The sequence below is a fragment of the Streptomyces sp. NPDC005070 genome (assembly GCF_053600395.1).
In genome coordinates this window covers 56324-110041 of record NZ_JBSFZS010000005.1, presented here as the reverse complement: position 1 = coordinate 110041, position 53718 = coordinate 56324, and the positions used below count along the sequence as shown (strand labels likewise).

Below are 53718 nucleotides of genomic sequence, written 5' to 3'. Positions count from 1 at the left end.
CTGAATCGGAACTTCGGGGTCCCGTGCGGCCGTTCTGCCGCCCGGTGTCGACTTCGTCTCAGTACCGTCACTGCCAGAGCCGTTCACCCCATTGCAGGCGTTTAACTCTCCACAGCGGCACGACATGGAGGTTGAGCGTGAACGGGCGAAGGGTTCTGGAGCGTTTCCCCGCCGGAGGACCACGCGGGTCGTGGCCCGCGGAGGAGTTCGCGCAGGCGCGCCGTCAGGAGGGCCAGGCAGCGGAGGTCGTCATGGATCTCGCCTCCGACGCGTTCCTGGTCGTCGTGGGCGGTCGCGACGGCGTCGAGTGAACGCGGGCGGGACCAGCCGCTCTCGAACAGGGGCGGGGAACTCCGGTCGCGGAACGAGGCTCACGCGCTGATCGGGCGGGACCAGGCGGGGGTCGTGCGCGTGACCTGGCACAGGGCCAGGTAGAGGGGGATCGGCGGGGTATACGGAAGCGTGCCATCCGGTTTGTGGATGAGCCCGGGAATCCGAGGTGCGTCCGGCAGGACCGCCCCCGTGACGTAGTGGGCGGGTGCCGGCCACTCCAGGGCGACATCGGAGTCGGAAGGAACGATCCACCACCAGTGCGCCCCGTCGGCGTAGACGCAGCCCACGCGAGGCAGTCGCGCCAGCAGCAGCGGTCCGAAGTCGGCGGGCACCGACACCGCGTCGCAGCCCAGCGGCACGGTCATGCCCTCGGGGACGGGGAGACGCCTCGGCGGCCCGGACTGCCGCCGGCCGCGGTGCACGCGGACCAGCGTGTCCAGGCTCAGGACCCGCGCCGCGGGCCCCGCCGCAGACGTACGGCTCACCGGCTCTCCCGATCCCGATCCCGATCTTGATCCCGGTCTTGCTTCCGTTCCGGATCCCGGTCCCGGCTGCCGCTCGGGGCGGAGGAGAGCCGGGGGTTCCCCACGATTCCCGCCCCCCAGGATCCCTCCGCCCCCGTGCCCCGACCGTCGTTCGGGGGCTTCTTCGCGCTCCAGCCGAGGTCCGCCCGCGGACCGGTGTCCGCCTCGGGCGAGCCCGGTTCGCGCCAGGGGTTTTCGGCCCGGTCTGCCGGGCGTGCGATCTCCGCCCACACCAGCAGACCGGGCCCGGTGTCCTGGGCCCCCCAGGCCCTGGACACTGCCGCGACGAGAAGCAATCCCCTCCCGTGCTCCTCGTCGGGCCGTTGCGGGGAGGGGTGCGGCTCGCCAGGAGCGCACCCCTCGTCGCACACGGCTATGCGCACCACGTCGCCGGCGTCCTGCAGTTCGCAGACGACGCGTTGCCCGGCGGCATGGACGATCGCGTTGGTGACCAGTTCCGACACCACGAGCGTCGCCGTGTCACAGGCGTCCTCGCTCACCGCCCAGCCGGACAGGCGGGACCGGGTCAGGCGTCTCGCCTGAGCCACGGAGCCCGGGTGTGCGGCCAACTCGAAGCGGAACCGGCGCTCGGCGGCCGCGCCGGGGTGGTGCCCCATGGCGGCTCGGAGACCGAACCGGTCTTCGACGGCGTCTGTTCCTAACGGCGCGGACGGAATCACGCTTGCCACTATCGCGTCGCCGCGAACACTTGGCAAGACTCACTCTGAAAAATGCAGAGTGCCGTGTGACGCTGTGGGGGCGCGTGGCACACTGCTGGCAACAGCTAGCCGAGCGGCGCCAGTTGGGATCGTCGAGGTGGACGAGGAAGAACCCGGACGGCGCCGAACGGGCTGCCCGGACTCAGGGGAGGTGGGGCGTGAGCGAACCGCGGTCCGCGCCGACGGTCGGCCAGGTCGTTCTCGGACGGCGCCTTTTGGACCTGCGGGAACGCGCGGGTCTCAAGCGCGAGGAGGCCGCGCGGATCCTGCGTGTCGCCCCCGCGACGGTCCGCCGGATGGAGATGGCCGAGGTCTCCCTCAAAATCCCGTACCTCCAGCTCCTGTTGAAGTCGTACGGGGTCGGCGACCAGGAGGCCGAAGCCTTCGTCCAGCTCGCGGAGGACGCCAACAAGCCCGGCTGGTGGCAGCGGTTCCACGACATCCTGCCCGACTGGTTCTCCATGTACGTCAGCCTGGAAGGCGCCGCCTCCCTGCTGCGTTCGTACGAACCGCACTTCGTCCCCGGCCTGTTGCAGACCGAGGACTACGCGCGCGGCGTCCTGAAGGCCGGAGCCATCGGGCAGACCAGGCCCGAGGACATCGAGCGCCATGTGGCGCTGCGCATGCAGCGCCAGGATCTGCTCACGCGCGAGGACGCGCCCCGGATCTGGGTGGTGATGGACGAGACGGTGCTGCGCCGCACCATCGGCGGCCCCGAGGTGATGCGCGCGCAGATCGACAAGTTGCTTCAGGCCACGAAGCTGCCCCATGTGACGTTGCAGGTGATCCCGTTCGCCTCGGGTCCGCACCCCGGCACGTACGGGCCCTTCGTGCTGTTCCGATTTGCCATGCCGGAACTCCCGGACATGGTCTACAGCGAGTACCTGACCGGCGCCGTCTACCTGGACGCGCGTTCCGAGGTGGCGACCCACCTGGAGGTCATGGACCGCATGGCGGCCCAAGCCGCCACGGCACATCGCACGAAGGAGATCCTCCGGGATCTCCGCAAGGAGCTGTGAATGGAACGCATCACGCCGGAACGCATCAACCCGCGGATAGGCGACGTGCGCATCTACAACGGAATGCCCGCCCGTGAACTGGGCAGCGAGGGCTGGCACAAACCGTGGAGCGGAGGCAACGGCGGCAACTGCCTGGAGGCGATGAAACTCGCCGACGGCCGTATCGCCGTACGTCAGTCGGCGGACCCGGACGGTCCCGCCCTCATCTACACGCCCGGCGAGATGACCGCTTTCATCGAAGGCGCGAAAGCCGGAGAGGCGGACTTCCTTCTCTCCTGAACGATTTGCTTGTTCTTTTCCACGACTTCCCTGAATTTGGTTCTGAGTTGATCACTTACCGCGGCGCGGACTTATGGAGAACATCATGACCGGACAGGCCCCGACCGCTAGGCGGTCATGGGGCGGTCGTACGGCCCGATCGGCGCCGGCAGACGCGAGCGGGCCGCCCCGCTGAGCGCCCGGTCCACCGCCGCGGCGACCGCCCGGCCCTCGGCGATCGCCCACACGACCAGGGACTGCCCGCGCGCCGCGTCCCCGGCGGCGTACACCCCGGGAACGTTCGTGCCGAAGTCGGCGCCACGGGCGAGCGTGCCCCGCGGCTCGACTTCCAGTCCCAGTTGGTCGATCAGTCCGTCGTGCAGGTCCGGGCCGGAGAAGCCGAGGGCGAGGAGGACGAGGTCGGCGGGCAGGGTCCGCCCGGAGCCGGGGACCGGGCGGCGCCGCTCGTCGACCTCGACGAGACGCAGTGAGCGCACCCGGCCGTCCGCGTCCCCCTCGAACCGGAGCGTGGACGCGGCGAAGAGCCGGGCGTCCGCGTCCGCCGCGGGCGCCGTGCCCAGCGCCCCGGCCTCCTCGTGCGCGGCGGAGAGCCGGTAGATCTTCGGATACGTCGGCCACGGCTCGGCGTCCTCGTCGCGCTCGGCCTCCGCCTGCGCGTAGATGTCGAGCTGCGTCACGGAAGCGGCGCCCTCGCGCACCGCCGTCCCCAGACAGTCGGCACCGGTGTCACCACCACCGACGATCACCACGTGCCTGCCCGCTGCCGACAACGGGGAGACCTCCAGATCCCCCTCGCACACCCGGTCGGCCAGCGGAAGGTACTCCATCGCCTGATGGATGCCGGACAACTGCCTTCCAGGAACGTCCAGTTCGCGCCAGGCGGTGGCGCCGAGCGCCAGGATCACGGCGTCGTAGCGGGCCTTGACCTCGGCCGCCCCGATGTCGCTGCCGATCGCCGTCGACGTACGGAACTTGGTTCCCTCCGCGCGCATCTGCGTCAGTCGGCGGTCGAGCTGCCGCTTCTCCATCTTGAACGCGGGGATTCCGTACCGCAGCAGACCGCCGATCCGGTCCGCCCGTTCGAACACGGCCACCGTATGACCGGCCCGGGTCAACTGCTGTGCCGCGGCGAGCCCGGTGGGCCCCGACCCGACGATCGCGATCGTCCGGCCCGAAAGGCGGTCCGGCGGACGCGGCGGTGTGAACCCGTCCTCCCAGGCACGGTCGGCGATGGCGACCTCGACGTTCTTGATGGTGACCGCCGGCTGGTTGATCGCCAGCACGCAGCCCGCCTCGCACGGGGCGGGGCACAACCGCCCGGTGAACTCGGGGAAGTTGTTGGTGGCGTGCAGCCGGTCGCTCGCCGCCCGCCAGTCGTCCCGCGAGACGAGGTCGTTCCACTCGGGGATCAGATTGCCCAGGGGACACGCGTCATGGCAGAAGGGAATGCCGCAGTCCATGCAGCGGTCGGCCTGTTTCTCGATGATCGGCAGCAGGCCTCCGGGAACGTACACCTCGTTCCAGTCGCGCACCCGCTCCCGGATCGGCCGGCGCGGATACTCCTGGCGGGGTGTGTTCATGAAACCCTTGGGATCGGCCATGGCCGTCTCCCTCATGTACGCGTACGAGGGGGCGGGCCCGCGCGGACATCGGCCCTGGTCGGGGCCACGGAATCCGGGCAGCACCCTTTCCCGCCACGATACGTCTCCCGCGCACCCGTCGCCGCTCCGGACGGCGGCGGGCCGAGTGCCCGGACCAGGGCGGTCACCGGCAGGGCGAAGGCGCGTACGGCTCAGGTGAGGGCGAGCGCGTACGACACCGCCGCCGCCGCCGAGGCCGCGGTGCGGACGTGATTCCACGTCGTCCACTGGCGCACGAATATGGGCCAGTAGGCGGCGGCCTCCGGCGTTCCGGGATCCAGCTTCAGCAGGGCGTCATTGCGCGGGACGTTCGTCGCGATGGTCACCCCGAACGCCCCGAACAGATACAGCGCGCTGCCGAGCAGCAACTCCACCGTCCCCTCGTCCGGCAGCAGCACGAACGTGACCACCGCCAGCACCGAGCACAGCACCGCCGACCCGACGAACGCGAGCATGAACGGGGGGCGGACCGCGGCGACGTTGATCGCGTTCATCGCGGCGACCCCCTGCGCCGGCGGCAACTGGGCGAGGGCCCTCATCACGAAGGTCGAGAAGCCGAGGAATACCCCGGCCACGAGCCCGCAGCCGAGCACCCCCAGCAGGGTCAGCACCAAATACGGTCCATCGATCATGTCCACTCCCGTGTCGATCCGGCCGAACCCAAGATCCTGCACAGTGCCGGCCGCCATCTCAAGCCAAATCCCCCACGGTGCCGATGGCCATGGCTGAGCGGCGCACCCCCATGCGCGACCGTCTCCCCTCGTCCTGCCGTCCGCCCCTCACCCTCGACCCGACCGCCCCGCGCACCCCTGTCGACTGCCCCTCGCGCTCCCCCCCCGGCCGTTCCTTGGCTCACGCCTGCGCGGTGATGTCGTCGCGCCATTCCCAGAGCCTCGTGTCCACCGTGGCCGCGATCCGGCGGCGTGCCTCGTACCGAGAAACGCCGCTCATCAGCAGTTGGTCGTAGGGAGTCTCCGTGTGCCGTACCGACGCGCGGACCGCCGCGGTCACCGCCGCCTCGGACAGCGCGCGCCCCGCCGAGCTCCGCCCTACCCGCCCGCTGCCGCGCACCGAGGCATGTGCGGCGATCGCCTGTGCCCGGTCGGCCGGACAGGCCGGGAACAGCCGGGATATCTCCCGAGCGAACGCCTCCGTGAAGCGGACGTCCTCCGCCTCCCGGCGCCGTGCGTCCCGTGCCCGGCGCCGCCGCCGCGCCTCCGCGTCCGCCAGGCACCGCTCCTCGGCCAGGGCGAGCGCCGCCTCCTCGACCATGACCCCCTGCCGCTCGTAGCGCCCGCGCCGCCGGTTGAACCGCACCACCACGGCCGACAGCGTGCCGCCCTCCCGCGATCTGCGCGTCAGCGCGGTGTCTCCGCGCGGCAGGAACACCAGGTGTCCGAGATCCGCGCAGTCCAGGCACCGAGGTGCCCCCTCCTCCAGCACCAGCAGCGGGAGCGGCCCGCTCCGGCACTCGACGCAGTGGCGCTTCCTGAGCGGCTGGACGACGAGAAGTCCGTTCCGGCGCGGGGGATCAGCGATCGGTGCCATACGCGGTTCCTTCCCCGGACCGGCGCCGCATCTACGTCGTCGGGCGATGCCCCCGCGCGACCCACACGCCGGCGGCCCGATGCCTTCGGCGCCCGCCCGCAGCCCGACGCACCCGCCGGGTCCATCCACGCGCGCGGCATGATGGGCCCTGTGCGACTCGAAGCGATCACCTGGGAACGGCTCGGCGACCACCTCGCGGACCGCCTGCTCGACCTGAAGCCGCAGGACGGCAGCCCCTGGCCCCGGGTGGCCTTCGACGGAGCACCGGCCGCCCGCCCCGGCGAACTCGCGCAGCGCGTCTTCGAGGCGCTGCGGATACGCGGCCGTCCCGCGCTGGTCGTCGGCACGCACGGTTTCCTGCGCCCCGCCTCGCTCCGGCTCGAGTACGGCCACCAGGACGTCGACGCCTATTACGAAGGCTGGTTCGACACCGGCGCTCTGTGGCGCGAGGTCTTCGGTCCCCTCGAACCCGGCGGCGACGGCAGGGTCCTGCCCGACCTCCGGGACCCCTCCACCGACCGGGCCACCCGCAGTCCGTACATCCAACTCCCGCCCGGCGGAATTCTGTTGCTCCACGGCCCCCTCCTCCTGCGGCACTGGTTCCCGTTCGACCTCAGCGTCCACCTGCTCCTGTCTCCCGGCGCCCTCCGTCGCCGTACTCCCGAGGCGGAGCACTGGACGCTCCCCGCGTTCTCCCGCTACGAGAGCGAGGTGGGTCCGGACACCGCCGCCGACCTCCTCGTACGGGCGGACGACCCCCGCCACCCGGCCTGGAACGGCTGACCGGGCCCCGATCCACGGATCTCCGGGTGCGTGGCTCCTGGGGCGCGGCAAGAATGAAGGGCGCCGGGACTAGCGGTGTGTTCCGCGCCGCGCCGGCCGTCCGGCATCAGGAGGTACTTCATGACCACCGCCGGAGACATCATGCACCGGGGTGCCCAGTGGATCCCCGCCCACGAGACCCTGGACCGTGCCGCCCAGCTCATGCGCGAGCTCAACGTGGGCGCGCTGCCCATCAGCGACCAGGACGAACGCCTCTGCGGCATTCTCACGGACCGCGACATCGTCGTCGGCTGCGTAGCCATGGGCCATGACCCCGCGCACATCACCGCGGGCGAGATGGCCCAGGGCACACCGCGCTGGATCGACGCCGACGCCGATGTCGGCGAAGTGCTCCAGGAGATGAAGGGGCACCAGATCCGCAGGCTACCGGTGATCGAGGACAAACGACTGGTCGGCATGATCAGCGAGGCCGACCTCGCCCAGCACCTCAGCGACGAACAACTCGCCGCCTGGGTCGAGAGTGTCTACGCGAGAGGCGGCACCGGCAGCGCGACGGGCTGACCTGCCGCCGGGCGTGCCGGGCGAGGGTCGGGTCAGAGCCAGCCGTTGCGCCGGAACCCTCGGTACAGGACGAGACAGCCGATGGATATGGCGCCGATGACGATGGGGTAGCCGAACCTCCAGTGCAGTTCGGGCATGTTGTCGAAGTTCATCCCGTAGACGCCGCAGACCATGGTGGGGACGGCGATGACCGCCGCCCATGCCGTGATCTTCCGCATGTCCTCGTTCTGCGCCACCGTCACCTGTGCGAGATGTGCCTGCAGGATCGAGTTGAGCAGTTCGTCGAAGGCGGCTATCTGCTCGGTGACCCGTAGGAGATGGTCGGAGACGTCACGGAAGTACGCCTGTATCTCCGGCGCGAGCACGCGCGTAGGCCGGGTCGCCAGCTCCTGGACGGGCCGGGCGAGCGGGATCACGGCCCGCTTCAGCTCGAGGAGTTCCCGCTTGAGCTGGTAGATGCGGCCCGCGTCGGCCCGGGCGCCGTTCTCGGCGAACACGTCGGCCTCGACCTGGTCGATGTCCGCCTGGACCGAGTCCGTGACGCTCACGAATTCGTCGACCACATGGTCCGCGATCGCGTGCAGGACCGCGGCCGGCCCGTTGGACAACTGCTGCGTGTCGGACTCCAGCTCCTCGCGCAGCGGGCCCAGGGATCCGTGCCGTCCGTGCCGCACGGTGATGACGAAGTCCGGACCGACGAACACCATGATCTCGCCCGTGTTCACCACCTCACTGGTGGCCGTCAGCTCCTTGTGCTCCACGTAGCAGACCGTTTTGAACACCGCGAACAGTGTGTCGCCGTACCACTCCAGCTTCGGACGCTGGTGCGCCTCGACCGCGTCCTCGACGGCCAGCGGATGCAGGTCGAAGAGTTCCGCGATGCCCGCGAACTCCACGTCGGTCGGTTCGTGGAGCCCGAGCCAGACGAATCCGTCGTCGCGCTTGCGGATCCGCCGCACGGTGTCGACCAGATCGCTGCTCTCGGGGAGCCGCACGCCGTCCCGGTACGCCACGCAGTTCACCACCGAGGAACCCAGCGGCGACCGGGCGGGGTGACTCAGGTCGACACGACGGCTCCGCCGTGTCAGCCGCGCCACTCTGCGGAGGCCGTCGACCGCGCCGAGAGCCGTCACCTTCCGCAAATTCCCTGCCATGGACATCTGGATCTCCTCGCGTGGATCTCCCCGGGCCGCACTTTGCGCCTGGCGCGCCAGTCTGCCAGGCCTGGTCGGACACCGGAAAAGCCTGTGGGAACGGAGCATTCCGTTCCGCCGTGTGGGCGGCTCGGCCGGACGGGGCGGGACTGGCCCCTCGCACGACCTCCGTGCCGACGACGGGAGCGTCGTCCATCCGCGATGGGCGGGTCAACTGGGATGATCTCCCCATGACGCGAGCCGACGGGTATCTCCTCGACAACCAGCAGACGGAGGCGGGCCGGCGTTTCGAGGCCCTGGCCACTCTCTTCGATCCCACGACGTTCCGGCACATGGAGCGCTTCGGCGTCGGGTCCGGCTGGCGCTGCTGGGAGGTCGGGGCGGGCGGCACGTCCGTCGTGTCCTGGCTCGCCAAGAAGGTGGGGCCGACGGGGAAGGTCGTCGCGACCGACATCGACACCTCGTGGGCGGCCTCCGTGGCACGCTCGCCCGTCGAGGTCCGCGTCCACGACGTGGGTGCCGAGGAACCGCCGGGGGAGGGTTTCGACCTCGTGCACGCCCGGCTCGTACTGGTCCATGTGCCGGACCGGGAGCGTGCGTTGCAGTCCATGATCAAATCCATGCGGCCCGGCGGCAGGCTCCTCGTCGAAGACGCCGATCCCGCCCTCCAGCCGCTGCTCTGCCCTGAGGAGTACGGTCCCGAGCAGTTGCTCGCGAACCGGCTGCGCCAGGGCTTCCGCAAACTGCTCGCCGAGCGCGGTGCCGACCTGGCCTACGGGCGCAAGCTCCCGCGGCTGCTCCGGGACGCGGGCCTGCGGGGCGTTGAGGCCGACGCGTACTTTCCCGTCGCCTCGCCCGCGTGCGCGGAGCTGGAGGACGCCACGGTCCGGCAGATCCGCGATCAGCTCGTCACCGCGGGCCTGGCCACCCAGGGGGAGATCGACCAGCACCTCGCGAACGTCGCCGCCGGGTCTATGGACCTGGCGACCGCGCCGATGATCTCGGCCTGGGGGCGCAGGAACTGACCGGGGCGTGAGGGACAGGGAGCCTGATCGCCCCTCTCCGCGTACGTCGTCACGTGGCCGAGGAGTTCAGTGGGCCCGAGACTCTCCCTCACCCCGGCGGGTACTCGCCTCGGGCGGTCTTCCACCGATCCGTTCCACGGCCCTGGCCCCGGCCGCGCACCCTGCCCACGCCGCCTCCTCGGGACCGGCGCCCCCGAGCAGTGCGGCGAGGAACGCGCCGGTGAACGCGTCACCGGCGCCCGTCGTGTCCTGCGGCGTCGCCCTCAGCGCCGGGACACGGGCCCGGACGGATCCGGAACGGGCGACCAGGGCGCCGTCACTCCCCAGCTTGGCGACGACCAGGGGGAAATGGCGGCTCAGTTTGGCGGCGGCGTCGGCCGGATCGGGCAGCCCGGTCAGCAGACACGCCTCGTCACGGCTGGGCAGCAGGACGTCGACGCCCGCGCACAGGTCGAGAAAGCGGTCCACGCCCAGCTCGGTGAGGAATCCCGCCGACGCCGGATCCAGGCTCACGGGCACACCGCGCGCGCGTGCCGACTCCAGCACCACCGATACCAGCGCCCGGCTCGATCCGGAGAAGAACAGGTAGCCCGACAGATGCAGACGCGCGACCCCGTCGAGCAGCGCGGGTGACCAGTCGTCCGGTGCCAGCCGCAGGGATGCCCCGCTGTCCGTGAGGAACGTACGCTCCGCCGACGCGCCGCTGTCCACCAGGCAGATCACCGTCCCGGTCGGTGCCTCCGGATCGGTCACCAGCAGGGGCTGTACGCCGCTCGCCGTGAGTTCGCGTTCGTGCCACTCCGCGGCGTCGAGGCCCACCCGGCCGAGCAGCCGTACGTCGACGCAGCCCGCGTGCACGGCCCAGCAGGCGACGTTGGCGCCCGCGCCGCCGGGTACGGTCCGGACGGTGGCGGCCGTGTCGGTGCCGGCTGCCAGCGGGCCGCGATGCCGGGCGACGACATCCGTGACCACGTCCCCGACGACGAGCAGGGCGCCCTCGGCGAGCTCGCTCCGGTCGGCGGCCTCGGCCCCGCCGGCCTCGATACGCCGGTCCGGGTCGCTCACGCCCCCGCCCAGGCCGCCGCGATCCGTCCCGCGAGGCGCACGTTGCCGCGTACCGCCGCCAGATTGGCGGCGAGCGAGGCACCGTCCGTGTGCCTCACCAGATAGGCGAGCAGGAACGGTGTCACCGCCTGTCCGGTCACACCCTCCGACTCGCACGCGTGCAGCGCCTCGGCGAGCACGCGCGCGTGCAAGGCGGGATCGAGCTGCTCCTCCTCGGGGACGGGGTTCGCGACGACGAGCGACGAGTCGGGGGCGTGCAGTGCGTCCTGGGCCCGCATCACCTCGGCGACCTGCTCGGGGGAGTCGAGGGTCCAGTCCACGGGGTGTCCCGAGTCGGACAGGTAGAAGCCGGGGAAGCGGTCCGTGCCGTATCCGGCCACCGCCACGCCCAGCGTCTCCAGACGCTGCAGCGTCGCGGGCACGTCCAGGATCGACTTGACGCCGGCGCACACCACCGTGATCCGGGTGCGTGCCAGCAGGCCCAGGTCGGCGGACTCGTCCTGGGTCGCCGTCCACTCCCGGTGCACACCGCCGAGCCCTCCCGTCGCGAACACCCGCACCCCCGCGCGGGCCGCCAGCAGCGCGGTCGCGGACACCGTCGTCGCCCCGCTGGCCCCCGAGGCCACCGCGAGCGGCAGATCACGGTGACCCAGCTTGCGGATGCCGTCCTCGTTCGCGACCCGTTCGAGCTGTCCCTTGTCCAGGCCGACGTGCGGCCGGCCGTCGAGCACGGCGATCGTCGCGGGGACGGCGCCCTCCTCGCGGACGACCTCCTCCAGTTCGAGGGCGACCTGCAGATTGCGCGGGTGCGGCAACCCGTGGGCGATGATCGTGGATTCCAGGGCCACCACCGGCCGGTGCGCGTCGAGCGCCTCCCGCACCTCTTCGGACGTCACGATCACGCGCCTGCCTCCTGTTGTCGGTCGACGTTCCCCTCCCTGGATCTCTGGCGAGCGGCGTGCCCGGCCAAACCCTCGCCACCTGCGGCGTGCGCCACCAGCTCCGGGGGCAGGAGGGACAACTCGGCACGAGTAGGGGCACTCCGTGCGGGTGGGGGCTCCCGTCGGATGCCGAGGAGCTCCCGGCGGATGCCGACGGCTGTTTCGCACGGCGGAGTCTGCTGCCGGCAGCGCGTCCCGGGCACCCTCCGCGGCGGGACTTTCTCGACGTGGCGTCGGCCCGGCCGGCGTGGGGACCCTCGGTGCCCCGGGTGGACGACGAGCCCTTAGGGTGTCCGCTCATGACCATGTACCCGCAGGCCACGCCGTCGTTCGCCGTCCACATTCCCGACGCCGAGCTCGATCCCGAGCCGCTGGACCCGGCCCAGATCGTCTCGGGCGACCCTGTCGTGACGGGCAAGGTGCTGTGGGAGTCCGCCGACGGCAAGCAGGTGCGGGGCATCTGGCAGATCACGCCCGGCGTGGTGACCGACACCGAGGCCAACGAACTCTTCGTCGTCGTCAGCGGGCGCGCCACCATCGAGGTGGAGAACGGCGACGTCATCGAGGTGGGCCCGGGCGACGCGGCATTCCTGCGCGAGGGCGACCGCACCACGTGGATCGTCCACGAGACGCTGCGCAAGGCGTACCACATCAGTCTCTGAGGATCACTGGACCGGTCACGCCACCGCACGCACAGCCGCAGGCTCCCGTCGCGGACTCAGAACAGCGGCTCCGGAAGGACGCCTTCGAGGGCCAGCAGCTTGCGCTTGGTCTCCAGACCGCCCCCGAAACCGCCGATGCCGCCGTCGCTCTCGACCACCCGGTGACAGGGAACCACGACCGGCAGCGGGTTCGAGCCCATGGCCACCCCCACGGCCTGGGCCGCCCCGGGCGCGCCGACCCGCCCGGCCAGGTCGCCGTAGGCCACGACGGATCCGAACGGGACGCCCGAGTTCAGCTCGCGCAGCACCTGGCGGTTGAACCCCGAGATCAGCGACCAGTCGAGGGGCAGGTCGAAAGCCTGTCGCTCGCCCGCGAAGTACGCCTCCACCTGGCGTATTGCCTCGGCCAGCAGCGGGGAACCGGGCGCCTCGACCGGCTCGCCGCCCAGCCGGGACGCGAGGCGGTCGAGCGCCTTGTCCCGCACGGTGTCCGAGGCGTGAAAGACGACGTTGACCAGGCCGTGGGGCGTCGCGGCGAGAAGCAGCGGACCGATGTCCGTGCCGACGACGGACCACACGATCTGCTGCTCATTCCGCCCGTGGCTGTTCATGCGGTCCACCGTACGGCCCGCCACTGACAACGCCCGGGGCCCACCCGGAGCCGTCCGAGCCTCGGACAGGCGCTAGGGCAGAGCCGCGCGGATCACGTCGGGTGTGTTCGTGATGACGCCGTCCGTGCCGAAGTCCGCCAGGTTCCGCGCGGTGGCCGCGTCGTCCACGGTCCAGGCGAAGACCTTCATCGGGCCGTGCGGGCCGTGGAGCGCGTGGACCGCCGCGACGTAGTCGGGGGACAGCGACCGGTGGTCGGAGTTGATCTGGTCGGCGAACCGCGCGTACCAGGGCAGCCGCGCGACCGGGGGTGTCCCGAGGAAGGCCGTCGTGACGCCGGGCCGCAGCCGGTGCACGGTCCGCACGCTGTCCGCGCTGAAGCTCTGGACGATCAGCCTGTCCCGCAGATGCACCGGATCCAGCCAGCCCTGGTTGTTCAGGAGCCGGAGCGTCTGCCGCTCGATGCCCGGATACAGCTCGGGATTCTTGATCTCCAGGACGAGTTTCTGGTGATTGCGCGAGACGCGGTCCATGTACTCCCGCAACGTCGGAACCTTCGCGCCCGCGAACCGCGGGCCGAACCAGCTCCCGGCATCCAGACGGGTGATCTCCGCCGCGGTGAAGTCCTTGACGTCCCAAGGGCTTCGGCCGGGATAGACCGTCTCGGCGTCGGTTGTGCGGGCCAGCGAGGCGTCGTGGAGGACGACCAACCGGCCGTCGCGGGTGCGCTGGACGTCGTTCTCGACCCAGTCGAAGCCCAGCTCGGCCGCCCGGTCGACGGCGGCCAGCGTGTTCTCCGGAGCGTAGGCGGAGGCGCCGCGGTGGGCGACGACCAGCGGTGCCGTGATCCGGCCGCCGGCCTTGGCGTGCGGGCCGGGCAGTATCAAAACGGCTCCCCCAAGAAGCGCGGCGGTCGTGGCGGCGGCAACGCGCGCGTGCATGCGTTCTCCTCGCGTCGGGCGATCACGGACAGCACAAGATTGACAGCAGAGAGTCGACGGAGGGGGGCAGGGAGATGGCCGCGGATTGAATGGAGTTGTCCAAGTCCGCTCGCCGCCACCGCACAACTGGGGAGAGGTCGTGATTGTTTGCAGGATTATCGTTCGACCATTCCGGTGGGGTCGTACTCTCAGCCTCGACCAGGTCCGCTCCGGCGGTCCGGGCCGCGGGGGTGTTTCGGACGGTTCCAGGCGTTACAGGGCGGGAAAGGCAGCCGCGCATGCGAGGCACGGTCGACGGCTTCACCTACGGACTCGTCACACCGCTGGTGGCGTATTTCATGGCCTGCCTGGGCGGGGCGCTGGGTCTTCGCTGCACCGCCAGATCCATGCTCGTCGGCGGTTCCTGGCGGGCCGGCTGGCTGGCGCTCGGCTCGATCGCGATCGCCTCCGGCATCTGGACGATGCACTTCATCGCGATGATGGGCTTCACGGTCGAGGAGAGCCCCGTCCACTACGACCGGCCCACGACGTTCGCGAGTCTGGGCGTCGCCGTCGTGATGGTCGGCGCCGGGATCTTCATCGTCGGTTACCAGGGCGCCACCGGGACGGCGCTGTTCACCGGAGGGACCGTCACCGGCCTGGGCATCGCTTCGATGCACTACCTGGGCATGGCGGGGATGCGGCTCAACGGCAGGCTCACCTACAACACCCTCACCGTCTCCGCCTCGGTCGTCATCGCCGTCGTGGCCGCCATCGCCGCCCTCTGGGCCGCCGGGCAGGTACGGGGATTCCTCTGGAGCGTGGGCGCGAGCCTCGTCATGGGGCTGGCCGTCAGCGGCATGCACTACACCGGCATGGCGGCGCTCAGCGTCCACCTGCACGGCCCGGCCGACGGCACCCCCGCCGGGGACTCGGCGGCCGCCCTGCTCGCCCCCATGATGATCGGCCCCCTGGCCCTCCTCTGTCTGGCGGGCGCCGTCGTCCTGTTCGATCCGCAGATGGTCGTGGGCAAGCCCGAACGGCGCCCCGCGGAGATCAGGCGGCCGGGCGTCCCGGCCCATACCGTCCCCGTGCACAACGGCCGCCGTCGGGCCGTCCACCCCGCGCGGGAACGCGCGTACCGCCGCTCCCGGACCTCGCAGAGCAGGTGAACCGGCCCGGTTGTCAGTGCGGGGTCGTACGGTGGATCCATGCGGCCCGTATCCAAGATCGAACGTTCGGTGGCGCCCTTCGAGGTCGTCAGCCACTTCCAGCCGAGCGGTGACCAGCCCACGGCCATCGCCGACCTGGAGAAGCGCATCCGCGCAGGCGAGAAGGACGTCGTCCTGCTGGGCGCGACCGGCACCGGCAAGTCCGCCACCACCGCGTGGATGATCGAGAAGCTCCAGCGCCCCACGCTCGTCATGGCACCGAACAAGACGCTGGCCGCCCAGCTCGCCAACGAGTTCCGCGAGCTGCTGCCGAACAACGCGGTCGAATACTTCGTGTCGTACTACGACTACTACCAGCCCGAGGCCTACGTCCCGCAGTCGGACACCTACATCGAGAAGGACTCCTCGATCAACGAGGAGGTGGAGCGCCTGCGCCACTCCGCGACCAACTCGCTGCTGACCCGCCGCGACGTCGTCGTGGTCGCGTCGGTGTCCTGCATCTACGGCCTCGGCACTCCGCAGGAGTACGTGGACCGCATGGTCAACCTCAAGGTCGGCGACGAGATCGACCGCGACGACCTGCTGCGCCGCTTCGTCGACATCCAGTACACCCGCAACGACGTCGCCTTCGCCCGCGGCACCTTCCGGGTCCGCGGCGACACCATCGAGATCTTCCCGGTCTACGAGGAGCTCGCGGTCCGCATCGAGATGTTCGGCGACGAGATCGAGGCCCTGTCCACGCTGCACCCGCTCACCGGCGAGGTCATCAGCGACGACAACCAGGTCTACGTCTTCCCCGCCTCCCACTACGTGGCGGGTCCGGAGCGCATGGAACGCGCCGTCAACGACATCGAGAAGGAACTGGGGGAGCGTCTCGCCGAGCTGGAGAAGCAGAGCAAGCTCCTGGAGGCCCAGCGCCTGCGCATGCGGACGACGTACGACATCGAGATGCTCCGCCAGATCGGCTCCTGCTCCGGGGTCGAGAACTACTCGATGCACTTCGACGGCCGTGAACCCGGCTCCGCGCCGAACACGCTGATCGACTACTTCCCGGACGACTTCCTGCTCGTCATCGACGAGTCGCACGTCACCGTTCCGCAGATCGGCGCGATGTACGAGGGCGACGCCTCCCGCAAGCGCACCCTCGTCGACCACGGCTTCCGGCTGCCCTCCGCCCTGGACAACCGCCCCCTGAAATGGGAGGAGTTCCAGCAGCGCATCGGCCAGACCGTCTACCTCTCCGCGACGCCGGGGAAGTACGAGCTCTCCCGCTCGGACGGCTACGTCGAGCAGATCATCCGCCCCACCGGCCTGATCGACCCCCAGGTGGTCGTCAAGTCCACCGAGGGTCAGATCGACGACCTGGTGCACGAGATCAGGCTGCGCACCGAGAAGGACGAGCGCGTCCTGGTCACCACTCTCACCAAGAAGATGGCCGAGGATCTCACGGACTACTTCCTGGAGCTGGGCATCCAGGTGCGCTATCTGCACAGCGACGTCGACACCCTGCGCCGCGTCGAGCTGCTGCGCGAACTGCGCGCCGGCGAGTTCGACGTCCTGGTCGGCATCAACCTCCTGCGCGAGGGCCTCGACCTTCCCGAGGTCTCCCTGGTGGCGATCCTCGACGCAGACAAGGAGGGCTTCCTGCGCTCGGGGACCTCCCTGATCCAGACCATCGGCCGCGCGGCGCGCAACGTCTCCGGCCAGGTCCACATGTACGCGGACAAGATGACCCCGGCGATGGAGAAGGCCATCGAGGAGACCAACCGCCGCCGGGAGAAGCAGATCGCGTACAACAAGGAGCGGGGCATCGACCCGCAGCCCCTCCGCAAGAAGATCAACGACATCGTCGCGCAGATCGCCCGCGAGGACGTCGACACCGAGGAGCTGCTCGGCTCCGGCTACCGCAGGACGAAGGACGGCAAGGGAGCCAAGGCCCCCGTGCCCGCGCTGGGCGCCAAGGCGACCCGCGCCGCGAAGTCCGCCAAGGCCAAGGACGCCGTGCCGACCGACCGTCCCGCGGCCGAACTCGCGCAGCAGATCGAGGACCTGACGGAACGGATGCGCGCCGCCGCGGCCGACCTCCAGTTCGAGATCGCGGCACGGCTGCGCGACGAGGTGTCCGAGATGAAGAAGGAGCTGCGGCAGATGAAGGAGGCGGGAATCGCCTGACGGTCCCGTTGAGGGCGCCGACCCCCGGCACGACGAGCGGTGTGTTGCAAGACCGACACAAATTCCGCCCCAGGGTTCGGCGCTGTCAGTGCCGCTGCGTAGGGTTCTGTTCATCCGCGGACTCCGCGGCAACAGGGGACAGTTCGAGAGGGGAACAGCGCGTGACGGTCAACATGACCAAGGGTCAGGCCATCAGTCTGCAGAAGAACGACGGGGGCACGCTGACCGCGGTCCGTATGGGACTCGGCTGGCAGGCGGCCCCCCGGCGCGGCCTGTTCGGCTCGCGCACCCGGGAGATCGACCTCGACGCGTCCGCCGTGCTCTTCGCGGACAAGCAGCCCGTCGACGTGGTGTTCTTCCGCCACCTCGTCAGCGACGACGGCTCGGTGCGGCACACCGGTGACAACCTCGTCGGCGGCGTGGGCCAGGGCGGCGACGACGAGGCCATCCTCGTCGACCTGCAGCGCATCCCGGTCCACATCGACCAGATCATCTTCACCGTGAACTCCTTCACGGGCCAGACCTTCCAGGAAGTGCAGAACGCGTTCTGCCGTCTGGTCGACGAGACCAACGGCCAGGAACTCGCCCGCTACACGCTGGCGGGCGGCGGCCAGTACACGGCCCAGATCATGGCGAAGGTGCACCGTTCCGGAACCGGCTGGCAGATGACGGCCCTCGGCACGCCGGCCAACGGCCGCACGTTCCAGGACCTGATGCCCGCCATCCTGCCGCACCTCTGAGCGGCCGGCGCACACTGCACACAGCGACATAGGGGGACAAGACGATGACGGCCGAGCTGGTCAGGGGGCAGAACCACCCGCTCCCTCAGGTCCGTCTCGAGGTCCGTGTCTCGGCCGGGAAGCCGATCGTGGCCGGAGCCACGCTCAGCGACGAACAGGGCAGAGTCCGGGGCGTCGAGTGGGTGGCCCACCCGGGCGCGCCCACGCTTCCCGGGCTCGAGGTGTCCAAGCAGGCGGCGGCCGACCACCGGCTGGCCTTCGACCTGGACGCCCTGCCCCAGGCCGTGCACCGGGTCAGCGTGCTGCTCGCGCTGCCCACCGGCGTCGGCGGACCCGTCCGATTCGGCGCCGTCGCCGCCCCCTTCGTCGCGGTCACCGGCCTCGACGGTCACGAGGTCGCCAGCTACACCGTCACCGGACTGGACGCCGAGTCCGCCGTCGTGGCCCTGGAGCTCTACCGCCGGCAGGGCGCCTGGAAGGTGCGCGCGGTCGGCCAGGGCTACGCGGGCGGTCTCGCCGAACTCCTCACCGACCAGGGGCTTCCGGAGGCCCGGCAGCTCGCGGGCAGCATCAACGAAGCGGTGGCCCAGGGCCTGGCGCGGTCGGTCGCGGCGCCTCCGCCCCGCACCCCGGAGGCGGACCGGTCCCGACAGGCCGCCGCCTCGGCGCCGGGACCGGACCAGCCCTACGCCGGACCCGGGCCCCAGGGCGCGTCGGGAGCCGTGCCGCCGCAGCAGAGCCCGTACACGTCCGGTCCGCAGGGAGCCACGGCTCCGGGGGCCGGTCACCCGGGAGGCCCCGCACAGGCCGACCCCTCCCCGGTCACCCAGTCGCCGTCACCCGGCGCCGCCGGACCGGTCGACTACAGCCACCCCCGGCGGCAGACCTCCGCCCCGCCGCCGCCCCCGCCCACCGCACCACCGGCCCAGCCCGGACAGCCCGCGCAGCCGGTCGCGGGAGACGCGACCGGCTGGTCGATGGAGGAGCGGCTGTACAACCAGGTATGGGGGATGTTCGAGGACCTGGCCAGGACCGTCGCCGCCTACCGCAGCGCCGTCGACTTCGCCGACTCCCGCATGGAGAAGGAGCTCGACCAGGTCCTCTCCGACCCGCGCAGCCGGATCGGGGGGCAGGGAGACGCGGCCCGCGAAACCGCCCGCGCCAAGCACGCGCAGCTCGTCGACCAGGCACGGGCCGCTCTCGACCGTGACCTCGCCCAGCTCACCGCCGAGGCCGAGGTCGTGGAGCCCGCGCTGCCGATGGCCTACGCGCGCTGGGACAACCCGGTCTGGCACGGCTACCGCGCCCCCATGGAGATACCCATGGCGCTCCGGCTCGGCGACCTCCGTCTGCCCGAGACGGAGAACCTGAGCATTCCCATGCTGGTACGTCTGCCGCTGGAGCGCGGCCTGTGGATCGACAGCGGTCGCAGCTCCCTGGAGGGCACGCTCGCCGACTCCGACCAGGTGCGCCGCCTTGCCGTGGACACCGCCGTAGCACACGCGGCCCGGCTGCTCGCGGTGTATCCCCCGGGCGAGTTCACCGTCCACGTCGTCGACCCGGCCGGCACCGGAGCCTCGTCCCTCGCGCCCCTCACGCAGTCCGGGGTGCTCGCGGCCCCTCCGGCCGCGGGTGCCACGGGCGTGGCGGACGTACTGCACCGTCTCACCCAGCGCGTCGACCTGGTGCAGATGGCGTTGCGCGGGGGAGCGGCCGACTCGCTGCCCCCGGGTCTCGACACCGCCGAGCAGCTCTTGATCGTCAACGACTTCCCGCACGGCTTCGACGACCGCGCCGTCACCCAGCTCCGCTACCTGGCGGACGAGGGACCGGCGGTCGGCGTCCATCTGATGATGGTGGCCGACCGGGAGGACGCGGCGGCGTACGGACCGCTGCTCGATCCGCTGTGGCGGTCGCTGCTGAGGATCACGCCGGTGCCCGACGATCATCTCGCCGATCCGTGGGTCGGGCACGCGTGGACGTACGAGCCCTCGCTCGTCCCCGCGAACAGCCAGGTGCTCCATCAGGTCCTCGCGGCGGTCGCGGCGGCCCGCCGGTCGTGGAACCGCTGACCTGATCCAGGCGCTCCCGACCTCTCGCGACGCTTCGGACCGCAGGTGTCGAACGGCTTCACCAAGTAACCGTAAAGCCATCTGACCAGGGAACTTGTACCTTCTTTTACTTTCCCCTTTACCTTTCCTTGGTGATTCGGGTACTCTTTTTCCATTCGGAGGGGAGTACTCCCTATCTGCTGCGACGTACCCGTCAATACGGATCGAGTCAGATCCCGGGGCGTCGGCCCGCGGACTCCGGGGGCGCATCCAGCGCCCCAGCGACCTCGGGTGGAAGAGACCTCCGGTGGCGAACGACTGAAATCTGCCGTTACGTACTGCCGGAGGCGCAGTGGATGTTTCCCTGACCCTGTGGGTCCTGACCATCGTGGGGCTGGCCGCACTGATCGCGGTCGACTTCTTCATCGGCCGCAAGCCGCACGACGTATCGATCAAGGAAGCCGGAATCTGGACCGTCGTCTGGATCGCCCTCGCCGGGCTGTTCGGACTCGGACTGCTCCTCTTCGCCGGCGGACAGCCGGCCGGCGAGTTCTTCGCCGGCTTCATCACCGAGAAGTCGCTGAGCGTCGACAACCTCTTCGTCTTCGTCCTGATCATGGCGAAGTTCGCGGTGCCCTCGAAATACCAGCAGCGCGTGCTCCTCGTGGGCGTCCTGATAGCCCTCGTCCTGCGCGCGGTGTTCATCGCCGCCGGCGCCGCGATCATCGCGAACTTCGCCTGGGTCTTCTACATCTTCGGCGCCTTTCTCATCTACACCGCCTGGAAGCTGATCCAGGAGGCCAGGGCCGACGAGGACGAGGAGGAGTTCGAGGAGAACAGGCTGCTCAAGGCCGCAGAGCGGCGGTTCGGCGTCGCCGACCGCTATCACGGCACCAAGCTGTGGATCCGCCGGAACGGCAAGCGCGTCATGACGCCGATGCTGGTCGTGATGCTCGCGATCGGCACCACCGACGTGCTCTTCGCCCTCGACTCGATCCCCGCGATCTTCGGCCTGACCCAGGACCCGTACATCGTCTTCACGGCCAACGCCTTCGCGCTGATGGGTCTGCGACAGCTCTACTTCCTCATCGGCGGCCTGCTCAGGAAGCTGGTCCACCTCAGCTACGGCCTGTCGGTCATCCTCGGATTCATCGGCGTCAAGCTCGTCCTGCACGCGCTGCACGAGTCCGGCGTCCATGTTCCCGAGATATCCATCCCGGTCTCGCTCGGCGTGATCTGCGCGGTCCTCGTGGTCACCACGATCACCAGCCTGTTCGCCACCCGGAAGCAGGCGGCGCGTGAGCGGGCCGAGAGCGCTTCGAAGGAGAGCGTTGACGCCTGACCGTGCCGGACGCGGTGACGGCCACCCCCGGGAGCGGCGCGCGGAACACCGGCCGTCACCGCTCCCGGCGCCCCTTGGGGCCCGACCGCCGCGATTCCGGAACGCGCCCCTTGGCCTGGCGCATGCCGGGAGCGTGTCCCGTGCCAAGAGCGCGGGGCACGCCGCCGGAGTGCGGGGCACGCCTTCCGCTGCGACGATCGCGGCATGATCGTTCGGCTCAGGTCACTCGTGACGCGGTGGACCGTCGTGGTGCCCGTGATCGCGGTGGTGCTGCTGGGCTTCACCTGGGGGCGTGACCTGCCGGGCGCGGTCGTCGCGCTGGTCACCCTGGTCCTCGCGGGTTCCGTGCTCTCCGCGGTCCATCACGCCGAGGTGGTAGCCCATCGGGTGGGGGAACCCTTCGGATCCCTCGTCCTCGCCGTCGCCGTCACGATCATCGAAGTCGCCCTCATCGTCACCCTGATGGCGGACGGCGGTGCCAAGAGTTCGACGCTGGCCCGCGACACGGTGTTCGCGGCCGTGATGATCACCTGCAACGGGATCGTCGGCGTGTGTCTGCTCGTCGCGTCACTGCGCCACGGGCTCGCCGTGTTCAACGCCGAGGGAACCGGAGCCGCCCTGGCGACGGTCGCGACGCTCGCCACGCTCAGCCTCGTCTTCCCGACGTTCACCACCAGCAAGCCCGGCCCGGAGTTCTCCGCCGCGCAGCTCAGCTTCGCCGCGGTCGCCTCCCTGGTGCTGTACGGCCTGTTCGTGGCGACCCAGACTGTCCGGCACCGGGACTACTTCCTGCCGATCACCCGGCAGGGCAAGGTCATCGACGTGGACGAGCACGCCGACGCGCCGTCCGCCCGCGAGGCCAAGGTCAGCCTGGGGCTCCTCGGGCTGGCCCTGGTCGGTGTCGTCGGCCTCGCCAAGGGTGTTTCGCCCACCATCGAGTCCGGGGTCGAGGCGGCCGGCATGCCGCACTCCGTGGTCGGTGTGATCATCGCGCTGCTCGTACTGCTCCCCGAGACCATCGCTGCGCTGCGCTCCGCCCGCCGGGACCGGGTGCAGACCAGTCTGAACCTCGCCCTCGGCTCCGCGATGGCCAGCATCGGACTGACCATCCCCGCCGTCGCCCTCGCCTCGGTCTGGCTCTCCGGACCACTCGTTCTCGGCCTCGGTCCGACCGAGATGGTGCTGCTCGCGCTGACCGTGGTCGTGAGCTCCCTGACGGTCGTTCCCGGGCGGGCCACCCCGCTTCAGGGCGGCGTTCACCTGGTCGTCTTCGCCGCCTATCTGGAACTGGCCGTCAACCCCTGACCGGCAGTCACTCCGCGACGGGAACGGCCGTCAGCCTCGGCACCGGCCGGGTCTCCGGCAGCAGCGCGAAGCACCCGAGGCTCAGCAGCGCGATCCCCGTCAGATAGACGGCCACGCCCCAGGGCACGCGTTCCCCGCTCGCCACAGCCGTCGCCACGAGCGGAGTGAGCGCGCCCCCGAGGACCCCGCCCAGGTTGTAGCCGACGGCCGCGCCCGTGCAGCGCACCCGCGGCTCGTACAGCTCCGGCAGATACGCGGCGATCACCGCGAACATGGTGACGAAGGCGATCAGCGCCACCAGGAAGCCGAGGAACATGAGCAGGGGTTCGCCGGTCGACAGCAGCCCGATCATCGGGAACATCCAGAGCGCGGCGCCCGCGCAGCCCGCCATGCACAGCGGCCGCCGTCCGTAACGATCCCCCAGCAGGGCCACCAGGGGTGTCAGCGAGCCTTTCACCACCACCGCGGCCATGATGCAGGTCAGCATGACCGTGCGGCTCACGCCGAGCCGGTCGACGCCGTAGGCGAGCGCCCACGTCGTCACCGTGTAGAAGACGGCGTAGCCGACGGCGAGTCCGCCGGCCGTCAGCAGCACGAGCCGCCAGTGGTCGCGCGCCACCTCGGCGAGCGGCACGCGCGCGCGGTCGTCCATCGCGAGGAATCCCGGGGTCTCCTCGACGCAGCGGCGCAGCCACAGCCCCGCCACCGCGAGAACCCCCGCCGCCCAGAACGGCACCCGCCAGCCCCATTGCGCGAACTGCGCGTCGGACAGCGTCGACGACAGCGCCAGCATCACGCCGTTGGCCAGCACGAACCCCAGGGACGGACCCATCTGCGGGAAGCTCGACCACAGGCCGCGCCGCCCGGCGGGCGCGTGCTCGGCCGTCAGCAGCACCGCCCCGCCCCACTCGCCGCCGAGCCCGAGCCCCTGCAGAAAACGCAGCACCAGCAACAGCACGGGAGCCGCCGCACCGATGCGGTCGTACGTCGGAACACAGCCGACGGCGACGGTCGCGGCGCCCGTCAGCAGCAGCGAGGCCAGCAGCACCGGCCGTCGCCCGCGCCGGTCCCCGATGTGCCCGAACAGCATCGAGCCGAGTGGACGGGCCACGAATCCGACGCCGAACGTCCCGAAGGCCGCCAGCGTCCCCGCCAGCGGCGAGAACGTCGGGAAGAACAGCGGTCCGAGAACCAGTGCCGCCGCGGTGCCGTAGACGAAGAAGTCGTAGAACTCGATGGCCGTGCCGACGAGGGAGGCGACGGCGAGCCGCAGCATGGAGGGCGCCCTTACGGTGCGTACGTCGTGCATGCCGGATCAACTACCCACAGTGATCGCCGGTTACGGGGGCGTGCGGGAGCGCGGTATGCGTCAGTAGGTGACCGTGATGCGCCGGGCCGGGCCGTCGACCCGGACCACCCCTCCGAAGGGGATGACGAGCTGCGGATCGGTGTGACCGAGATCCACATCGAAGACGACCATCATGTCCGGGGCGTAGACGCCGACGGCGCGGAGAACTGCTTCGCGCTGCTCCTCGGCGTAGCGGGCCCTGGCCTCCGGTTCGAGGGGCCGCTTGAACGACCACGCCTTCGGACGGCCCATGAGGAGCGCCGGGAACCGCCGCAGCAGGCCGCGCTCGCCCATGGAGCGCAGGATCCGGAAGACGTCGTCGGCCCCGGGCATGTCCTCCGAGGTCTCCAGGAACAGCACGTGACCGTCGTACACGGAAGGATCACGGGCGACCTCGCGGTCGGCCATCAGCAGCCACGACAGGATCTCGATGTTCCCTCCCCAGGAGCGGCCCTCGACCACCTTGTCCGGGCGGATCCAGGTCCAGCCCGTGCCCGGCTCGGTCCTCGGCTCGGTGAGGAAGCTCTCCGGCAGCTCCCAGGGCGCGTCGACCTGGCGGAAGCGGTCGGCGGGACGCAGCTCGTACGGCCCGGACGTGAACAGCGCGGCCCGCAGCGACTCCGCGGTCAGCGGGTCCATGGCACCCGGCCGGCCGAGCTCGCACATCACCGTCGCGCCGTGATAGCCGACGATTCCGGTGTTCCACAGGTGGACGAGGAGGTTCGTGTTGTCGCTGTATCCGAAGAACGGCTTCGGATTCGCGCGGATCAACTCACGGTCCAGCAGCGGCAGTACGGTGATCTGGTCGTCGCCGCCGATGGACGCGAGGATCGCCTTGACCGCGGGATCGGCGAACGCCGCGTGGATGTCGTCGGCCCGTTCCCGCGGAGTCGACCCCATCCTCCGGGTCGCCGGGTACTCGACCGGTTCCAGGCCGAACTCCTTGCGCAGCCGCTCCAGGCCCAGTTCGTACGGGAGGGGCAGGAGGCCGGGCAGTCCGCTGGACGGCGAGATCACGGCTATCCGGTCACCGGGTACGGGCTTGGGAGGGTACGCGGGCGTCGTCATGGCGAGAGCGTACGAGCCGTCCCGCTCGCCGCGCACCGTGATAAACCGGTTCCCAGCAGCGGTCCTTGACGGGCCGGCAGCCCCGACGGACCGGAGGAAACGTGCCCCGCACCCTCGCCAACGCCCCGATCATGGTTCTCAACGGCCCCAACCTGAACCTCCTCGGGCAGCGGCAGCCGGAGATCTACGGTTCCGACACGCTGGCGGACGTCGAGGCGCTGTGCGTCAAGGCGGCGGCCGCGCACGGCGGCACGGTGGACTTCCGGCAGTCCAACCACGAGGGCGAGCTGGTGGACTGGATCCACGAGGCCCGGCTGAACCACGCGGGGATCGTGATCAATCCGGCCGCGTACTCGCACACTTCTGTCGCCATCCTGGATGCGCTCAACACCTGTGACGGACTTCCCGTGGTGGAGGTCCACATCTCCAACATCCACCAGCGCGAGGAGTTCCGGCACCACTCGTATGTCTCTCTGCGGGCCGACGGGGTCATCGCGGGCTGTGGCGTGCAGGGATACGCGTTCGCGGTGGAGCGGGTGGCGGCGCTCGCGGGAACGGGGCGGGCGGACACCTGAGCAGGGGGTTTCCGGTCGGAGACCCGGCCGTTTACCCCACCTCGGAGGCGGCGTCCGCCCTGATCGGCGGACGCCCCCGGTCACTGGCGTCCCGCGTCCACGATCCGCTCGAGGAAGCGCCGCGTACGTTCCTTCCGCGGGTCGCCGAAGACCTGTTCGGGTGTGCCGCGCTCCAGGATCACGCCGTCCTCCAGGAAGCAGACCTGGTCCGAGACCTCGCGTGCGAAGCCCATCTCGTGGGTGGCCAGGACCATGGTCATGCCGTCCTCCTTCACATCGCGGACGACGTCCAGGACCTCGCCCACGAGCTCGGGGTCGAGGGCGGCGGTGATCTCGTCGAGGAGAAGCAGCCTGGGACGTACGGCCAAGGCGCGGACGATCGCGGCCCGTTGCTGCTGGCCACCGCTCAACCGGTCGGGGTACTCGGCCGCCTTGGCGCCGAGCCCGAGCCGTTCGAGCAGCTCACGCGCGTGCGCCTCGGCGTCCGCACGGCCCACCCCGTGGACGCGGCGCGGGGCGAGGGTGATGTTCTCCAGCACGGTCATGTGCGGGAACAGGTTGTACGCCTGGAAGACGGCGCCGATCCGCCGGCGCACCCGGTCCTGGTCGGTCCGCGGGTCGGTGATCTCCTCGCCGTCCAGCCAGATCGCTCCGTCGTCCACCTCCTCCAGGAGGTTCGCGCAGCGCAGCAGTGTGGACTTTCCCGAGCCGGACGCGCCGATCAGCGTGGTGACCGTGTGCGGGGCGACCTCCAGATCGACGTCCCGCAGGACGACCGAGTCGCCGAAGGTCTTGCGGACGGACTCCATCCGCAGCAGGGGGCCGCCAGGTGCCGGTGCCGTGCTCATACGATGCCTCCCTGGCCGCGGCGCCGGTCCATGCGGGCGGTGACCCAGTCGGTGAAACGCGTCATGGGAATGGTCAGGGCCACGAAGAGCAGCGCCGCGACGATGTAGGCCGTGTAGTTGAGGCTGCGGCCGACGATGATGTCCGCGGAACGCATCGCCTCCACCGCCCCGCCGATCGAGACGAGGCTGGTGTCCTTCTGGAGGGACACCATGTCGTTCAGGAGCGGCGGGACCTGACGGCGGACGGCCTGGGGCAGCACCACATGGCGAAGGGTCTGCCATGCGGTGAGGCCCAGTGAGCGTGCCGCGGCCCGTTGCGAGGGATGCACGGACTCGATGCCGGCGCGGACGACCTCCGCGACGTACGCCGAATACGTCAGCACCAGGCCCGCGCCGCCGAGGAGAACGGGGTCCGTGGTGACGCCCTGCAACCGGAGCGCGGGTACGCCGAACACGACGATCGAGAGACAGATGATCAGCGGCAGGCCGCGGAAGAAGTCGGTGTACGCCGTGGCGAGGGCCCGAACCGGCCAGTACACCGGCCCCCGCAGCGTGCGCGCCACGGCTGTCAGCGTGCCCAGCAGGAGCACCAGGACACCGCACACCGCGAACAGTCGGAGGTTGAGCAAGAGTCCGTCGAGGACCTTGGGGAGGGCCTCACGCGCGAACGACGCGTCGAAGAACGTCTCCTTCGTGCGCGGCCAGCCCGGGGCGTTGACCACGACGAGGTACAGCACGACGGCCGTGACGAGCGTGGAGAACGCGGCCACGGCCGCCGACCGGCGGGCCCGGCCGCGCCTGTGGCGCTCGCGTTCGATCCTCCGCCGCGACGGGACGTACGCCTCGTTCCGCCCGGGCATCGTTCCACCGGGCAGGTCCCGTCCGGGCGGGCTTCCTTCGGGCACCTCCGCTCCGAGCACGTCCCCGCCGCGCCCGCCTTCCGAGGACGTCTCTCCGCCGGAGGCGTCCTCTCCCGGCTGCTCCGTCATCGCCGTCACTTGAGCACCGGGGCGTCGACCGCCTCGGACAGCCACTGCTTCTCGATCTTCGCGAGCGTGCCGTCCGCGCGCAGGGCGTCCACCGCCTTCGTCACGCAGGAGGTCAGCGCGCTCCCCTTGTCGAGGACGAGCCCGAACTGCTCCGGCGTGCCGCCCCTGTTCTCGAACTGCCCGACGATCCTCGCGTCGGTCACCTCGGCGGCCGTGATGTAGAAGGCGGTCGGCAGATCGGTGACGACGGCGTCGACCTGGCCGTTCTTCAGGGCGGACTTGGCCTGGTCGTTCTTCGCGTACGCGGCCGGTTGCCGGGTCGGCTTCACCACGTCGTCGATGTAGTCCAGGCTGGTGGTGCCGACCTGTGCGCCCAGCTTCAGATCCTTGAGGTCCGCGAGACTCGTCGCCTTCGCGGCCTTGGAGCCCTTCAGCGCGATGACCGCCTGGCGGACGTCGTAGTAGCCGGACGAGAAGTCCACGGCCTTCCGGCGCTCGGAGCTGATGGACACCTGGTTGATGTCGAAGTCGAAGGTCTTCGCACCGGGGGCGAAGGCCTTGTTGAAGGGCACGCTCTGCCAGACGACATCGGCGTCGGCATAGCCGAGCCGCTTCGCCACGGCGTAGGTCACCGCGGACTCGAAGCCCTTTCCGTTGGCGGGCTTGTCGTCCTTGAACCATGGTTCGTACGCCGGCTCGTCCGTGGCGACGGTGAGCCTGCCGGCGGTCCGCGTGCTCAACGAACCCTTGGCGCAGCTTCCGGCGGTGCTCCCGGAGGCTTTGCCGGAGGCCTCGCTCTCCGGCTGCGGGGCACAGCCGACGGCGAGGGCGAGCAGGGCGACGGTGCAGGCGGAGGCGACGGGGCGCAGGGCGCGCTGGGGTCGGTACATGGCCGGAGAGTGGCAGCGAACGAGGCCAACTGTCCAGGTCGCAGCGGTCATTGTCCGCATGGTGGGAATGCGTGTTGCAGTCCTGTGAACACTGCGGTCACAGCCGTCCCGCGCACCCGGTCCGGTCATCGCCGGGGCGGCGAGGGAGTGGGGCCGGGGCCGCCGGCCGAGGGCGGGATCGGGGGCCGGCGGCCCTGCCGCCCAGGAGCCGTCATCCTGCGCGGGGCCGCCTCCAGTGGACTGCACCGGTGAAGGACAAGGGAGCGCGTGTGGGGCACCAGCGTGTGCGCTCGGTTCACACGGGGCGCACGCGAGGCCTCGCGCCCCGCGTGACGCCCGTGCTCTTGTTCACCACCCGCGCGCGTGCCACTCGGGCAGATGCGGACGCTCGGCGCCCAGCGTCGTGTCGTTGCCGTGGCCGGGGTACACCCAGGTCTCGTCCGGCAGTACGTCGAAGATCCTCGTCTCGACGTCGTGGATGAGCCGCGCGAAGGCCTCCGGGTCCTTGCGCGTGTTGCCCACGCCGCCGGGGAAGCCCTAGGGTCCTGTCCCGTGAATACTCTGACGCTCCCGCGCCGCACCATCGTCTTCCTGTACGCGCGGATCTCCGAGGACCCGCGTGACCGCCGACGGGGCGTCAAACGGCAGATGGGCGACCTGAGGACGTTCTCCCAGGAGAACGGCTGGGAGATCGGCGGCGAGTACGTCGAGAATGATGTCTCCGCTCACTCGGGTGAGGAACGCCCCGAATACGACCGGTTGATGGCCGATGCTATCGAGGCCGCCCGGGAGCCGGGTGTCCGTGTCGTGGTGGCCGGCTACCACCCGTCGCGTGTGTGGCGGCGCCGCGTCGAGCGCGCCCAGGCGATCGAGGACCTGCGCCAGGCGGGGTGCTGGGTCGCCTTTGAGTCGGGTGGCCTGTTCAACATGGCGAAGGCGTCGGATCGTTCGCAGCTCGCGAACCTCGGCGAGTCCGACACCGCTGAGTCCGAAGTGAAGAGTGAGCGTGTGGCGCGCGCCGCTCTGGAGCGCGCCCAGGAGGGCCGGGCGAACGGGGCAGTCGCGTACGGGTGGCGGCGTCAGTACGAGTACGACGCCCGGGGCCAGGTCTGCGGCTTCCATGACGTCGAGGACCCCGTGCAGGCCGCCGTGGTCCGTGACATCGTCGGCCGCCTGCTGTCCGGAGCCAGCCTCCTCGGGATCACAGCGGACCTGAACGAGCGCAAGGTACCGGCGCCGGGTGCGGGGATGCAGCTCAAGCGGCGGGCGGTGGGGCAGAACGCGGACGGGTCGTTGTGGAACAAGACCAGCGTGAAGAAGCTCGCAATGCGGCCGGCGAACGTGGGACTCCGCGTCCACCAGGGCGTCGAGTACAAAGCGGCCTGGCCTGCGCTCATCACGGACGAGCAGTACGCGCAGTTGCGGAACCTGTTTGCTGACCGGGCTGTGGTGCGGGAAATGCCTGGTGCGCGGAAGCACTTGCTGTCGTGGGGTGAGGTGGCGACGTGCGGGCCGTGCGGGGCGGTGTTCCGGGTCGCGCTGCGGGGGAATGCGAAGCGGGGTCGGAAGCAGCCGACGTACGTCTGCGACGCGAGTGGCTGCGTCGGCCGTAATGAGGAAGCCCTCGACGAGTACGTGAGGCGCGTCGTCGTGGGGGTGCTGTCGCGGCCCGAGGCGGCCGACGTCTTCCGTGGCGACGACTCGGCGGCTCTGGCGGCTTTGGAGCGGGCTGAAGGGCTGAAGGCTCGTCAGGAGGCGGCTGCGGACGACTACGCGGACGGGGCCATCACCCGCGAGCAGTTGCGGCGCATCACCGCGAAGCTGGCGAGCCAGATCACGGAGGCTCAGGGCGAAGCGCGCCGGTTGCGGCCGACGTTCGACCTGGACGCGTTCGACGGCCTCGTAGGGCCGCGTGCAGAGGAGTCCTGGGAGGCTCTGGAGGTGTCGCAGAAGCGGCGGGTGCTGGACGGTCTGGGGCTGCGGCTGAGGGTGTTCCCGGTAGCGCGGCGGGGCCCGGGGTTCGACGAGACCACCATCGCCCTTCAGTGGGCGCGGGCGGCCGACTGAGTCGCCCGTACACGCCCGGAGAGATCACTCGCTGTCGGAACTCCTGATCTGTTCCCAGAGCTTGCCCGCGTCCTCGGCGAAGTCGTGCAGCCGCTGCTCGCGTGCTTCCTTCTCCGCGTCTGTCTCGTCGTCAGGGATGTGCAATCCAACTTCGGGGGCAGCCACGCCGGAAGCCTGGGCCATCCGGTACACGAGCAGCCTCGGCCCCGGTTCGCCCCCGGCGCGGCCTTTCACCGCAGGGGCGAGCCATCCCTCTTTGCGGGCTCGGGCGAGCCAAGTGCGGATCGTCTCCGTCGGCCGGTCGAACCGGGCTGCGACCCGCGTCAAGGGGCCGGACGGTGCCCCCTCCGCGGTTTCCTCCAGGTACGCCTCTGCGAGCTGCCGCAGCAGGTCGTCGGTGATGGCGGGGCGGCCACCGCGGCGCGGGCTCTCAGGCTTCTCGGGGCGGGTTGCGGGTCCCGCCGGGAGTCGGCCTTCATTGAGGGCCAGGAGCGTCTGTAGGGAACTCACGACACGCCCGAACGGAAGTCCCTTCACCTGGGCGGCGGTCAGCGCTGCGGCGGGGTCCGTGGGCCGGACTTCGAGGCGTGTGAGCTGGACGGTCTGGCCGGACAGGCGTGCCTCGCCGGTGACGGTCAGGGCCCCTTCCTTGTAGGAGAACAGCCGGGTCCCGTCCCTGGTGAGTTCGCCGAGGGTGATCGGCATGCCGGCGTAGGCCTGCGCGGCTGCTCGGAGGACGTCGTCAGGGAGAGGTGCGGTGGGCATGTTCCAACGATCACCAGGTGCATTGGTGCACGCAAACACCAGGCAGTAACTCACCATGTTGCAAGGTGATTGACTTCATGATCCACCATGCTGCAACATGGCCACATGACCGCCACAGTTACCGCGCGGATCAACTCGCGCATGCGTGTTCGCAGCGAACTCTCCCGTCTTCGCGGTGAACTCCCCGACCCGGAGCAGCGCCGGAACATCCGGGAAACCGTCGGCCTCTCCCAGCAGGACATCGCCGACATCGTGGGTGTCTCGCGTCAGGCAATCACCGCGTGGGAGGCGGGAGACCGCTATCCCCGCAAGGAGCAGTTGGCTCGGTATGTGGAAGCGCTCACGGCCCTGAAGGCAGCCGCCGCGTGAACTCCACTCCGGACGGCTGGTGTTCACCGGCTGCAGGCCAGGACGTCGAGGCGTTCATCGCCGAGTTCGTCGCATCCCGGCCCCCACTCACCGGACCGGAGATCGCCGAACTGCGCACCGTCTTCCGGCCTGCCCTGGACCTGGCTGCGCAGCGCGCGGCCACCGAGGCGGACATTGATGCCGCATAGCCGCAAGCAGACATGCGAAAGGCCCGGCTCCCTCTCACAGTCGCCGGGCCTCTCTCAGCACCCCACAGGAGTGCCTTCGATGCGCTACACCCTAGCGGGCCTGGCGGTCCGCTCCAACAATCCGGGCTGGTTTTGGGCCGCCGGTGGAACGGCCCGCACCGCTCACGTCGCCCACGTGGGAAGCGATGCGGGTCCTCGTAACCGTGAGGCCATCATGCACGACCAGCCCACCACCCGTTCCGTCGCCGCTCATCGCGCCCTGGCCCTCGCCCGAGGTGCCCGATGAGGAAGCGCCCAAGCCGTCCGGCGCGGTTCGCCTCCATCGACAACGAGGCGATCGACTCCCTGCCCTCGATCCTGTCGATCGGCTTGCTTACCAGGCTGGTCCGCGCCAAGGACGGCGACGAGGTCAACGTCGAACTGCTCACTAGGGAGTACACCGAGGGCGAGGCTGCGCTCAGCAAGGCTATGCGTGCGCTCGTTGAGGCCGCGATGGTCGTGAAGTTCAAAATCCAGCGGGCGGTATCGGAGGTCGTGGTCGATGAGACGACCGGGGCCACGGTCGTGAAGCGGGGCGGGTCCTGGTTCACCACCTTCAGCGTCGACTCGATCCCTCACACTCGCGAGGACGTCGCGGAGATGCTGCGGGAGGTCATCGACGGCGGCAACGTCAAGGCTGTCCGCATCGAGCCCGAGTACCTCGATCCGCGCAAGGACGCACCATCACCGACCCCGGCCCGACCGGCCCCCCGAAATGCGGGTGTCGGTGCGACCTGCGAAAACGCCGCTTCCGGGAGTGTCGAGACCGGCGAGAACCCAGCAGATTCGAGGCCGCGACCGACCTCCCTGTTTCCGGGCCCCGGTCGACCGACCCCCGGTCAGGCGGGGGCTCTTATTAGGAAGAAGACTCTTGTTAAAGACTCTCTCTCTGGCCCCACCGGCCGCAGCGGTGCGGAGGCGCCAGCGGAGAGAGAGACCGGCGCTGCGAGCGAAGGCATCCCCCCGCAGCGAGAGGCGGAAGCGGATGAAAGCACCGTCGCCTTCGTGCTCGCCTTGCCCGGACGACTCGGCCGCTCGACGGCCTGCACCCTCGCCCCGCTCGTAGAGGCCGCCTTCGCTGACGGCTACAACCCCGAGACCCTGCGGACCGAGCTGGGTGAACGAGTCGACGTCTCCCGGATCAACCACCGAGGCGCCTTGCCCGGCCTGTACGGGCGCGCTCTGGGCGATCTGCCGCCCGCGCCGTCGCCGACCATCAGCAGCCGCGAGCGCTGCCCGGACCACCCGGCCCGCTACAAGGGGCGCTGCGTCGAGTGCGCCCTCGCAGTCCCTGCCTGACACGCCAGTGCGGGCCGCACCCATGCCCGGGAGCGGCCCGCGTATCCCCTGCCCGACGCATCCGACCAGGAGAGCCACCAGTGTCCACCAGCCCGCAGCAGCCCAGCACGGCCTCCGCAGAGGCACCCGCCTTCACCCGCGTACTTCCCCAGGACCTCGCCGCCGAGCAAGCGGCCCTGGGGGTGCTGCTGATGTCCGGCAGCCCGACCGAGGCGTCACACCGGTACTTCGTCGAGACGCTGGAGACCGGCATCGCGCCCGGTGACTACTACCGGCCCGCACACGCCACGATCCACCGCGTCATCTGCGCCCAGCACGAGGCCGGCGAGCCCGTCGACGTCCTCACCATCACAGCCGCGCTCACCGAGGCCGGCGACCTCGCCCGCGTCGGCGGAGCCCCCTACCTGCACGCCTGCATCCAGGCCGTCGCCACCGCGGCCAACGGCGCGCAGTACGCCGAGATCGTCCGGGCCAAGGCATACCGGCGCACCGTGATCAGCGCAGCAAGCCGCATCCTGGAGCACGCCTACAGCGAGACCGGCGACGAGCACGACGTCCGCGAACTCGTCGAGCAGCAGCTCACCGAGATCGTGGCGGGCGTCCCCGGCGTACACGAGGCACCGCCCGCCGTCGGCGACCTGTACCTCGACTTCATCGCCGACCTCGAAGAGATCCAGGACGGAAAGAAGACCGGGCTCACCTACGGATTCGCTGACCTGGACGCGCTCACCTCGGGCATGCAGCCCGGTAACGTCACCGTCATCGCTGCCCAGTCCGGCGTCGGAAAATCCACCCTCGCGCTCAACTGCGCCGTCGCCGCCGCGAAGACCGGCGCGAAGGTGATGTTCTCCTCCCTGGAGATGAGCGCCACCGAGCTGATGCAGAAGATCGTCGCCGCCGAGGGCAAAGTCGCGCTGCACCACCTCACGCATCAGGGCGGCCTCACCCCGAGCGGCTGGGAAACCGTCCAGCGCCTCGGCGTGGACCTGTTCAAGACCCTGCCGCTGCGCGTCTACCAGCCCGAGGGCGCAGCACTGGGCGACATCGGGTCAGCAGCACGGGCGTGCGTGCGCGGCGACGGCCTGGACCTCCTCGTCGTGGATTACATCCAGCTCGTCGAGGTCGAGCACGGCCGCAACACAACCCGCGAGCAGGCCATCGCAGCCGTATCCCGCGGACTGAAGAACCTGTCCGTACAGCTGCACTGCCACGTCATCGCCCTGTCCCAGCTCAACGACGACGGCCTGATGCGCGAGTCCCGGGCGATCAAGAACGACGCATCTGTCGTGATCAAGGTCGTTCGGCCGGACGCGGAGGACAAGGAGTCAGCACGCGCCGGCGAGGCCGACCTGGTCGTCGAGAAGAACCGGTTCGGGCCGACCACGGCCACGACGGTCGGCGCCCAGCTCCACTACTCGCGCTTCCACGACATGGCTGGCATGTGATCCACCGCCGTGTGGGATCTCATTTCCCGCGTCGGAATCTCACGGGTCGATGTCGGATGCGAGTCGGATCCGACATCGTGGCGAGACACCGCAGTTATCCTGTCGCATTGAAGCTGTCGGATTCTCACTCGCTCTCATTCGCGGTGCCGGATTCTCGCTGCGGCACCTGACTGAAAGGTGGTATCCGGACGCGTCGCGTCTACGCTTGGCCTCATGGACAATGGTGTACCGATCTCGGCCTGGCACTACTTTTCCTTGGACCACGCCCGCGCCGCGAGCTCTCTCTCCCGCAAGTGCGGCGAACTGGAAGCCCTGGCACCGAGCTCCGCTGAGGAAGACACAGTGCCCATCGGTACCAGGTCGGACCACCGTTCCTATGCGACAACTTCCGTGCTCGCGTCCGGAGCCTTCATCGAGGCATGCATCAACGAGTTCATCCTCACGGCCTCAAGAGACGAGCTATCACACGTCGAAGGCGCCGAAGCTCGGACAGGACTGGAGCTGAACGAACGGCAGCGGATCACGGCCGCTGGCGAGGACCTTTCGAAGGAGTCCAATACGCTTGAGCGATATCGGAAGGTGCTGCAGTTGCTCGGGCGGGAGCAATTCAACCGTGGCGCCCGTCCGTTCAGCGAAGCAGCTCTGCTCATGAGGCTGCGCAACGCGCTGGTTCACTACAAACCTCAGTGGCGCCCCGAGCACAGCGACGAGCGACAAAGTACTGACCAGGACAAGTTGGTGGTTCAGCTCATGGAGCGGAAGTTCACGCCGAACCCCTTTTACGCCGACTCCCTGAACCCGTACTTCCCGGAAAGGTGCCTCGGACACGGCTGCACCAGCTGGGCATGGAACAGCGCCCTGAAGTTCGCCGACTGCTTCTTCAGCCGCGCAGGAACGACATGGATGTACGAGAATGCCCGAGACACTCTGCAGCCCTGAGTGCCCGATTCTGCCTCTATCGCGAATGAGACTTCCGCGAAAGTCAGGGCGCCTGAGAACACCGGCTCTCAGCAATTGCAAACGATCTGGCACCCCAGCAGGTCAAGGGCTCGACATCTGACAGGCGCGACGTGACAGGACAGCAGTTCAGCGGTCCGCGCCGACGGCGTTTTCCGACACGAAACTGAGACTCCGAGCGTCCGACACAACGTGAGACTGCGGACAGACACACTGGTCGCAAGACCCATGTCCGACACGAGCCGCGAGACCCTACACGCCGACGCCCCGTCGCCCAGACCCTCCACGGAGGCGCTGGGCGGCCCGTACGGCGACGATCACCCCCGCCCGACCCCCATCCCCCCGAGCCCTCTGCGCGGCCCGCACGCGGTCACACAGGGCGACGGATCGGGCGCACACCGAGAGGAATCCCCATAGCTTCCCAGCTCACCGTCGCCGAGCAAGGCGAGGTTGACTCCTTCGGTCGACGCCCGCTGCATGACGGGGACCAGGCCGAGGAGCCCGTCGGCGGCGAAGGTCCTCGAGGGCCAGGCGCAGCCGGATGGCCTCCGGACACGACAGCGCCCCCGCTCCGATTCCCTGGAGCGGGGGCGCAACCGTCGCTACGGATGCGGTCAGGCTGTCACCAGTCCCCGCCGCGAACCGGGATGTCCACTGGCACTCCATGCTCACCCTGCACGAGGGTCTGAGTCACGGCCAGGACCTCGTCGGATGCGCCGTATTGAACGGTTCGAAAAACCATCGCCGGAACCACGGCGGCTTGCGAGAGACCGAAGTCCTCGCACTCGTACCAGGTCAGGGGGCGGGAGGTTAGCGTCCGCTCAAGTCGTACGCATCCAGGCACCATGACGGTCACCGGCGCATCGAATGCGTCCGGCGAGGTCCGTGGCGGCGGGACGGGGAGTCCGAACTTCGGCGCGAGCCTGCGCACTGCGTCGCTCACGACGGCGATCGGGTCCCCGACGCTGGTCAGGTCGAACCATTCGCCTCGCCGGTTGAACTGCCGGAACTCCGCGTGAAGGGCCTGTTCCAGCGCACGGCCGCCCTCGCACGTCCACAGCACGGACAGGGTCAACGGCAGGCCGGTCTGCATCGTACGGAGGCGCCTGGTCACGTCTGTCGTAGTGCCGATCTTCACCAGATCGAGGCTTTCGGCGCCCATGAGGTAGACGACTTCGCTCGACCGCTGCTGCTCTGTGGCCACGGTGATCCTTAGAACGGCGGACGGCCCCTGACCGAAGCCAGGAGCCGTGCGGATGGGTAGCGCCTACTTGCCGGGCTTCAGCGTCGCTGCCGCGGCTCGCGCCGTACCGAACGGCGTGCCGCTGTAGTCGGGTTCGCCGACCGGCTGTTCATCCTCGTCGTACGGCAGGACGAACCAGCTATGCAGGTGGCTCGGTCCTCGGCGGTGGATCTCGCCGACGAACCGGCCGTCCCACGCGACCAGGTAAGGCGGCTCCATCCCGTCCAGTGAGCGGTACACGAGGCCGTGCGTTGCGCGTAGTTCTCGCACGACCTGGAGGCGTACCAGCTCCTCCGCCGACCGCTCTAATGTCTCCTGCGCGGCCGCGCTGGCCGTGTCCAGTTCGTTCATGACGGCGTGCTCCTCTGCGTGTTGGGCCTGATGAGCGGCAACTCGTCGTAGACCAGCTCCAGCCTGTCAGCAGAGGCGGTGTGGCGGACCAATTCCAGGACACGGCCGTTGACGTCGTGAGTGATGCGGTCGACGACCAGCACGGACTCCCGTGCGTCGAGGGAAAGTTCGGAAGCCTGGTCCGCTGTCGGTACCTGCGACGTGACGCGGTGCTCCGCCTTCGAGGGCCGCAGGCCGGCACTCTCCATCGCCTGGAGGACACCCCCGACGACCTTTCCCGGACCGTCCAGGCCCGCGGCCTGCGCGACGTCCAGCGGGTACCAGGCGTCTTGCAGCTGTACGACGTCCTCGCCCACCGTGGCGTGACGCCGCCGATGCATGACGCGGGCTCCAAGCTCGATGCCGAGCCGCTCGGCCACGTACGCCGGAGCCGCGACCTCCTCGTGCCCCATGACGATCATGCGTCCGTCCAGCCCCTGCGCCGCTGTCGCGCGCTCCCACGGCCCCTTGTCCCCGGGCTTCAGCGACTCCGGGAAGGCGCTGAACGGAATGCGGACCCGGGACGCGCCCCGGACGACCGTGCCCACACCGGGCTTGGACACCGTCCGGCCTTCCTCCTGGAGTAGTCGGAAGGCCCGGTTCACCGTGGTGATCGCTGCGCCGAACTGCTCGCGCACCTCCCGCATGGATGGCAGCGGGTCGCCTGGCGACAACTCGCCTGCGTCCATCAGCCCCCGGAAATGAGCGGCGATCTCCTCGTAGCCGCCAGGGCGACCCTTCCGCCTGACCATCGGCTTCCTCCTGGTCCTGATGCCATCGGTGCGTTCTTGAGTGTAGTACTTGCGTTAAGGTTAAGTGTAGTGCTCTACTTAAGCCAGGAATGGTGCACGCCTGGTCATCGGGCTGTGCCAGTGCGTTACGCCCGGAGAGACAGCGAGAGCGGCCTCGAAGGAAGCGCGGAAGTTCCTTCTCAACTCCACAGAGACCAGCACCGGGGCACCCCGCAGCGGAGACCAGCACCATCGGCGACCGCTCCAACGGGCCCCCGGATCAGGCATCTGCGACAAGCCCGCCTGCCCGACGTGATCAGCACGCACCTTGCCTCCCGCCCCGCCACCACTGGGGGCCGGAGCCCTGCCCGCCCTTCGGGGCCGGCCTCGCGCGTCGGGTGACCCAAGGCAGAGATCGCACCCCGGCTCCGAGCCGTGGCCGTCCAGCACCTCCCGCACGCTTCGCGGGTCGTGCCGGGCGGCGACTTCTCGGCACCGCTGGCCCCCGGCATCCGGCTGGGGGCCTTCTCGCTGTCCCTGGAGGACCGCATGGCCAACACCCCGTCCACCCGGCAGGCGCAGACCGCCCGCCTTCACTGCCTGATCGCGCAGGCCGGTGTTCTGGTCTGTGTCGACCAGACGCTGCCCGCGCATTGCCCGGCCCGGGTCTCCCGCTTCGGCCGGCACCGGACGCTGCTGCGTGTCGCGCCGGGCACGAGCCCGATGGAGCGCATCGCGTTCGTCGAGGCCGCCATCGCCAAGGGCGTCGTCCGGTGAGCGCCGGACGGCACCCCGAGGGCGCCTCCGTTCTGCGCCTGGCTGTCAGCCGCGTCGGCTCCGACGGCGTCCGCACCCCCGCCGGTCAGTCGGCTGTCGCGGTGCCGCATCAGTGGCGGGCCGACGACTTCACCCGGCTCCGCGACTCCCTCACCGGGTGGCCGCCGTGCACCTGCCCCCGCCATCGCGCGGCCGGCACCCCGTCATGACGACGGCCCCCGGGGCGTTCGAGCGCCGTAGTCCGGGGGCCGTGCCGAGCTCCACCCGACCGAATCACCGAACCAGGAGGAAGCAGTGTCCGACCGTACCAGCGCGGCCCGCACCGTCCCCGGCGGCTCCGACCCGGATGTGGACGAGGCGCTGCGCCGTGTCCGCGCAGCCGACGCCGCGATCCGTGCCCGGAAGGGCCGGTGACCCGGTGACCAGCCTCCCCGGACCTCGTCAGCCCCACCCCGGGCCTGGTCCCGTCTCGCTGCCTCGCCAGCCCGCCCCGGCCGACCAGGTCGGGGCGGTGCCCCCGGTCGACGTCTCCGAGGACGCCAACCGGCTGGCCCTGATCGGCTTCACGGCCGAGCACCTGCGGGAGGCGCGCACCGCGGCTCTCGCTGCCGAGGCGGCCACCATCCAGCTCGGATACGTCGCCCTCGCCCGCGACCTCGCGAAAGGCCGTCCATGACCCCCGACCACCAGTCCCGGAGTCCCCGGCATCTCACCGTCCGGCAGGCCGGATTTCTCGGGCTCCTGGCCGTCCACGGCACCGTGTGGCTCCTGATCGCCATGGTGGCCCCGTCCCTGCACGCGATCCTCACGTGCCTGTCGAGCTACCTCGCGGTCCTGGCCGCGCTCTCCCTACTCCTGTCCGCCCGCCCGTCCCGCAGTCGCTCCCCCCGGAGGCCCCGATGATCCGCATCGTCAGCACCCGCACCCTGGCCGCCTTACGCGCCCGAGAGGCCGAGGCGGCCGACCTTCAGCACGAGCTGGACATCGCGAACGCCAAGGCCGGCTCGGCGAACGACGCCGCGATCCGCGCGGAGAACCTGGAGACCCAGCTCCGCCAGAGCGCCCAGGCCCACGCCGACCGCATCCAGGCCGAGCGGGACCGTGACGCCGCCTGCACCGGCCGGGACCAGGTCGAGGCCGCCGCCCGGAAGGAGCTGGACGAGATCTGCGCCGACGTTGTCCGCCTCCGGGACGCCGCCGACGCCGCCTCGGGCGGGGCGGTCCGGGGCGCGCTCGCCTACCGGCTCCTGCGCGACCTGTACGCCGACGCCAAGGCGCGCGGCCTGGAGCCCGGCCGGCCCTTCGACCTGGCGGCCATCGTCCTCGGCTTTGACGACGCTCTCCCCGCTCCCACCGACCAGGCCGCCACCCGCTGACCACCCCAACGAGACCGACGGAGGTATCCCGTGAAACAGCTCGCGGCCCTCACGCCCGCGCAGCTCCGATCCATCGAGCGGACCCTGTCCGCCGGAACCTGGACGATCACCTTCGGTGCCGTCCTGTTCAGCGTCCTGACCGTGACTCCGCTCGTGCAGCGGGTCACCTCGCAGACGTGGGACTGGACGGCCCCGATCCTGCCGATCGTCGTTGACGCCGCAGTGGTCATCGTCGTCCGCCTGGACGCCACGGTGTCCCGACTCGGAGAGAAGGGCGGACGGTGGCCCGATGCGCTGCGCTGGCTCACCGGAGTGTTCACGCTCGCCCTCAACATCGGTGACAGCGCACTCAAGGGCGACGCCGTCGGCGTGGCCGTTCATGCGGTCGCCCCCCTGCTCCTGATCTTCACGGCGGAAGCCGCCCTCTCATACCGTCGCGCGATCACCCGGGCCCTCGACCGCATCGCCCGCGAACAGGCCGCCGAAGCCGACCGCGAACGCCGCGAACGCGAGGAGCGCGAACAGCGCGAACGGTCTGAGCGCGAGGCCCGCGAACAGCGGGAGCGGGATGAGCGCGAACAGGAACGCCTCGGCCGCGAACAGGCCGCGAGGGAGGCCCGCGAACACCAGCTTCGGGTGGAGCGTGAACAGCGGGACGCCGAGCGCGAACAGCGCGAGTGGGAGGCCTCCCAGGAGCGGGATCGGGAGGAGCGCGCCCGTCGGGACCGGCAGGAGCGCGAGGACCGGGAGCGCCGTGAGCAGCAGGAGCGCGAGGACCGCGCCCGCGAGGAGCGCGAGGCCAGGGAGCGGAAGGTGAAGGAGGAGCAGGCACAAGCGGAGGCGCTGCGCGAGCAGGCGAAGCAGGAACGCGCCGCCCGCCGCGAACAGTCGGCAGGTGTTCGCGGACAAGCGTCCCCGGGTGTTCGCGAACAGCGCCGCACCCCGGCGCCCCTGGCGTCCGCCAACACCACGGACGACAAGCTCCCGGAGGCCGAAGCGCTCGCCGTCATCGCCTCCGGGGTGACCGACGGCATGGGTGTTCGCGAACTCTCCCGCCGCACCGGCTGGTCCGTCGCCTGGGTCTCCGAGCGAGCCCGCGAACACCGTGAGCAGGCCGACCGCGAACACCCCGCCGAGGAGGCCGGCGGACCCGCCGAACTCGTCGGCGTGGACGCCGCCTGACCGCACGCAACACAGCAGACGACCGAGGGGCGGCCCGACCGGGCCGTCCCTCGCCGCGTCTGGCGATGCCTCCGCCGTTCCCGGCCTGCCCCCAAGGGGCCGGGCGCGGCAGCGGGACCGCCAGCCCACCCCCGACCGAATCGCCATCCCGAGAGGAGCGCCCACGTGAGCGCTGACCGCTGGACCAGCGACAACCTGCTCACCCAGCAAGGCGTGGAGACGTACGCGCAGCAGGTGCGCGAACTGTTCCGCCGCTACGCCGACGAGTTCGACGTCCTCGCCCGCGAGGTCTACGGCGACATGGTCGCCGACCCCATCGAGGGTGACGGCAAGATCGCCGCCCGCTACCACGCGTGGCAGCTCGCCGCCTCGCTCCGATCGATGGCCCGGCGGGCGCGCAGCATCGTCGACGACGCCCAGAGCCTCAAGGGCACGTACCGGCGTGTGTGCATCGAGCTGCCCGAGGCCCGCGAGCGCAAGGCCGCCATGAAGGAGTTGCAGAAGGCCGGCCAGGCGATGCCGACGGCCGCGCCGGTCAACAGCCTCGCCGCAGCCATCGCCCACCGCGCCCAGCTCCCCGCCCAGCCCGGGGACCACGACACCGAGCAGACCGCCCCGGCCCGCCCGGTGACGCCGTGGGGCGACCTCTTCAAGGAGGCCAAGTGACCGCCCCTCCCCGCCCGGCGGACCAGACGAAGCGGAATCAGGCCGAGTTCTGGAACGGACGGCAGGCGGCCGCGAGCGACGAGAAGCAGCTCGCGGCCGTCATGTACGACCTGGCCCGCTCCGCCGCCGCGAAGGCGGCGGGGCGGGACCCCAACCATCCGATCTGGCGGAGCCTCTCCGAGGCGCTGCACGCATGGGCGGTCGACACCCAACGCGCCCTGCCCGGCGATCACACACGGTGAATTCTTTTTCTTCTTCTTCAGCCCGGATCCCGGGTTCGCCGGGCCCCAACGCAAGCGCACGGCGTGCGCGCGCGAGGATGCCCGGCCGCTCACTCTCTGTCAACCCTCGCAACCCCCAGAAGGAGGGGCAAACGATCATGTCCAGTGATGACGGTGACGGCCGGGTGATCCCGTTCCCGACCTTCGGAGGACTTCGGCCTCCCATCAGCGGCGGCACCACGACCGCCGACCCGCCCGCCGCACCGCCGGCGCCGCCCACCGACCCGGAACCGGAATCCCTGGTGACCGCGTTCCCGGCTCTCGCGGGCGCCCGGCTCGCCCCGCCCCTCGCCCTCACGCTGCCCGCGCTCGCCGCCGACGACGAGGACCAGGCCGACGACGAAGTGGAGACCGTCCACCAGGACGGCGGGATGACCGCCCGTGAGGCCGCCACGCTCGGGGTGATGGTCGTCTCCGCCATCACTGTGGCGTGCCTGCGCGGCTCGGCTGCGTTCGCCACTTGGTGCCGGGCCCGGTCGGAGCATCACCGCACGGTGCGTGAGCAGGCCGCCAAGGCGAGGGGGACGGGCGGGGCGGGCGGCCACCGGGTGCCCTCCGGTCCCGAGTTCGGCCGCGCGCCGCGAGGGGGAGGACGCGCCGGCCCCGGCGCCGGAAGCGGAGGAAGCAGCGGAGGCCGGTCGGGCAGCGGCGGAGGCCGCGCCCCGGCGACGTTCCGTTCTTCCGGAACAGGCTCGCGCGGCGCGGGAACGACCCGCTCCGGCGGGGGCGCCTCGAGGCCGCCCACAGCGGCGGACGGAGGGAAAGGCGGCACCGGCCCGAGCAGCAAGACCAGGAAGGGCCCCGGCTCAGGCAGCGGTCACGGAAGTGGCTCCGAGTCGACACCGCCCAGCAGCCGCCGTAAGCGCAAGAACCGCGACGGCGGCGGCTCTGAAGGATCCGGGAGCAGCGGGGACGGGGGAGGGAAGACGCCCCACGGCCCCAAGGGCCTGAAGCTCCGCAAGCCGAAGGGCAGCGGTTCGGGCGGTGGCTCCGGGTCCAGCGGCGGCGGCTCGTCGTCGGGCAGCTCGGGGCCGTCGACCAGCAGCAAGCGCAAGGGCCCGAAGGGGCCCAAGAGCGGCAAGGGCACCAGGACCTCGCCCCCGTCGACCAGCCCAAAAGGCAAGGGCGGCAAGGGGAAGGGGGGCGGGTCCAAGAGCCCGGCGACCAAGACGTCGGCGGCAACGCCGGCGACCCGGGGAGCCAAGGCCCGTGCCCTTGCCCGCCGGGCCACGGTGCGCACGGCTCGCCGTGGCGGCCGCCTGGTGCGCCGTGGCGGCCGGTACCTCGCCCGGGTCACTCCACCCGCCGCGCGTAAGACGGGCCGCTACCTCAACCGGCATGGCCGCCTCGTCGCCCGGCACACCAGCCGCTGGACCCGCGAACGGTGGGAGCGGATCGCCGCTCGGGCCGAAGCGCGCTGGGAGCGCCGCCAGCAGGCCGCAGCAGCCGCCGTTGCGGGGTCCGCCGGGTCCACCACAGGCTCGTCAACGCCTACCCCGGGCCCGACGCCCCCGAGCCCCAGCACGGGCGCCGGAACGGCCTCCAGCGGCCCCGGCGCCTCGACCTGGGGCCCGGGTCCCGGCGGCGGCCCGTGGGTCGGGCACGGCCCCCTCATCCCGCCCCCGGCCATCACCGACCCGTACGCCGTCGTCGTGGAACGCGAGGACAGCGACGACACCGCGACCGCGACCGCCGAACTGCCCGAGCTGGTCGTCGCCGAGGGCGACACCCCGCCGCCGGACACCCCGCCCGGACAGGCGTGGGAGCCACTGCGCGGCGTGGACGGCGGATGGGTCCTGGTCGACGTCGCCGAGCTGGTCGACCCCGATCCCATCCCGATCCCGGCGGCCCGCACCGCGGCCGCACCCGAGAGCAAGGAGACAGCGCCCGTGACCGACCTGCCCGCCACAACGTCCGCCATCGCCGAAGGGGTCGCCGCCATGGCCGGCCCCGTCTACGACAGCGGAGCGTCCGAGCTGACGATCTACGACCTGCTCGACGCCGACGAAGATGCGGCGGAGGAGATCGTCGCCCGCGTCGACACCGCCCACGCGGACGCCAAGGCGGCCCGCGCGCTGGTCGGGCACATGGAAGACCTCAAGGCCACGATCGTCCGCCTGCGCATCCCGGGCGCCCTGTACCGGTACGCCTGCCGCCTCCAGGAGAAGGCCGCCGCCTTGGCGACCGACGCCGACGCACTCGCCAAGTCGCTCCCGGCCGCCTCGGAGGCGATCAGTGCGGCGGGCAAGAACGCGGCCGCCCGGCACAAGCTCCTCGCCGACACCACCCGCGACCACGGGCACGCCGCCCCGGCCGAAGTCGAGTACCACGGATAAGGAGCCCCCTGCCCATGTCGGACAACCTTCCTGCTCCCGCCCCCGACCAGGGCCTCGCCCCCGCCGCTCAGGACAGCGGTGGGGGCGTCGCCTCCACGGCCGCCGGTGCGGCCGGGGCCGTCGTCGCCGCCGTCGGCTACGGCGTCCAGTTCACGGCCATGGTCGCCAAGCTCGCGTCCGCCGGCCTCGCCCTGCGTGGCGTGGGCGCCCGGGTCCGCGAGACGTACCGCTACATCGGCGACTGCGCCAAGAGCGTCGACAACCTCGCCGACCTCGCCGCGAACCTCCGCCCGGCCGTCGACCCCGACACCGTGGGCGAGCACCGCGACGCCGCGACGGTGATGCGCGCCTCCCTCGCCCGCGCCCAGCGCATGGCCAACACGGTCGACGAGATGTCCGTGATGTTCGGCCAGGCCAAGGCCGCCCACGAGGGCGACTACGGGGCCGTCAACGACGTTGCGACGTCCATGACGGTCCCCATGGCGAACCGGAACTTCTACCGCAACCGCTGACCCCAGGAAGGAGGCACTGCCGTGCCGCTGCCCTCGCTCGACCGTGTGCGCACCGTCGTCGGACAGACCCGAGACGCCGCCGGGCGCGTGGGCACCGTGGGAGGGGCCGCCGTCCTGGCGGCCTCGCTCGTGGTCCCCGAAGCCGCTGCCGTCGCTTTGCCTGCCGCCGCTGCCGCGGCCGGGGGCGGCTACCTGATCTCCATGGCCCCGGCGGGGGAAGCGGCGCCCGGCTGGCTGCGCACCATGTACGCCGCCCCGGCCCTCACCTGCGCCGCCGGAACCATCGCCTTCCAGTTCGCCCCCGGCGTCCGCTGGTGGGAGGCCCTGGCGGCCGCCGGATGGACTGTCCTCACCTGGTGGCTGCGCCCCTCCCAGCAGGCCCGCGACTGGGCAGCCGAGGCCGTCGGCACGGAGACGGCGGCCGTCGTCTACGAGCACATCGGCGACGCCGTCGCCGTCCAGGGCCAGGCCCTCACGCTGACCGGCTCCCTGGAGGAGCGCCTGGCGTCCTGGTGGGCCGCGCACGCCGCCGGGGAGGGCTGCCCGGCTACCGGGACCCATCTGGAGCGGATCGCCGCCGTAGGGCCCACGGAGTTCGCCGCGTGGATCGTCGCCGACGTCCCCGGCCAGCCCGTCCCGCAGGTGAGCATCCCGCGGCTGTCCGCCCTCATGGACATCGAGGAGGAGCTGTTCGCCGTGGGCCCGGTCAAGGGCCGTGGCGCCGGCTACCGCCGCCTCCGCGTCGGCGCCACCGCGAACAGCGGACCCGAGGACTTCACCGAGCTGTGGACGCAGAAGATCGCCCCGACCGCCATGCCCGGAACGACGGTCGTCGCCGTCCGCGCCGGATACATCGACCAGGAGGACGACGACCAGTGAAGCGCGCCCCCGACTTCGTAGAGATCGAAGTCGCCCGGAGACCCGGTGAGCTGATCACGTACAACCACGCCGCCCTGGTCTCCGCCCTAGGGGGCAAGGACCCGGCCTGCGTGGCCGTGGAGACCGACGGCCTGTCCCGGGCGCTGATCACGGCGTACCGGCGTCCGCCGCTGGAGAACCTGCGCTACGCCCGCCCCGAGGACCTGGTGATGGATGCCGAGGGGTTCATCACCGTCGGCCGGCACCACGACGGCACGGCCGCCCGGATGCGGCTGTACGAGCCCGGCTCGGGCGCGCAGCGCGGCGCGATGTTCGGCACCACGGGTGCGGGCAAGTCCCGCGCCCTACAGCTCGTCCTCGCCGCCGAGAAGCGCTCCCGGATCGTGTCCTGGCTGTCCGACCTCAAGGGCGGCCAGTCCGTCCCGGAAGCCCGGGGACAGGTCGACTGGCGGGCGACCACCGAGCACGAAGCGATGATGCAGCTCCGCGCGGGCCTGTGCCTGGTCATGGTCCGCACCGAGCGGTACGCCCGCCTCGGCCGGTCGTACTTCGTCGTCGGTGACCCGGACCCGCTGGTCAACATCCGCATCGACGAGGCGAACCGGCTTCTCCAGGAAGGCAGCGTCCACCGCGACGAGGCCGCGTTCCTGATCAAAGAGATCGGCCGCCTCGGCCGGTCGGTCGGCGTCGGCATCAGCATCGCCGCGCAGGCCGGCCACATCGAGGAGCTGGGCGGCTCGGACACGCTGCGCGCCATGCTCAAAGAGGGCGACGTCGTCCTCCTGCGCTGGTCGTCCAACATGATGGCCGCGCTCGTCTCCGACGGCCTCCTGCCCCTCGGCGCGGACCTGGTGCCCATCCCAAGGCGCAGCGGCCCGCCCGTCCTGCGCTCCCGATTCGACCGCACCGCCGCCGACGTCCCCGGGACCTCCACGGCCGGACAGGCGTACCTCCTCGGCTCGCCCCGGCCGACCGCGCTCATGCGGTTCTTCCGGGTCGGCTCCCCGGTCCCCGTCAACGGCCTGGACCCGGCGATCGTCGACCTCTACGGCCCGGGGGAGCCCGCCCGACTGGAAGCCGCATCCGTGGACTACGTCGGACCCGCCTACGCGGCCCGTGGCCGCGGGCCGGTCACCCTGCACGACCTGGCGGCCGCGCAGGTCCTCGCAGAAAGCCTGGAGGCCGCCGGAGTCGACCTGGAGTCCACCGCCTACCTCGCCGAGCCGCGCCTCACCCCACCCGCCGGTCCTGCTCCCACAGCCCCGACCGGGCCGACGCTCGACCCCACCGCGCCGGGCGCCGGCCTCATGCCGCCGCCCAAGGGCAAGGGCTCACCGTCCACCCGGAGCCGCATCCTGGGCGCCCTCGCGGACGGACCGCTGAACAAGCACGACCTCCAGGAGAAGGTGAACGCCGACGGCGGCCGCCAGGTACGGAACATCGCGCCGACCCTGTCCGACATGAAGCAGGCGGGCGAGCTGGAGCAGCCCGAGCGAGGCCTGTGGGCCCTGCCCGCCGCCTCCTCGGACGACTGACCGACCATCACCCGGCGCTGCACGCCCTTCCCCTGCGCCCCCGGACACCGACACGCTGGGGCCATGCCGTTCGAGTTCATCTGCTGGTGCTGCGGCGCCACCTGCGTCGTCGAGGGCAAGGCCCGCGGCTTCTGGTCCACGACCCATTACGAGGTCGTGGCCGTTTGGTCGTGTTGGTCATGCGGCTCAGAGAACACCACGCCGGACGACGACGAGGACTGACCGCCCGTCACACCCGCAAGGCCCGGAACACTTTGGCTCCGGGCCTTCCTGCTGCCTGTGCACGTACCGCCCCCAGGGCCCCGGAGCGCCGTCTCCGGGGCCCTCGCCGTACCCACGCCCCGGGAGGACCCCGCCATGGACAACGACCGTCGTACGCCCGCCCAGCCCCTCAGCGACGATGACGCAGCCCGCGAGGCCCGCCGCATCCTGGCTGCCTGGAAGCCCGACGAGCCCGCCGCCGAGACGGTCCCCACGACCACCTCGTACCGCGACGAGACGGACGTCCCCGAGACCGGCGACGCGGAACCCGTCCTCCAGCCCGAGACCCGGCGAGTGCCCGCGTGGGCCGCCGGGATCGCGGTCGCCTCCCTCGGTATCGGCGCCGGGACGACTGGCCTGGGCTGCGCCGCCTGGCTCGCCTTCAAGGGCCTGGCCCTCGTATCCGTCCCGAGCTTGCAGAGCCTCGCCTTGGCCCTCCTCGCCCCGTTCGCCGGGGTCGCGCTCGCCGCCGTCGCCATCGGCGCGGCCATCTCCAAGGCCAAGCGCTCCGGGACCACGAACGTCTACAAGGGCCCGGTCACCGTCACGAACAAGGCCGAGGTCAACAGCACCGCGCGCGGCGCCTTCGCCCGCAACCGCAACGACATCCGCCCCTCGTAGGCCCGGCCCGCCCGTCTGGTCCTCAGCGCGCCCTCACGGGCGTCCCGAGGGCCTCGCAGGCCGACCGGCCGCAACCAGCACTCACCAACACCCCAGGACGGACGACATGTCATTGCACTACGCCGTGAGCTGCGACAACGAGGGATGCGTCGCGCTCCACGTCGCCAAGCCCCGGCTCGGACGGGACGCCGCCGTATTCGCCGCCCGACGGGCCGGATGGGACGTCAGCACCTCCGGCCTCACGACTCGTTGTCCGTCCTGCACGACCGGCGGCCTGCCCGTGATGGAGCGCGGCAACTGTCCGACGTGCACCGGACGCACGCATAACTGCCGCTGGGGTGAGACGTGCCAGTACTGCGGCCATCTCACGCCCGACGACGAGGACCAGGAGGCCGACGTCGAGCACCACCAGGCGGACAGCGACGGGCCGGCCGTGCGAACCGAGTGACCCCACCCCGACCACCCGACCACTCCCCGACGGAAGGACACACACCTTGCACTGGCACGGCTTCGGACCCTGGATCGGCACCGGCAAGGAGTACGGCAAGGAAGCACTACGGCGGCCCGGCCGGGGACCAGGCGACGGACAGACCGCCGCGTTCCTAGCGTCGCGGGTCCCGTCCATGCAGACCGGTCACGCGCTCATGCGGACCGGACTGGTGGCCGGCACCTGGACCGACGTGAGGGACGCAGTCGACTGGCTGGCCGGCCTGTACGGCACGGCCCAGCCGATCGAGCGCACCGACGGCGGTATCGCCTACCTCGACGCCGACACGAAGGCGTCGTACGCGCTGGATGCCCTGCCCCGCGGCCTCGACGTCGTGTGGGCGTACTGGACGCAGTCGAGGCTGCTCGCCTCGTACTCGGTCGTGTGCTGCCCGCACCGCGACATCGACGTCCCGTGCCCGACCCGCGACCGACAGCTCGTCGCCGCACGCTGACACCGCCTCACCAGGCCCCGGCCGCGCCTCTTTGAGGGCGCGGCCGGGGCCTTTCACCTCCTGTGATCCCACGCCCGTCCACGTCTACCGGCCCGGCCCACGCAGCCAGAAGCCCATCGACACGAGACAAGGCAGCCATGACGCTCATCAGCCCGAACACCGTCCTCGCGAACGCCCTGACGGCCGTCGAGGACGTCCTCGCACCACGCATCCAATCCAGCAAGCCGCAGCGGATCGCGCTGGTGGTGGGCACGCAGATCAACGGCGCCCCGCACGCCGGCACCTCGCTGGTGCAGTCGATGGCGTTCGCCATGGCCGCCCGGCTCCGCGACCGGCACGGCCTCCCGGTGGAGGTCAGGTTCTCGGCACTGGACAACGCGCCGCACGAACTGACCACTGACCCTGCATCGGGGCAGCGCTACCAGCGGGCCTACGCCCAGACCCTCGGAACGGACGGCGTCGCCAGCCTGGTCGGCACGCTCTACCGCCCCTTGTTCGACGCCCTGTCGGAGCGGCTGGGCGTGCCGTACGACGTCGAGACCTACTCGGAGCAGCAGGAGACGGCCCAGTTCCGGGAGACGTGGCTGCGGGTCCTGCCACGTCTGGAGGCCGCCCGCCTGTGGCTGGCTCCCTCGACCGGGGTCCCGCACCTGCGGGTGCCCTGCCCGTCCTGCGGGTGGGCGGAGAAGTACGCCGAGCGCACCCGCGTGGAACCGGTCGGCCGGAGTCTCGCCCGGGTGTCGGCGGTCTGCCTGCACCACGGCCCCTACACGGCCACGATCACGCCCGACGGCGGCGCGTTCCTCGACCTCGCCACCCTGTACCGGAACATGGTCAAGGAGCTCGCCGCCCTCCAGGAGCGCGACGTCCTACAGGTGATGGTCAAGGGCACCGACTGGATGCCCGGGAGTCTCCTGGTCGACGGCGCGCACCAGGCCGTGGGCCTGACCCGGGGCCAGCTCCCCGCCCGGCTGTTCTGCCCGATGATCGTCGCCGAGACGGGTGCCAAGCTGTCCAAGAGCCTCATCCGCTCCGGGGCCGCCACGTTGCCCGCAGGGGCCGAGCCCTGGATGCTCGACACCCGGGAATGGCCCGGCACCGTGGGGGAGTTCGCCGACCGCCTTCTCGACCTGGCGGACCTGTTCCTATCCCACCCCCGGCACTTCTTCCGCTCATACTCGGCCGCGGAGCTCGCGCGGCTGATGTCCGCACCGACAGGGAGCCCAACTGCATGAGCACCACCTCAGCCCGCGTCATCGAGCTGAACCTGTACGCCCAGTACTTCGACCTGGTCGCCGCTGGACGCAAGTCCCGGGAGGTCCGGGTGAAGTACCCCAAGTTCGACGGCCTGACGGCCGGTGACCTGATCCGGTTCTCCGTGAAGGACACCGACCGGTCATGCCTGACCCGGGTCACCCGGGTCGCCGAGTACGCGTCGTTCGAGGAGCTCCTCGACACCGAAGGCCCCTCCCAGGTGAACCCCGACTCGACCCGCGAGGAGCAGCTCGCCAACATCCGGCGCATCTACCCGCCCGACAAGGAGCGGCTCGGATGCCTGGCCATCGGTATCGAGTTGGTCGACTGACCCCGCAGAGAACAGGCCCCCGGCCGCCCCCTTCGCCCACAGCGAGGGGGAGCAGCTGGGGGCCTTTTTTCATGCCCAAGCACCGGACGGGCCGGATCAGCTAAGGTGCCCGCCCGCTGCGACGCGTTACGTCCCGGTACGTCCTGATGCGTGAGCCGCGCCCCGCCCGACCGATCGAGGAGACCCTGATGACCACCGCCCCCGCCGATGCCCCGGAGTGGCTGACCCGCGCGCAGCTCGCCGCCGCCCTCCAGGTCCACGTGAACACGGTCTCCCGCTGGATCAGCAGCGACCCCGACATGCGTGTCCAGCGGCTCGGACCGTCCGGACACCGCGTCCGTATCCACCGCTCCGAGATCGACCGGCACCGCACCGGGGACGACGTCACCGACGAGGCGGCCTCCGCTGCCCCCTGACGGCCCCTCACGCCGTCGCTGCTCCGCTGGTTATGGACCGGGAGCCCCCAGGACGACAGGAGCCCGCCCATGCCCGCACACACCGTCACGGGCACCGCCCTCGAGTCCGCCGGGGCTCTCGCCGCCGCGTACCTGGGACTCCTCACCCGCCGGTGGTCCATGGACATGCCGGCGCTCCTGCGTCAGTCCCGGTTCTACGTCCTGCTGCACGTCGCCCACGACCGGGCCGACGCCCTCGGGACCGTGCGCGCCCTCAATGGCGGCGACGTCGTCCAGGATCTCGCCCGTGCCTGCTGCCTGCCCCTCGCGTCCGCCGTCCGCTACCTGGCCGCGGCTGTCGCCTCCGGAGTCCTCACCGAACGGGCCCCGGCCCTGGACGTCCTCACCCCGGCCGCTGTCCCCGACTGGTCGGCGGCCGTCGACCACCTGACCACACCGACCCCGTGAAGGGACCCCGACCGATGAACGCCCCCCGCCGCGCCCCTGCCGACAGCATCGTCCCGACCCGTCCGCCCGGACCCCGGCACTGCTGGCTCTGCGGCATCCCCGGCGAGCAGCACCGCGCCGACGTCCGCGTGTCCGGCCATCCCTGCCCGCGCTGCTGGGACGTCCAGCCGCGCGGCCGCCGCCCTCTACGTCGCCGTCCAGCCCGGCACCCGGTCGGCCTGGTACGGCAACGGGATGCGGGATTCGTGGCTGGAGCGGGTCGCCCGGCGCCACGGCGTCACCGCCTGGCACGACACCCGGGATTCGCCGGCACCCGCCGCGCCCTTCGACTGGATCCCCGCGGACGTCCTCTCCACGGCGGCCGACGACCTCGCGGCCCTGGAGACGGAGTTCCAGCGCTCCCGCCTTGCCCCCGCTCCCTCGGAGGACAGCACCGTATGAGACCCAGCCGGGCCTACGCCGCCACCCTCGCCGACCGGCTCGCCACCACCGCCCAGCTCGCCGCCGCCGGGATCAGCTACCGGACTCTCGCCGCGGCCCTGGGCACGACTCCCCGGGGGGCCCGCGACCAGGCACAGGCCGGGGCCTACGTCCTCCGGCGCACGGGCGCTGCGCCACCAGAGCTACGCGCCGCCCTCAGCAGCCTCCCGCCCCTGTCCTCCCCAGCCGCCACGCCCGCCCGCCGACGTCGCCCACAGCTCCCCGACATCCCGGCAACCGTCATCGACCCCGTAGACCTCAGCCTGACACCCGACGACCTCACCGCCTGCATGACTACAGGGGACTACGGAGGGGCTACAGGTTGACTACACAACAAGGACACATCGAGGCCGTAGGCCGCCAGTAGCGCTACGCATCCCCCCAGGTCACGGGGCCGCGCCTGTATCGCCCCCGACCGTCCCGGCGGTCGTCCGTTGCACCGCCGTTGAACCCGGACCCTGACAGACCCTGACGAGGTCTGGCACCGGTCTGACGTCCTCGCCCCCAGGCGCGTTGTAGCGATACGCGTCCCCGCTGATCAGACCGGGTGCGCCTGTAGACCAGGGCACCCGGGAAGGAGACCTGTCCATGCCGTCGAAGGTCCTGACCACCAGAGTCCCGCCGGACACGTACGCCCGTCTCCAGGCGCTCGCCAAGGAGTCCGGCCGATCCCTCGCGGCGACGACCGCCGACCTCCTGGACGCGGCCGTTGCCGGGGTCCCGTCGCCCACGCAGGACGACGGGCCGTTGACCGCCTCGGTGCGCGCGGGCCTGGTCGACGTCACCGCGCCGGACGCGGTCATGCACCGGGAGGTCGCCCTCGCCCTCGCCCGTACCGTCGACCGGCGGGAGTGCGGCCATGTCGCCGCCCTCCGCGAGCTCCCGGGAGCCGTGTCCCGCTCCCGCCGCGCTCAGGACGCCGTCGACAACCCGGGCCCCCAGACCATGAGCGAGCTGCTCAGCCTCATGGAGGCGGGTCTCATGTGAGCGGCTTCTAGGGCCGCGCGACCCGCCGCGCCATGAGACCCGCCGCGCGGGTTCTGTCCTCCACCGCCCCGGAGCGCTGAAGGGGTGAGGCGGGAGACACCCGCCGGATCGGAGACAGGCTGATGGTCGTGCGCTTCCTCGACGGCCCCCTGATCGGCCGCGAGCTGTCGACGTCCCCGGGCCCGTGGTCCGGGGACTGGGCGTGCCGGTAAGAACCGTGTCACCGATCCTGCTGGCTAATTCCGTGCCCGGCGGGGCTGGCGGCTCGTTGGTCGGAGCAGCAGCGGCCGTCTTGGCGTTCCCGGTCGCGGGTGGGGTGAGGAATGTCGATGCGGCCGAAGCCGCGGCCGAAGGTGCCCGAGCTGACCGCGCAGGTGGCGCGGGCGGTGGCGGCACGGGGCCCGTACCCGTTGGCGACGCGGGTCCGTGACGAGCTGGGCGAGTTGTTCGCGGACGCCGAGTTCGCCGAGGCTTTCGGAGCCAGAGGGCGGCCGGGCTGGTCACCGGGTCAACTGGCGCTGGTGACGGTGTTGCAGTTCGCCGAGAACCTCACCGACCGGGCGGCAGCACATCGGGTGCGGTACGGCAGGACCTGAAGTACGCCCTCGGCCTGGAGCTGGATGATCCCGGGTTCGACGCCTCGGTGCTGTCCGAGTTCCGC

At 71.0% G+C, this 53718-nt stretch carries 65 protein-coding genes and 1 pseudogene (2 of these 66 only partly in view); 46 read left to right on the top strand and 20 right to left on the bottom strand.

Annotated elements, in window-relative coordinates; genetic code table 11:
* Positions 1-4: the end of an FUSC family protein gene (locus tag ACWEBX_RS03605; RefSeq protein WP_451883250.1), read on the top strand. Its footprint begins 1883 nt before the window's first position; only the last 4 of its 1887 coding nucleotides appear in the window; its start codon lies off the left edge, out of view; it ends in the stop codon at positions 2-4.
* A gap of 133 nt (positions 5-137) precedes the next feature.
* Positions 138-311 carry a hypothetical protein gene (locus ACWEBX_RS03600; RefSeq protein WP_451883249.1) on the top strand — a complete coding sequence of 58 codons (174 nt, stop codon included), beginning with the start codon at positions 138-140 and terminating at the stop codon, positions 309-311.
* A 60-nt stretch (positions 312-371) separates the two neighbouring features.
* Here the strand turns inward: ACWEBX_RS03600 and ACWEBX_RS03595 are convergent, their stop codons facing one another.
* Both ACWEBX_RS03595 and ACWEBX_RS03590 read right to left on the bottom strand, forming a co-directional pair.
* Positions 372-818: a hypothetical protein gene (locus ACWEBX_RS03595; RefSeq protein ID WP_451883248.1), complete on the bottom strand. Its 447-nt coding sequence runs from the start codon at positions 816-818 to the stop codon at positions 372-374.
* Positions 815-1546 (bottom strand): ATP-binding protein, encoded by a 732-nt coding sequence (locus ACWEBX_RS03590; RefSeq protein ID WP_451883247.1) that lies wholly within the window; start codon positions 1544-1546, stop codon positions 815-817. The genes ACWEBX_RS03595 and ACWEBX_RS03590 overlap by 4 nt, the downstream gene beginning before the upstream one ends.
* A gap of 188 nt (positions 1547-1734) precedes the next feature.
* On the opposite strand from ACWEBX_RS03590, the gene ACWEBX_RS03585 reads away from it, so the two are divergent.
* A complete protein-coding gene (locus ACWEBX_RS03585; protein WP_451883246.1) occupies positions 1735-2595 on the top strand; it encodes a helix-turn-helix domain-containing protein in 861 nt (286 codons plus the stop codon).
* Complete coding sequence (locus ACWEBX_RS03580) at positions 2596-2874, top strand: DUF397 domain-containing protein (RefSeq protein ID WP_355765303.1); 279 nt, start codon at positions 2596-2598, stop codon at positions 2872-2874.
* 107 nt (positions 2875-2981) lie between these two features.
* Here the strand turns inward: ACWEBX_RS03580 and ACWEBX_RS03575 are convergent, their stop codons facing one another.
* The 3 genes from ACWEBX_RS03575 to ACWEBX_RS03565 all read right to left on the bottom strand — a co-directional run bounded on the left by ACWEBX_RS03575 (position 2982) and on the right by ACWEBX_RS03565 (position 6062).
* Positions 2982-4475 (bottom strand): glutamate synthase subunit beta, encoded by a 1494-nt coding sequence (locus tag ACWEBX_RS03575; RefSeq protein ID WP_451883245.1) that lies wholly within the window; start codon positions 4473-4475, stop codon positions 2982-2984.
* Between the two features lie 191 nt (positions 4476-4666).
* Entirely contained in the window at positions 4667-5146 is a 480-nt protein-coding gene (locus ACWEBX_RS03570) for an anthrone oxygenase family protein (RefSeq protein ID WP_451883244.1), read from the bottom strand.
* Between the two features lie 220 nt (positions 5147-5366).
* On the bottom strand, positions 5367-6062 hold the full coding sequence (locus tag ACWEBX_RS03565) for a DUF2293 domain-containing protein (RefSeq protein ID WP_451883243.1): 696 nt from the start codon (positions 6060-6062) through the stop codon (positions 5367-5369).
* Positions 6063-6203: 141 nt separating this feature from the next.
* Here ACWEBX_RS03565 and ACWEBX_RS03560 point away from each other — a divergent pair, with 141 nt between their 5' ends.
* Together ACWEBX_RS03560 and ACWEBX_RS03555 are read left to right on the top strand one after the other, a co-directional pair.
* Positions 6204-6845 carry a uridine kinase gene (locus ACWEBX_RS03560; protein ID WP_451883266.1) on the top strand — a complete coding sequence of 214 codons (642 nt, stop codon included), beginning with the start codon at positions 6204-6206 and terminating at the stop codon, positions 6843-6845.
* 120 nt (positions 6846-6965) lie between these two features.
* Positions 6966-7406 (top strand): CBS domain-containing protein, encoded by a 441-nt coding sequence (locus ACWEBX_RS03555; RefSeq protein ID WP_451883242.1) that lies wholly within the window; start codon positions 6966-6968, stop codon positions 7404-7406.
* Between the two features lie 32 nt (positions 7407-7438).
* Here ACWEBX_RS03555 and ACWEBX_RS03550 read toward each other — a convergent pair whose 3' ends face one another.
* Complete coding sequence (locus tag ACWEBX_RS03550; protein ID WP_451883241.1) at positions 7439-8566, bottom strand: magnesium and cobalt transport protein CorA; 1128 nt, start codon at positions 8564-8566, stop codon at positions 7439-7441.
* 224 nt (positions 8567-8790) lie between these two features.
* Here ACWEBX_RS03550 and ACWEBX_RS03545 point away from each other — a divergent pair, with 224 nt between their 5' ends.
* Positions 8791-9585, top strand: a complete 795-nt coding sequence (locus ACWEBX_RS03545; RefSeq protein WP_451883240.1) for a methyltransferase domain-containing protein — start codon at positions 8791-8793, stop codon at positions 9583-9585.
* Positions 9586-9651: 66 nt separating this feature from the next.
* Here ACWEBX_RS03545 and ACWEBX_RS03540 read toward each other — a convergent pair whose 3' ends face one another.
* Entirely contained in the window at positions 9652-10629 is a 978-nt protein-coding gene (locus ACWEBX_RS03540; protein ID WP_451883265.1) for a carbohydrate kinase family protein, read from the bottom strand.
* Between the two features lie 17 nt (positions 10630-10646).
* A complete protein-coding gene (locus tag ACWEBX_RS03535; protein WP_451883239.1) occupies positions 10647-11552 on the bottom strand; it encodes a pseudouridine-5'-phosphate glycosidase in 906 nt (301 codons plus the stop codon).
* 338 nt (positions 11553-11890) lie between these two features.
* Between ACWEBX_RS03535 and ACWEBX_RS03530 the strand changes: the two genes are divergently transcribed.
* The gene (locus ACWEBX_RS03530) at positions 11891-12253 is read left to right on the top strand and encodes a cupin domain-containing protein (protein ID WP_451883238.1); all 363 of its coding nucleotides are present in this window, start codon (positions 11891-11893) and stop codon (positions 12251-12253) included.
* Between the two features lie 56 nt (positions 12254-12309).
* Here ACWEBX_RS03530 and ACWEBX_RS03525 read toward each other — a convergent pair whose 3' ends face one another.
* The gene (locus ACWEBX_RS03525; RefSeq protein WP_451883237.1) at positions 12310-12864 is read right to left on the bottom strand and encodes a methylated-DNA--[protein]-cysteine S-methyltransferase; all 555 of its coding nucleotides are present in this window, start codon (positions 12862-12864) and stop codon (positions 12310-12312) included.
* Between the two features lie 72 nt (positions 12865-12936).
* On the bottom strand, positions 12937-13803 hold the full coding sequence (locus ACWEBX_RS03520; protein ID WP_451883236.1) for a glycerophosphodiester phosphodiesterase: 867 nt from the start codon (positions 13801-13803) through the stop codon (positions 12937-12939).
* Positions 13804-14081: 278 nt separating this feature from the next.
* Here ACWEBX_RS03520 and ACWEBX_RS03515 point away from each other — a divergent pair, with 278 nt between their 5' ends.
* From ACWEBX_RS03515 to ACWEBX_RS03490, 6 genes are all read left to right on the top strand, one after another.
* Positions 14082-14954, top strand: coding sequence for an MHYT domain-containing protein (locus ACWEBX_RS03515; protein ID WP_451883235.1), 873 nt, complete (start codon positions 14082-14084; stop codon positions 14952-14954).
* Between the two features lie 39 nt (positions 14955-14993).
* Positions 14994-17126, top strand: a complete 2133-nt coding sequence (uvrB, locus tag ACWEBX_RS03510) for an excinuclease ABC subunit UvrB (RefSeq protein WP_451883234.1) — start codon at positions 14994-14996, stop codon at positions 17124-17126.
* 161 nt (positions 17127-17287) lie between these two features.
* A complete protein-coding gene (locus tag ACWEBX_RS03505) occupies positions 17288-17866 on the top strand; it encodes a TerD family protein (protein ID WP_328668477.1) in 579 nt (192 codons plus the stop codon).
* Between the two features lie 44 nt (positions 17867-17910).
* Complete coding sequence (locus ACWEBX_RS03500) at positions 17911-19938, top strand: TerD family protein (protein WP_451883233.1); 2028 nt, start codon at positions 17911-17913, stop codon at positions 19936-19938.
* Between the two features lie 331 nt (positions 19939-20269).
* Positions 20270-21259 (top strand): TerC/Alx family metal homeostasis membrane protein, encoded by a 990-nt coding sequence (locus ACWEBX_RS03495; protein WP_451883232.1) that lies wholly within the window; start codon positions 20270-20272, stop codon positions 21257-21259.
* Between the two features lie 204 nt (positions 21260-21463).
* Complete coding sequence (locus ACWEBX_RS03490) at positions 21464-22564, top strand: calcium:proton antiporter (RefSeq protein ID WP_451883231.1); 1101 nt, start codon at positions 21464-21466, stop codon at positions 22562-22564.
* Between the two features lie 7 nt (positions 22565-22571).
* On the opposite strand, the gene ACWEBX_RS03485 is transcribed toward ACWEBX_RS03490, so the two are convergent.
* The gene (locus tag ACWEBX_RS03485) at positions 22572-23873 is read right to left on the bottom strand and encodes an MFS transporter (protein WP_451883230.1); all 1302 of its coding nucleotides are present in this window, start codon (positions 23871-23873) and stop codon (positions 22572-22574) included.
* A gap of 60 nt (positions 23874-23933) precedes the next feature.
* Positions 23934-24980, bottom strand: a complete 1047-nt coding sequence (locus ACWEBX_RS03480; RefSeq protein ID WP_451883229.1) for a S66 family peptidase — start codon at positions 24978-24980, stop codon at positions 23934-23936.
* A 101-nt stretch (positions 24981-25081) separates the two neighbouring features.
* Between ACWEBX_RS03480 and aroQ the strand changes: the two genes are divergently transcribed.
* On the top strand, positions 25082-25555 hold the full coding sequence (gene aroQ / locus ACWEBX_RS03475; protein ID WP_451883228.1) for a type II 3-dehydroquinate dehydratase: 474 nt from the start codon (positions 25082-25084) through the stop codon (positions 25553-25555).
* An 80-nt stretch (positions 25556-25635) separates the two neighbouring features.
* On the opposite strand, the gene ACWEBX_RS03470 is transcribed toward aroQ, so the two are convergent.
* The 4 genes and pseudogenes from ACWEBX_RS03470 to ACWEBX_RS03455 all read right to left on the bottom strand — a co-directional run.
* Entirely contained in the window at positions 25636-26403 is a 768-nt protein-coding gene (locus tag ACWEBX_RS03470; protein WP_451883227.1) for an amino acid ABC transporter ATP-binding protein, read from the bottom strand.
* Complete coding sequence (locus ACWEBX_RS03465; protein WP_451883264.1) at positions 26400-27263, bottom strand: amino acid ABC transporter permease; 864 nt, start codon at positions 27261-27263, stop codon at positions 26400-26402. The genes ACWEBX_RS03470 and ACWEBX_RS03465 overlap by 4 nt, the downstream gene beginning before the upstream one ends.
* Before the next feature lie 134 nt (positions 27264-27397).
* On the bottom strand, positions 27398-28282 hold the full coding sequence (locus tag ACWEBX_RS03460) for an ABC transporter substrate-binding protein (RefSeq protein ID WP_451883226.1): 885 nt from the start codon (positions 28280-28282) through the stop codon (positions 27398-27400).
* A gap of 348 nt (positions 28283-28630) precedes the next feature.
* Positions 28631-28816, bottom strand: a pseudogene (locus ACWEBX_RS03455) (MBL fold metallo-hydrolase); the annotation flags it as partial.
* An 18-nt stretch (positions 28817-28834) separates the two neighbouring features.
* Between ACWEBX_RS03455 and ACWEBX_RS03450 the strand changes: the two are divergent.
* Positions 28835-30349: a recombinase family protein gene (locus ACWEBX_RS03450; RefSeq protein ID WP_451883225.1), complete on the top strand. Its 1515-nt coding sequence runs from the start codon at positions 28835-28837 to the stop codon at positions 30347-30349.
* Between the two features lie 24 nt (positions 30350-30373).
* On the opposite strand, the gene ACWEBX_RS03445 is transcribed toward ACWEBX_RS03450, so the two are convergent.
* On the bottom strand, positions 30374-31114 hold the full coding sequence (locus ACWEBX_RS03445) for a hypothetical protein (protein WP_451883224.1): 741 nt from the start codon (positions 31112-31114) through the stop codon (positions 30374-30376).
* A 105-nt stretch (positions 31115-31219) separates the two neighbouring features.
* Between ACWEBX_RS03445 and ACWEBX_RS03440 the strand changes: the two genes are divergently transcribed.
* The 5 genes from ACWEBX_RS03440 (at position 31220) to ACWEBX_RS03420 (ending at position 35393) form a co-directional block, all read left to right on the top strand.
* Positions 31220-31483, top strand: coding sequence for a helix-turn-helix transcriptional regulator (locus ACWEBX_RS03440; protein WP_451883223.1), 264 nt, complete (start codon positions 31220-31222; stop codon positions 31481-31483).
* Positions 31480-31671: a hypothetical protein gene (locus tag ACWEBX_RS03435; RefSeq protein WP_451883222.1), complete on the top strand. Its 192-nt coding sequence runs from the start codon at positions 31480-31482 to the stop codon at positions 31669-31671. Before ACWEBX_RS03440 ends, ACWEBX_RS03435 begins: the two co-directional genes overlap by 4 nt.
* 282 nt (positions 31672-31953) lie before the next feature.
* Positions 31954-33009 (top strand): hypothetical protein, encoded by a 1056-nt coding sequence (locus ACWEBX_RS03430; protein ID WP_451883221.1) that lies wholly within the window; start codon positions 31954-31956, stop codon positions 33007-33009.
* 80 nt (positions 33010-33089) lie between these two features.
* The gene (locus ACWEBX_RS03425; protein ID WP_451883220.1) at positions 33090-34454 is read left to right on the top strand and encodes a replicative DNA helicase; all 1365 of its coding nucleotides are present in this window, start codon (positions 33090-33092) and stop codon (positions 34452-34454) included.
* Positions 34455-34667: 213 nt separating this feature from the next.
* Positions 34668-35393, top strand: coding sequence for a hypothetical protein (locus tag ACWEBX_RS03420; protein WP_451883219.1), 726 nt, complete (start codon positions 34668-34670; stop codon positions 35391-35393).
* 640 nt (positions 35394-36033) lie between these two features.
* Here the strand turns inward: ACWEBX_RS03420 and ACWEBX_RS03415 are convergent.
* The 3 genes from ACWEBX_RS03415 to ACWEBX_RS03405 form a co-directional block, all read right to left on the bottom strand.
* Positions 36034-36615: a GIY-YIG nuclease family protein gene (locus ACWEBX_RS03415; RefSeq protein WP_451883218.1), complete on the bottom strand. Its 582-nt coding sequence runs from the start codon at positions 36613-36615 to the stop codon at positions 36034-36036.
* Positions 36616-36678: 63 nt separating this feature from the next.
* Positions 36679-37005 (bottom strand): hypothetical protein, encoded by a 327-nt coding sequence (locus ACWEBX_RS03410; protein WP_451883217.1) that lies wholly within the window; start codon positions 37003-37005, stop codon positions 36679-36681.
* Positions 37002-37796, bottom strand: coding sequence for a GntR family transcriptional regulator (locus ACWEBX_RS03405; protein WP_451883216.1), 795 nt, complete (start codon positions 37794-37796; stop codon positions 37002-37004). The genes ACWEBX_RS03410 and ACWEBX_RS03405 overlap by 4 nt, the downstream gene beginning before the upstream one ends.
* 414 nt (positions 37797-38210) lie before the next feature.
* Here ACWEBX_RS03405 and ACWEBX_RS03400 point away from each other — a divergent pair, with 414 nt between their 5' ends.
* The 25 genes from ACWEBX_RS03400 to ACWEBX_RS03280 form a co-directional block, all read left to right on the top strand.
* On the top strand, positions 38211-38552 hold the full coding sequence (locus ACWEBX_RS03400) for a hypothetical protein (RefSeq protein ID WP_451883215.1): 342 nt from the start codon (positions 38211-38213) through the stop codon (positions 38550-38552).
* Positions 38549-38761, top strand: coding sequence for a hypothetical protein (locus ACWEBX_RS03395; RefSeq protein ID WP_451883214.1), 213 nt, complete (start codon positions 38549-38551; stop codon positions 38759-38761). The genes ACWEBX_RS03400 and ACWEBX_RS03395 overlap by 4 nt, the downstream gene beginning before the upstream one ends.
* A 209-nt stretch (positions 38762-38970) precedes the next feature.
* Positions 38971-39228 (top strand): hypothetical protein, encoded by a 258-nt coding sequence (locus ACWEBX_RS03390; protein ID WP_451883213.1) that lies wholly within the window; start codon positions 38971-38973, stop codon positions 39226-39228.
* Positions 39225-39455, top strand: a complete 231-nt coding sequence (locus tag ACWEBX_RS03385; protein WP_451883212.1) for a hypothetical protein — start codon at positions 39225-39227, stop codon at positions 39453-39455. Before ACWEBX_RS03390 ends, ACWEBX_RS03385 begins: the two co-directional genes overlap by 4 nt.
* Complete coding sequence (locus ACWEBX_RS03380) at positions 39452-39928, top strand: hypothetical protein (RefSeq protein ID WP_451883211.1); 477 nt, start codon at positions 39452-39454, stop codon at positions 39926-39928. Before ACWEBX_RS03385 ends, ACWEBX_RS03380 begins: the two co-directional genes overlap by 4 nt.
* A 30-nt stretch (positions 39929-39958) precedes the next feature.
* On the top strand, positions 39959-41110 hold the full coding sequence (locus ACWEBX_RS03375) for a DUF2637 domain-containing protein (protein ID WP_451883210.1): 1152 nt from the start codon (positions 39959-39961) through the stop codon (positions 41108-41110).
* A 165-nt stretch (positions 41111-41275) separates the two neighbouring features.
* A complete protein-coding gene (locus ACWEBX_RS03370; protein WP_451883209.1) occupies positions 41276-41776 on the top strand; it encodes a hypothetical protein in 501 nt (166 codons plus the stop codon).
* Positions 41773-42018: a hypothetical protein gene (locus ACWEBX_RS03365; RefSeq protein WP_451883208.1), complete on the top strand. Its 246-nt coding sequence runs from the start codon at positions 41773-41775 to the stop codon at positions 42016-42018. Before ACWEBX_RS03370 ends, ACWEBX_RS03365 begins: the two co-directional genes overlap by 4 nt.
* Before the next feature lie 137 nt (positions 42019-42155).
* The gene (locus ACWEBX_RS03360; protein ID WP_451883207.1) at positions 42156-44393 is read left to right on the top strand and encodes a hypothetical protein; all 2238 of its coding nucleotides are present in this window, start codon (positions 42156-42158) and stop codon (positions 44391-44393) included.
* Between the two features lie 14 nt (positions 44394-44407).
* Positions 44408-44905 carry a hypothetical protein gene (locus ACWEBX_RS03355; protein WP_451883206.1) on the top strand — a complete coding sequence of 166 codons (498 nt, stop codon included), beginning with the start codon at positions 44408-44410 and terminating at the stop codon, positions 44903-44905.
* 21 nt (positions 44906-44926) lie between these two features.
* A complete protein-coding gene (locus tag ACWEBX_RS03350; RefSeq protein ID WP_451883205.1) occupies positions 44927-45784 on the top strand; it encodes a hypothetical protein in 858 nt (285 codons plus the stop codon).
* On the top strand, positions 45781-47319 hold the full coding sequence (locus ACWEBX_RS03345; protein ID WP_451883204.1) for a DNA/RNA helicase domain-containing protein: 1539 nt from the start codon (positions 45781-45783) through the stop codon (positions 47317-47319). Before ACWEBX_RS03350 ends, ACWEBX_RS03345 begins: the two co-directional genes overlap by 4 nt.
* Before the next feature lie 63 nt (positions 47320-47382).
* Positions 47383-47541, top strand: a complete 159-nt coding sequence (locus ACWEBX_RS03340) for a hypothetical protein (RefSeq protein WP_451883203.1) — start codon at positions 47383-47385, stop codon at positions 47539-47541.
* Positions 47542-47676: 135 nt separating this feature from the next.
* On the top strand, positions 47677-48201 hold the full coding sequence (locus ACWEBX_RS03335) for a hypothetical protein (RefSeq protein ID WP_451883202.1): 525 nt from the start codon (positions 47677-47679) through the stop codon (positions 48199-48201).
* Positions 48202-48307: 106 nt separating this feature from the next.
* Positions 48308-48649, top strand: coding sequence for a hypothetical protein (locus ACWEBX_RS03330; protein WP_451883201.1), 342 nt, complete (start codon positions 48308-48310; stop codon positions 48647-48649).
* A gap of 46 nt (positions 48650-48695) precedes the next feature.
* Positions 48696-49142: a hypothetical protein gene (locus tag ACWEBX_RS03325; RefSeq protein ID WP_451883200.1), complete on the top strand. Its 447-nt coding sequence runs from the start codon at positions 48696-48698 to the stop codon at positions 49140-49142.
* A gap of 137 nt (positions 49143-49279) precedes the next feature.
* Entirely contained in the window at positions 49280-50377 is a 1098-nt protein-coding gene (locus ACWEBX_RS03320) for a hypothetical protein (protein WP_451883199.1), read from the top strand.
* Positions 50374-50727: an ASCH domain-containing protein gene (locus ACWEBX_RS03315; RefSeq protein WP_451883198.1), complete on the top strand. Its 354-nt coding sequence runs from the start codon at positions 50374-50376 to the stop codon at positions 50725-50727. The genes ACWEBX_RS03320 and ACWEBX_RS03315 overlap by 4 nt, the downstream gene beginning before the upstream one ends.
* Before the next feature lie 188 nt (positions 50728-50915).
* Positions 50916-51143 (top strand): helix-turn-helix domain-containing protein, encoded by a 228-nt coding sequence (locus tag ACWEBX_RS03310; protein WP_451883197.1) that lies wholly within the window; start codon positions 50916-50918, stop codon positions 51141-51143.
* A gap of 69 nt (positions 51144-51212) precedes the next feature.
* Positions 51213-51590, top strand: coding sequence for a hypothetical protein (locus tag ACWEBX_RS03305; protein ID WP_451883196.1), 378 nt, complete (start codon positions 51213-51215; stop codon positions 51588-51590).
* Between the two features lie 234 nt (positions 51591-51824).
* The gene (locus ACWEBX_RS03300) at positions 51825-52031 is read left to right on the top strand and encodes a hypothetical protein (protein WP_451883195.1); all 207 of its coding nucleotides are present in this window, start codon (positions 51825-51827) and stop codon (positions 52029-52031) included.
* Positions 52028-52396: a hypothetical protein gene (locus ACWEBX_RS03295; protein WP_451883194.1), complete on the top strand. Its 369-nt coding sequence runs from the start codon at positions 52028-52030 to the stop codon at positions 52394-52396. Before ACWEBX_RS03300 ends, ACWEBX_RS03295 begins: the two co-directional genes overlap by 4 nt.
* Before the next feature lie 262 nt (positions 52397-52658).
* The gene (locus ACWEBX_RS03290; protein WP_451883193.1) at positions 52659-53057 is read left to right on the top strand and encodes a hypothetical protein; all 399 of its coding nucleotides are present in this window, start codon (positions 52659-52661) and stop codon (positions 53055-53057) included.
* A gap of 329 nt (positions 53058-53386) precedes the next feature.
* Entirely contained in the window at positions 53387-53653 is a 267-nt protein-coding gene (locus ACWEBX_RS03285; RefSeq protein WP_451883192.1) for a hypothetical protein, read from the top strand.
* Positions 53554-53718 carry the beginning of a transposase gene (locus tag ACWEBX_RS03280; RefSeq protein WP_451883263.1) on the top strand. 1230 nt of this gene lie beyond the right edge of the window, so 165 of the gene's 1395 nt are visible here — the first part of the coding sequence; the start codon lies at positions 53554-53556; its stop codon lies off the right edge, out of view. The genes ACWEBX_RS03285 and ACWEBX_RS03280 overlap by 100 nt, the downstream gene beginning before the upstream one ends.

What these genes read in the sequence shown, in the direction of transcription:
- ACWEBX_RS03580 (WP_355765303.1), top strand. Translation starts at nt 2,596, where the DNA reads ATGGAACGCATCACGCCGGAACGCATCAACCCGCGGATAGGCGACGTG.
- ACWEBX_RS03575 (WP_451883245.1), bottom strand. Translation starts at nt 4,475, where the DNA reads ATGGCCGATCCCAAGGGTTTCATGAACACACCCCGCCAGGAGTATCCG.
- ACWEBX_RS03570 (WP_451883244.1), bottom strand. Translation starts at nt 5,146, where the DNA reads ATGATCGATGGACCGTATTTGGTGCTGACCCTGCTGGGGGTGCTCGGC.
- ACWEBX_RS03565 (WP_451883243.1), bottom strand. Translation starts at nt 6,062, where the DNA reads ATGGCACCGATCGCTGATCCCCCGCGCCGGAACGGACTTCTCGTCGTC.
- ACWEBX_RS03560 (WP_451883266.1), top strand. Translation starts at nt 6,204, where the DNA reads ATGGGCCCTGTGCGACTCGAAGCGATCACCTGGGAACGGCTCGGCGAC.
- ACWEBX_RS03555 (WP_451883242.1), top strand. Translation starts at nt 6,966, where the DNA reads ATGACCACCGCCGGAGACATCATGCACCGGGGTGCCCAGTGGATCCCC.
- ACWEBX_RS03550 (WP_451883241.1), bottom strand. Translation starts at nt 8,566, where the DNA reads ATGTCCATGGCAGGGAATTTGCGGAAGGTGACGGCTCTCGGCGCGGTC.
- ACWEBX_RS03545 (WP_451883240.1), top strand. Translation starts at nt 8,791, where the DNA reads ATGACGCGAGCCGACGGGTATCTCCTCGACAACCAGCAGACGGAGGCG.
- ACWEBX_RS03530 (WP_451883238.1), top strand. Translation starts at nt 11,891, where the DNA reads ATGACCATGTACCCGCAGGCCACGCCGTCGTTCGCCGTCCACATTCCC.
- ACWEBX_RS03525 (WP_451883237.1), bottom strand. Translation starts at nt 12,864, where the DNA reads ATGAACAGCCACGGGCGGAATGAGCAGCAGATCGTGTGGTCCGTCGTC.
- ACWEBX_RS03520 (WP_451883236.1), bottom strand. Translation starts at nt 13,803, where the DNA reads ATGCACGCGCGCGTTGCCGCCGCCACGACCGCCGCGCTTCTTGGGGGA.
- ACWEBX_RS03515 (WP_451883235.1), top strand. Translation starts at nt 14,082, where the DNA reads ATGCGAGGCACGGTCGACGGCTTCACCTACGGACTCGTCACACCGCTG.
- uvrB (WP_451883234.1), top strand. Translation starts at nt 14,994, where the DNA reads ATGCGGCCCGTATCCAAGATCGAACGTTCGGTGGCGCCCTTCGAGGTC.
- ACWEBX_RS03500 (WP_451883233.1), top strand. Translation starts at nt 17,911, where the DNA reads ATGACGGCCGAGCTGGTCAGGGGGCAGAACCACCCGCTCCCTCAGGTC.
- ACWEBX_RS03490 (WP_451883231.1), top strand. Translation starts at nt 21,464, where the DNA reads ATGATCGTTCGGCTCAGGTCACTCGTGACGCGGTGGACCGTCGTGGTG.
- ACWEBX_RS03485 (WP_451883230.1), bottom strand. Translation starts at nt 23,873, where the DNA reads ATGCACGACGTACGCACCGTAAGGGCGCCCTCCATGCTGCGGCTCGCC.
- ACWEBX_RS03480 (WP_451883229.1), bottom strand. Translation starts at nt 24,980, where the DNA reads ATGACGACGCCCGCGTACCCTCCCAAGCCCGTACCCGGTGACCGGATA.
- ACWEBX_RS03470 (WP_451883227.1), bottom strand. Translation starts at nt 26,403, where the DNA reads ATGAGCACGGCACCGGCACCTGGCGGCCCCCTGCTGCGGATGGAGTCC.
- ACWEBX_RS03465 (WP_451883264.1), bottom strand. Translation starts at nt 27,263, where the DNA reads ATGCCCGGGCGGAACGAGGCGTACGTCCCGTCGCGGCGGAGGATCGAA.
- ACWEBX_RS03460 (WP_451883226.1), bottom strand. Translation starts at nt 28,282, where the DNA reads ATGTACCGACCCCAGCGCGCCCTGCGCCCCGTCGCCTCCGCCTGCACC.
- ACWEBX_RS03445 (WP_451883224.1), bottom strand. Translation starts at nt 31,114, where the DNA reads ATGCCCACCGCACCTCTCCCTGACGACGTCCTCCGAGCAGCCGCGCAG.
- ACWEBX_RS03440 (WP_451883223.1), top strand. Translation starts at nt 31,220, where the DNA reads ATGACCGCCACAGTTACCGCGCGGATCAACTCGCGCATGCGTGTTCGC.
- ACWEBX_RS03430 (WP_451883221.1), top strand. Translation starts at nt 31,954, where the DNA reads ATGAGGAAGCGCCCAAGCCGTCCGGCGCGGTTCGCCTCCATCGACAAC.
- ACWEBX_RS03420 (WP_451883219.1), top strand. Translation starts at nt 34,668, where the DNA reads ATGGACAATGGTGTACCGATCTCGGCCTGGCACTACTTTTCCTTGGAC.
- ACWEBX_RS03410 (WP_451883217.1), bottom strand. Translation starts at nt 37,005, where the DNA reads ATGAACGAACTGGACACGGCCAGCGCGGCCGCGCAGGAGACATTAGAG.
- ACWEBX_RS03405 (WP_451883216.1), bottom strand. Translation starts at nt 37,796, where the DNA reads ATGGTCAGGCGGAAGGGTCGCCCTGGCGGCTACGAGGAGATCGCCGCT.
- ACWEBX_RS03385 (WP_451883212.1), top strand. Translation starts at nt 39,225, where the DNA reads ATGACCCCCGACCACCAGTCCCGGAGTCCCCGGCATCTCACCGTCCGG.
- ACWEBX_RS03380 (WP_451883211.1), top strand. Translation starts at nt 39,452, where the DNA reads ATGATCCGCATCGTCAGCACCCGCACCCTGGCCGCCTTACGCGCCCGA.
- ACWEBX_RS03360 (WP_451883207.1), top strand. Translation starts at nt 42,156, where the DNA reads ATGTCCAGTGATGACGGTGACGGCCGGGTGATCCCGTTCCCGACCTTC.
- ACWEBX_RS03355 (WP_451883206.1), top strand. Translation starts at nt 44,408, where the DNA reads ATGTCGGACAACCTTCCTGCTCCCGCCCCCGACCAGGGCCTCGCCCCC.
- ACWEBX_RS03340 (WP_451883203.1), top strand. Translation starts at nt 47,383, where the DNA reads ATGCCGTTCGAGTTCATCTGCTGGTGCTGCGGCGCCACCTGCGTCGTC.
- ACWEBX_RS03335 (WP_451883202.1), top strand. Translation starts at nt 47,677, where the DNA reads ATGGACAACGACCGTCGTACGCCCGCCCAGCCCCTCAGCGACGATGAC.
- ACWEBX_RS03330 (WP_451883201.1), top strand. Translation starts at nt 48,308, where the DNA reads ATGTCATTGCACTACGCCGTGAGCTGCGACAACGAGGGATGCGTCGCG.
- ACWEBX_RS03320 (WP_451883199.1), top strand. Translation starts at nt 49,280, where the DNA reads ATGACGCTCATCAGCCCGAACACCGTCCTCGCGAACGCCCTGACGGCC.
- ACWEBX_RS03315 (WP_451883198.1), top strand. Translation starts at nt 50,374, where the DNA reads ATGAGCACCACCTCAGCCCGCGTCATCGAGCTGAACCTGTACGCCCAG.
- ACWEBX_RS03310 (WP_451883197.1), top strand. Translation starts at nt 50,916, where the DNA reads ATGACCACCGCCCCCGCCGATGCCCCGGAGTGGCTGACCCGCGCGCAG.
- ACWEBX_RS03305 (WP_451883196.1), top strand. Translation starts at nt 51,213, where the DNA reads ATGCCCGCACACACCGTCACGGGCACCGCCCTCGAGTCCGCCGGGGCT.
- ACWEBX_RS03300 (WP_451883195.1), top strand. Translation starts at nt 51,825, where the DNA reads ATGCGGGATTCGTGGCTGGAGCGGGTCGCCCGGCGCCACGGCGTCACC.
- ACWEBX_RS03295 (WP_451883194.1), top strand. Translation starts at nt 52,028, where the DNA reads ATGAGACCCAGCCGGGCCTACGCCGCCACCCTCGCCGACCGGCTCGCC.
- ACWEBX_RS03290 (WP_451883193.1), top strand. Translation starts at nt 52,659, where the DNA reads ATGCCGTCGAAGGTCCTGACCACCAGAGTCCCGCCGGACACGTACGCC.
- ACWEBX_RS03285 (WP_451883192.1), top strand. Translation starts at nt 53,387, where the DNA reads ATGCGGCCGAAGCCGCGGCCGAAGGTGCCCGAGCTGACCGCGCAGGTG.